General features: G+C 47.5%; 40 protein-coding genes and 1 pseudogene (1 of these 41 running past the window's edge). 19 read left to right on the top strand and 22 right to left on the bottom strand.

Features of this window, described 5'->3' with window-relative positions:
- The 3 genes from T411_RS0107540 to T411_RS0107550 all read right to left on the bottom strand — a co-directional run.
- Window positions 1–1,628: the 5' portion of a TonB-dependent hemoglobin/transferrin/lactoferrin family receptor gene (locus tag T411_RS0107540; protein ID WP_000777824.1), read on the bottom strand. Its footprint begins 514 nt before the window's first position; 1,628 of the gene's 2,142 nt are visible here — the first part of the coding sequence; its start codon is at window positions 1,626–1,628; the stop codon falls past the left edge of the window.
- Window positions 1,628–3,625 (bottom strand): prolyl oligopeptidase family serine peptidase, encoded by a 1,998-nt coding sequence (locus T411_RS0107545; protein WP_000771555.1) that lies wholly within the window; start codon window positions 3,623–3,625, stop codon window positions 1,628–1,630. Before T411_RS0107545 ends, T411_RS0107540 begins: the two co-directional genes overlap by 1 nt.
- A 212-nt stretch (window positions 3,626–3,837) precedes the next feature.
- Window positions 3,838–5,184, bottom strand: coding sequence for a DEAD/DEAH box helicase (locus T411_RS0107550; protein ID WP_001159701.1), 1,347 nt, complete (start codon window positions 5,182–5,184; stop codon window positions 3,838–3,840).
- Between the two features lie 542 nt (window positions 5,185–5,726).
- On the opposite strand from T411_RS0107550, the gene T411_RS0107560 reads away from it, so the two are divergent.
- Entirely contained in the window at window positions 5,727–5,975 is a 249-nt protein-coding gene (locus T411_RS0107560; RefSeq protein WP_001038496.1) for an Lpp/OprI family alanine-zipper lipoprotein, read from the top strand.
- An 85-nt stretch (window positions 5,976–6,060) separates the two neighbouring features.
- Here the strand turns inward: T411_RS0107560 and T411_RS0107565 are convergent, their stop codons facing one another.
- The 4 genes from T411_RS0107565 to T411_RS0107580 are packed head-to-tail and all read right to left on the bottom strand — an operon-like array spanning window position 6,061 to window position 10,149.
- Window positions 6,061–6,981 (bottom strand): L,D-transpeptidase family protein, encoded by a 921-nt coding sequence (locus tag T411_RS0107565; RefSeq protein WP_000270236.1) that lies wholly within the window; start codon window positions 6,979–6,981, stop codon window positions 6,061–6,063.
- A gap of 8 nt (window positions 6,982–6,989) precedes the next feature.
- The gene (gene phrB, locus T411_RS0107570; protein ID WP_001241764.1) at window positions 6,990–8,399 is read right to left on the bottom strand and encodes a deoxyribodipyrimidine photo-lyase; all 1,410 of its coding nucleotides are present in this window, start codon (window positions 8,397–8,399) and stop codon (window positions 6,990–6,992) included.
- A gap of 9 nt (window positions 8,400–8,408) precedes the next feature.
- Window positions 8,409–9,206, bottom strand: coding sequence for a MerR family transcriptional regulator (locus T411_RS0107575; protein WP_000226965.1), 798 nt, complete (start codon window positions 9,204–9,206; stop codon window positions 8,409–8,411).
- Window positions 9,196–10,149, bottom strand: a complete 954-nt coding sequence (locus T411_RS0107580; RefSeq protein WP_001195137.1) for a YbgA family protein — start codon at window positions 10,147–10,149, stop codon at window positions 9,196–9,198. The genes T411_RS0107575 and T411_RS0107580 overlap by 11 nt, the downstream gene beginning before the upstream one ends.
- A 321-nt stretch (window positions 10,150–10,470) precedes the next feature.
- Here T411_RS0107580 and deoD point away from each other — a divergent pair, with 321 nt between their 5' ends.
- The 6 genes from deoD (at window position 10,471) to T411_RS0107610 (ending at window position 17,566) form a co-directional block, all read left to right on the top strand.
- Window positions 10,471–11,181: a purine-nucleoside phosphorylase gene (gene deoD, locus T411_RS0107585; protein WP_000224889.1), complete on the top strand. Its 711-nt coding sequence runs from the start codon at window positions 10,471–10,473 to the stop codon at window positions 11,179–11,181.
- A gap of 64 nt (window positions 11,182–11,245) precedes the next feature.
- A complete protein-coding gene (locus T411_RS0107590) occupies window positions 11,246–12,715 on the top strand; it encodes a hypothetical protein (protein WP_001132380.1) in 1,470 nt (489 codons plus the stop codon).
- Between the two features lie 154 nt (window positions 12,716–12,869).
- Window positions 12,870–14,351 (top strand): tetratricopeptide repeat protein, encoded by a 1,482-nt coding sequence (locus T411_RS0107595; protein WP_000361578.1) that lies wholly within the window; start codon window positions 12,870–12,872, stop codon window positions 14,349–14,351.
- On the top strand, window positions 14,332–15,912 hold the full coding sequence (locus tag T411_RS0107600) for a GGDEF domain-containing protein (RefSeq protein ID WP_000449150.1): 1,581 nt from the start codon (window positions 14,332–14,334) through the stop codon (window positions 15,910–15,912). The genes T411_RS0107595 and T411_RS0107600 overlap by 20 nt, the downstream gene beginning before the upstream one ends.
- A 134-nt stretch (window positions 15,913–16,046) precedes the next feature.
- Window positions 16,047–16,436, top strand: coding sequence for a DUF3302 domain-containing protein (locus T411_RS0107605; RefSeq protein ID WP_000478180.1), 390 nt, complete (start codon window positions 16,047–16,049; stop codon window positions 16,434–16,436).
- Complete coding sequence (locus T411_RS0107610) at window positions 16,436–17,566, top strand: HlyD family secretion protein (protein ID WP_000364999.1); 1,131 nt, start codon at window positions 16,436–16,438, stop codon at window positions 17,564–17,566. Before T411_RS0107605 ends, T411_RS0107610 begins: the two co-directional genes overlap by 1 nt.
- Before the next feature lie 194 nt (window positions 17,567–17,760).
- On the opposite strand, the gene T411_RS0107615 is transcribed toward T411_RS0107610, so the two are convergent.
- A complete protein-coding gene (locus tag T411_RS0107615) occupies window positions 17,761–20,880 on the bottom strand; it encodes a S41 family peptidase (RefSeq protein WP_001911644.1) in 3,120 nt (1,039 codons plus the stop codon).
- A 367-nt stretch (window positions 20,881–21,247) separates the two neighbouring features.
- Window positions 21,248–21,532 (bottom strand): GNAT family N-acetyltransferase, encoded by a 285-nt coding sequence (locus T411_RS0107620; RefSeq protein WP_000024343.1) that lies wholly within the window; start codon window positions 21,530–21,532, stop codon window positions 21,248–21,250.
- A 131-nt stretch (window positions 21,533–21,663) separates the two neighbouring features.
- On the opposite strand from T411_RS0107620, the gene T411_RS0107625 reads away from it, so the two are divergent.
- Complete coding sequence (locus tag T411_RS0107625; protein ID WP_001088585.1) at window positions 21,664–22,422, top strand: PilZ domain-containing protein; 759 nt, start codon at window positions 21,664–21,666, stop codon at window positions 22,420–22,422.
- A 78-nt stretch (window positions 22,423–22,500) separates the two neighbouring features.
- On the opposite strand, the gene gltS is transcribed toward T411_RS0107625, so the two are convergent.
- Entirely contained in the window at window positions 22,501–23,727 is a 1,227-nt protein-coding gene (gene gltS / locus T411_RS0107630) for a sodium/glutamate symporter (protein WP_001071807.1), read from the bottom strand.
- Window positions 23,728–24,266: 539 nt separating this feature from the next.
- Between gltS and T411_RS0107635 the strand changes: the two genes are divergently transcribed.
- The 5 genes from T411_RS0107635 to sstT all read left to right on the top strand — a co-directional run bounded on the left by T411_RS0107635 (window position 24,267) and on the right by sstT (window position 28,401).
- Window positions 24,267–25,178: a polyprenyl-phosphate transporter gene (locus T411_RS0107635; protein WP_001108560.1), complete on the top strand. Its 912-nt coding sequence runs from the start codon at window positions 24,267–24,269 to the stop codon at window positions 25,176–25,178.
- A 201-nt stretch (window positions 25,179–25,379) separates the two neighbouring features.
- On the top strand, window positions 25,380–25,799 hold the full coding sequence (locus tag T411_RS0107640; RefSeq protein WP_000992654.1) for a hypothetical protein: 420 nt from the start codon (window positions 25,380–25,382) through the stop codon (window positions 25,797–25,799).
- Window positions 25,796–26,377 carry an SCO family protein gene (locus T411_RS0107645; protein WP_000042319.1) on the top strand — a complete coding sequence of 194 codons (582 nt, stop codon included), beginning with the start codon at window positions 25,796–25,798 and terminating at the stop codon, window positions 26,375–26,377. The genes T411_RS0107640 and T411_RS0107645 overlap by 4 nt, the downstream gene beginning before the upstream one ends.
- 13 nt (window positions 26,378–26,390) lie before the next feature.
- Window positions 26,391–26,843, top strand: coding sequence for a copper chaperone PCu(A)C (locus T411_RS0107650; protein ID WP_000774104.1), 453 nt, complete (start codon window positions 26,391–26,393; stop codon window positions 26,841–26,843).
- A gap of 340 nt (window positions 26,844–27,183) precedes the next feature.
- Window positions 27,184–28,401, top strand: a complete 1,218-nt coding sequence (sstT, locus tag T411_RS0107655) for a serine/threonine transporter SstT (RefSeq protein WP_001180737.1) — start codon at window positions 27,184–27,186, stop codon at window positions 28,399–28,401.
- Window positions 28,402–28,454: 53 nt separating this feature from the next.
- On the opposite strand, the gene T411_RS0107660 is transcribed toward sstT, so the two are convergent.
- On the bottom strand, window positions 28,455–29,207 hold the full coding sequence (locus T411_RS0107660) for a phosphatase PAP2 family protein (protein ID WP_000647541.1): 753 nt from the start codon (window positions 29,205–29,207) through the stop codon (window positions 28,455–28,457).
- A gap of 229 nt (window positions 29,208–29,436) precedes the next feature.
- Here T411_RS0107660 and T411_RS0107665 point away from each other — a divergent pair, with 229 nt between their 5' ends.
- Window positions 29,437–30,267 carry an HDOD domain-containing protein gene (locus T411_RS0107665; RefSeq protein ID WP_000240501.1) on the top strand — a complete coding sequence of 277 codons (831 nt, stop codon included), beginning with the start codon at window positions 29,437–29,439 and terminating at the stop codon, window positions 30,265–30,267.
- A 59-nt stretch (window positions 30,268–30,326) separates the two neighbouring features.
- Here the strand turns inward: T411_RS0107665 and T411_RS0107670 are convergent, their stop codons facing one another.
- Window positions 30,327–32,201: a PhoX family protein gene (locus tag T411_RS0107670; protein WP_000265858.1), complete on the bottom strand. Its 1,875-nt coding sequence runs from the start codon at window positions 32,199–32,201 to the stop codon at window positions 30,327–30,329.
- Window positions 32,202–32,609: 408 nt separating this feature from the next.
- Here T411_RS0107670 and T411_RS0107675 point away from each other — a divergent pair, with 408 nt between their 5' ends.
- Together T411_RS0107675 and T411_RS0107680 are read left to right on the top strand one after the other, a co-directional pair.
- Window positions 32,610–33,170, top strand: coding sequence for a hypothetical protein (locus T411_RS0107675; RefSeq protein WP_000549603.1), 561 nt, complete (start codon window positions 32,610–32,612; stop codon window positions 33,168–33,170).
- Between the two features lie 97 nt (window positions 33,171–33,267).
- Entirely contained in the window at window positions 33,268–34,833 is a 1,566-nt protein-coding gene (locus T411_RS0107680) for a methyl-accepting chemotaxis protein (RefSeq protein WP_000777301.1), read from the top strand.
- A 120-nt stretch (window positions 34,834–34,953) separates the two neighbouring features.
- Here T411_RS0107680 and T411_RS0107685 read toward each other — a convergent pair whose 3' ends face one another.
- The 3 genes from T411_RS0107685 to T411_RS0107695 form a co-directional block, all read right to left on the bottom strand.
- Window positions 34,954–35,790 (bottom strand): arginase family protein, encoded by an 837-nt coding sequence (locus T411_RS0107685; RefSeq protein ID WP_000949644.1) that lies wholly within the window; start codon window positions 35,788–35,790, stop codon window positions 34,954–34,956.
- 6 nt (window positions 35,791–35,796) lie between these two features.
- Window positions 35,797–36,531: an IclR family transcriptional regulator gene (locus T411_RS0107690; RefSeq protein WP_001006058.1), complete on the bottom strand. Its 735-nt coding sequence runs from the start codon at window positions 36,529–36,531 to the stop codon at window positions 35,797–35,799.
- Between the two features lie 376 nt (window positions 36,532–36,907).
- Entirely contained in the window at window positions 36,908–39,454 is a 2,547-nt protein-coding gene (locus T411_RS0107695) for a glycosyl hydrolase family 18 protein (protein ID WP_001889822.1), read from the bottom strand.
- Between the two features lie 431 nt (window positions 39,455–39,885).
- Between T411_RS0107695 and T411_RS0107700 the strand changes: the two genes are divergently transcribed.
- Window positions 39,886–40,521 (top strand): DUF2057 domain-containing protein, encoded by a 636-nt coding sequence (locus T411_RS0107700; protein WP_000803889.1) that lies wholly within the window; start codon window positions 39,886–39,888, stop codon window positions 40,519–40,521.
- Between the two features lie 95 nt (window positions 40,522–40,616).
- On the opposite strand, the gene T411_RS0107705 is transcribed toward T411_RS0107700, so the two are convergent.
- Window positions 40,617–42,005, bottom strand: coding sequence for an SLC13 family permease (locus T411_RS0107705; protein ID WP_001081268.1), 1,389 nt, complete (start codon window positions 42,003–42,005; stop codon window positions 40,617–40,619).
- Window positions 42,006–42,318: 313 nt separating this feature from the next.
- Here T411_RS0107705 and T411_RS0107710 point away from each other — a divergent pair, with 313 nt between their 5' ends.
- Both T411_RS0107710 and T411_RS0107715 read left to right on the top strand, forming a co-directional pair.
- Entirely contained in the window at window positions 42,319–43,275 is a 957-nt protein-coding gene (locus T411_RS0107710) for an AEC family transporter (RefSeq protein ID WP_000129630.1), read from the top strand.
- Between the two features lie 130 nt (window positions 43,276–43,405).
- Window positions 43,406–44,431, top strand: coding sequence for an acyltransferase (locus T411_RS0107715; RefSeq protein ID WP_000064955.1), 1,026 nt, complete (start codon window positions 43,406–43,408; stop codon window positions 44,429–44,431).
- A gap of 172 nt (window positions 44,432–44,603) precedes the next feature.
- Here the strand turns inward: T411_RS0107715 and T411_RS0107720 are convergent, their stop codons facing one another.
- The 6 genes and pseudogenes from T411_RS0107720 to hcp-2 form a co-directional block, all read right to left on the bottom strand.
- Complete coding sequence (locus T411_RS0107720) at window positions 44,604–45,005, bottom strand: MAPEG family protein (RefSeq protein ID WP_000258882.1); 402 nt, start codon at window positions 45,003–45,005, stop codon at window positions 44,604–44,606.
- Window positions 45,006–45,107: 102 nt separating this feature from the next.
- The gene (gene tsiV2 / locus T411_RS0107725; protein ID WP_000904079.1) at window positions 45,108–45,836 is read right to left on the bottom strand and encodes a type VI secretion system immunity protein TsiV2; all 729 of its coding nucleotides are present in this window, start codon (window positions 45,834–45,836) and stop codon (window positions 45,108–45,110) included.
- Complete coding sequence (vasX, locus tag T411_RS0107730; protein WP_000070352.1) at window positions 45,837–49,094, bottom strand: type VI secretion system toxin VasX; 3,258 nt, start codon at window positions 49,092–49,094, stop codon at window positions 45,837–45,839. It lies immediately after the preceding gene.
- Window positions 49,091–49,978, bottom strand: a complete 888-nt coding sequence (gene vasW / locus T411_RS0107735; protein WP_001257973.1) for a type VI secretion system accessory protein VasW — start codon at window positions 49,976–49,978, stop codon at window positions 49,091–49,093. The genes vasX and vasW overlap by 4 nt, the downstream gene beginning before the upstream one ends.
- Complete coding sequence (locus T411_RS0107740; RefSeq protein ID WP_000212077.1) at window positions 49,978–52,062, bottom strand: type VI secretion system Vgr family protein; 2,085 nt, start codon at window positions 52,060–52,062, stop codon at window positions 49,978–49,980. The genes vasW and T411_RS0107740 overlap by 1 nt, the downstream gene beginning before the upstream one ends.
- A 127-nt stretch (window positions 52,063–52,189) precedes the next feature.
- Window positions 52,190–52,342: pseudogene (gene hcp-2, locus T411_RS1000000120120) on the bottom strand (type VI secretion system effector Hcp-2); the annotation flags it as partial.

Below are 52,342 nucleotides of genomic sequence, written 5' to 3' on the forward strand. Positions count from 1 at the left end.
TGTTTGACATCAATAAAGTTATCGAAGATGGAATAAAACACGGCCACGTAAAATTGCGTCTGACCATTGTCGTATTTGCTGCCCAACTCGAAACTGTCGCTGGTTTCAGCGCGTAACTTATTGTTGGGCTTGATAATAAATGGCGTTAGCGGGACAAAACTGTGATCGCTTGCGCCATACGCTTTGTCATAACTTGGCGCACGGAAGCCGTGGTTGTAGCTCAGGTAAGTATTCCATTCTGGATGCCATTGATAAGAGATTGAGGCACTGGGTGACCACTCACTGCTCCCCATGGTCACCACTTTGTAGCCATGAATACGATCGGTATTTTTAGGGCTCAATTTTTGCGCATCAAAACGCAAACCCGCAGCCAGCGTCCAATCGCCTAAGAGGAGATTGTCTTGTCCGTAGACGCCAAAACGGTACTCACGCGCAGGAGCAAACGGCTCATCGGCTTGTAAATCGTCACCTGAAGATTCCATCCGTCGAATCGATTTCGGACGCTGGTAATCATGACCATCAACGCTCATACCGTAAGCAAACTGATGCAGCCACTCACCTTGTTGCCACTCTTTTTGCGCATTGAGCGTGGCTCCTAACGCCTCATCATTGAACCCTTCATCACGCAGTTCACGACGATAGGAGAGGATGCCAGCGCCAGACCGATCATTCGCCATCAAACGGTTCGTCTGTGTGATGTTTTCTGTACTGCGCCAGTAGAATTTTCCTTCCAGCGTATCCATCCAACTTAGATTAGCCGTGTAATCGGCACCAACGCTGGCCAGACGCGTTTGGCTGCGTTGATACTCGTAAAAGCTGACCAGATCCCACTTGTCATCTTTTTGGATAGAAGAGGTGCCTTCGCGACGCTTGGCATAATCATCAAAATACTCTAAGTGCGTTTTTAAACGCAGCGCATCGTTTAACCAATAATGATGGGAGAACCCAAGGTTGTAACCATCCACTTCGCGGTTATACAGATCTTGATTAAAGTTACGTGTCTCTTCACCTTGCCAGTAGTCGATCGTGAGCAGCGCCTCGCCATCACCGTGACGCATGGCTAACGCGTGGTTACCTTGGTAGCGGTTGCTGATGCCTGAGTAGGTCAATGCGGCATCCACGTAATAATCACGGTGGTACAAATAATCTTCCGGCGCTTTACTTTCGATGATCACGACGCCACCAATCGCACCAGAACCGTATAGGGTTGAACTCGCGCCCTTCACCACTTGGATCTGTTTCACATTGCTCAGGCTAAATGTGTTACGGCCATACTTGTCGTTAATATCTGCAGCGCCATAACCATCCGCACTTTGAATGCCATCACGAACAATCGCTATCCGGTTGCCGGTCATGCCACGAATCGTAATATTTTGTGGGCGTCCCGCTCCGCCAGTCACGCTGACACCCGGCTCTTGATTCAATGCATCGTACAACTCGGTCTTGCCTTGCTTTTCAAGGGTTTCCCCTTCAAGCACTGCCACTGAGCCCGCCACTTCTGACAAAGGCTGCTCAATGCGATTGGCCGTCACCACCACTTCTTCGTAGTGGCTAGGCTCAGTTTCGGCATGAGCGAACCCTGCCGCGAGTACGCTAAGTACCGCAGCTGATACTGGAGAAAGCTTCATTACTGCCCCGCTTTTCTGGTTTTATCTAAGGTGAGAAAGAACGCATATTCACGCGCCTGCTTTTCAAGCGCTTGACGCCGATCACTGGCGTGACCCGCCTGAAAATCGGTTGATAAAAGGTAAGGACCAGCCCCTTGTGAGACATCACTCAAACGTGCCAAATAGCGAGCCCCTTCCCAATAGGGCACTCGATTGTCCCACCAACCGACATTAACCAACGTCGGAGGGTAAGGAGCAGCACGTAGATTGCTGAATGGATCATAAGCTTGCATCACTTGACGCTGCTCTGGCTGTTGAGGATTACCCCATTCTTGATACTGCTGCGCCGTCAAGGCTTGACTGGTATCACTCATACTGGCTAACACATCGACAAACGGCACTTGCAGCACAGCTCCCGCAAATAGGTTGGGCTGCTGATTGAGCGCCGCAGCAACCAAGGTGCCGCCGGCACTTCCGCCGATCGCATAAATGGCGCGCTCACCTTGCTGAAAATGGGTGAGATATCGAGCGGCCGCGAGGAAATCATCAATGCCGTTTTGTTTATTGAGTCCAGCGCCAGCTTGATACCAAGCCTCGCCAAGGTATCCACCACCACGAACATGAGCGATCGCGTAAATCATGCCTCGATCAAGCAAACTGACCATTTGTGGCATGAAATAGGGCTTCATCGTCACGCCATAAGCGCCATAGCCATACAGCACCACACTGCTGTTGGGGGTCAGTTTGTCAGAGCGGTAGGCCAGTGTCACCGGAACTTGGATGGCACCTTGCGTCACCCATACCGTTTGGGTTTGATACTGTTTCGGGTCAAAGTCTGCGTAGTGATCTTGGCTTAACTGTTGCCACTGTAACTGTGCCACATCCAACTCATGCCAGCTAGCAGGCTCCGTCATTGACATTGCACGTACACGCAGCCGATTACTGGCAGCATCACCATTGCGAGAGATCCACGCCACTTGACCTAAATCGCGCAGTTCAAAGTGAGTACGCACTTCGCCTTGGCTATCGAGAACCCAAACTTTCGGTGCAAGAGTTTGGTTCTCCACCAACACAATCCCAGCATCAAACAGATAAAAGTTGCTCAGTGAGCCGATTTCTTTATGTGTTGTGACGCTTTGCCATTCCTGTTTAGTGTGTAACGGCTGACGATAGAGACGAAATGCCCCCTCATGGTTGCTATTGATGTAAAGTGTCTCACCCAGCACATCGGCATAATATTCCAGCCCCAGCTCAGTGGTGCGTAGCCATGGCATCAGCTCACCGGTTTGGGTATCCAGCAGGCGCTGCTGAGTCGAGTTTTCATTATTTTGCTGTACCACGATATAGCGTGGATTGCTTGCAGAATAGAGCGAGAACAGCCACTCTGCCGAGCGCCACTCTGCAAGCCTCGTTGATTGACCCGTTTCTAGCTCAAAACGCTGCAGCTGGGTAGACCCATTGAGATCAGATAAGTAGTAGAGGCTTTTGCCATCGGCCGCCCAAGCAAAGTAAGTGCTCGCTGTTTCTGAAACGATCTGCTCGGTGCGATCGGCTAAACGCACGATCGTCAGCTTAAACTGCTCGTCACCCCGCGTATCTTCTGCCAACGCTACCGATTGGACTGAGCGATCAAGTGACCAAGAAGCCAATTGGTAATAATCAAACGGCTCTGCACGCGCGCTAAGATTCAGCAGAGGCTCAATTTGGCCTTGAGCACCTATCTTGACGATGTGCCGATGACCATTCCATTGAATATCGTTGTACTGCTGGTTTGCGTAGATAAGCGCAGGCGGAGGCGCTTTATGCTGTGAAGTTTGTTGCCATTCATTGACCAACTCTTGCACCAGTGGCTTGGCAGGTGCAAACCAATGATCGGTTTTTCGATTATGCTCAGCCAAAAACTGCTTCACCGCAGGTTCCGAACGCGAGTCATCGCGTAACCATTGATAATCCGTCTCTGCATAAGTATAAAAAACCGACAGAGATGTCGTTAACAGCAATACATTGAGCAGTTTCATCGAAAATGTGACAACTATAACAAATAAAAATCGGTCGCCACTCTAACATAAATCTAAATAAGATCAATTATCATTTGTATTATTTTAGAGCAAAAATTCTATTCCTTGATATACACCACGAAACCCCATTTATTGGGCATAAAAAAACCGCCCTTCACAGACGGTTTCTTGATTGAAAATCAGCAGTTGCACACTAAGTTGTACAGCATGGCTTAGTCGATGTCGTCTTCCAGATCCACTTCTGGCTTAGGCGCGACTTTCTTTTTCGGGATAAAGACCGAGTCACCCACTGCCACATTTTGGTAGAAGCTCTTGTCACGCGGCGCCGCTTTTTTCGATTTGCTTGGCGCTTTCGCTTTGTTGACCCGCTGAGTTGGCGCGGCTTTAGGCTTCGCTTGACGCGGTTTCAACCCTTTAAACTTACCTTCTAAACCAGCTAAAACCTCAAATTGGATCTCTTGCTGTAAAAAAGCTTCCACTCGCTTAAAACTCTCCCAGTCCTTTGGCCCAACAAGAGACATGGCATCCCCTTTATTTCCGGCACGACCAGTACGACCAACACGGTGAACATACTCTTCGGTATGCTTTGGCATATCAAAGTTGATCACGTGAGTCACCGCGGGAATATCAAGGCCACGTGAAGCGACATCCGTCGTCACGAGAATCTTAAATACCGCACGCTCAAATTGCCCCATGATGGTGTTACGCTGCGTTTGATTGAGGTTACCACTGAGCGCAACTGCTTTGAGGTTGTTTTTATTGAGCTTCTCAGTCAGGCGATCGGTATCGGCACGCGTTGCTGTAAAGATGATTACTTGACGGTACTCAGCATCGGCCAAGATACGATCGAGCAGCGCTTCCTTGTGATCTAGATGGTCACACAAGTAGAAATGCTGAGTAATGTCTTTGTGCTCTTCGCTACCCACCCCGATCGCGATACGTTTCGGTTCATTAAGTAGCTCCATAGCCATATCATTCACATCTGCATGATCTAATGTGGCAGAGAACATCAAGGTTTGGCGACGACGGTGCTTTGCCGCGTTATGGATACGGCGCAGCTCTTTGGCAAAGCCTAAATCCAACATACGATCCGCTTCATCCAGCACTAGCGTTTCTAGGCCTTCCAAAAAGAGTGAACGGTGGTCAAGATGATCGGCTAAACGTCCGGGTGTCGCGACAATAAAGCGAGGTCCACGCGCTAACGCTTTCACTTGGTCATTAAAGTTTTCACCACCCGTGATCAAGGTTGCCGTATAACTTAAACCACCCAACATGGAGCGCAGCTCACCATACACCTGCTTTGCCAACTCACGGGTTGGAACCAAAATCAAGCCACGTGGATCTTTAGCTGAAAAGGCTTTGGTTTTTAAAGATTTATGCAGCATAGGCAGCACGAATGCCAACGTTTTGCCCGAACCTGTCTTAGATGAGGCCAACAAATCACGTCCCGCAATCGTGAGCGGTATCGCCTGTTGTTGGATCTCAGTCGCTTGTTTGAAATTGTAATGCGCTAGATTTTTCAATAAGCGATTATCTAAGCCTAAATCTTTGAATTGCAAAGTACTCTCCATCTTTGGTTGTGCTTAAAACTGTAAAGCAGATCACGAAAAAGGCCATTATAATAGCGCAAATCGACGCACCATAGATAGCTGACCGACAAAATAATCCCAAAATCTATAGGGTAAGTTTGGGTATACCCAAACTGCTTGGCGTTGCAAGTAGGCAGCAAGTTGAGTGACAAATTTGTCTGGAACAAACTTGCACATCCATCGACTGGCCTTTGCTGAGAGCCAAGGATGGCTCTCATCATCCCCCATGAGCATAGACAAACTCTGTGATTGGAGCGAACGAACGTAGCCAATATCGTTGCGACTTCAAGTAGAAAGGGCATATCGGTTTATCGAATAGAAAACGCATTATTCATAATCTAATAATTAAGATGTCGGACAATTAATTGATTCGTTGTCAAAATCTTGGATTTTTTTAGCTTTTGAGGGCTAGTTTTGCGCGAAATTGCGACTACAATAATTCCGTCCATATTTTAATTTTCGATAAGTATAGGACGTCAATAACACCGACTTACCAAGTTAAGGAGTTCTCTATGAACAAGATGTTAATCGCAGCAGCAGCGTCTTCCGTACTTCTACTAGCGGGTTGCGCCTCTGGTCCTGATGAAGCTACCACTGCAAAAATGAACGAAATCAGCACTCAGGTCAGCGAACTGAATTCGCAAGTTGCTGCACTGGCATCAAAAGTGGATCAAGCTGCTGAAGCAGCGAAAGCCGCTCAAGAAGAAGCTGCACGCGCTAACGAACGTATCGACAATATTGCTCAGTCTTACACTAAGTAATCTTTGAGTGATATAAATTGAAAGAGCCAGCATTTGCTGGCTCTTTTTTTCTCTCATACCACGAACGGTAACCAAAATAACGAAGTTACTGGGCGATAGTTTCCCACTGTGGTGGAGCAATTTCGACCGGAACCCCATTTTGTGCTAAAACTGCGGCGCGCGCTTTTGCATCAGAGATTTTATGCTCTTGCAGCCACCAACTCAGCTCTTCTGGTACCACCAAGTTTTTCTTCACGCCATTGCTGCGGGTAAGCGGCTCATGCACTTCAATAAACACACTACGATCAGGTTCAAGCGCAACTTTGATCGGTTCGTTGATAATCCGAACTTTTTCTCCACGCTCAACTTGTTGGTAAAGCCACTCAATGTCTTTCGGATCCATACGAATGCAACCAGCACTCACCCTCATGCCTACGCCAAAATCTTTGTTGGTTCCATGAATCAGATATTCTCCAGAACCATAAGCTAAACGCATCGCGTAATCACCGAGCGGGTTTTCTGGGCCTGCGGGTACGACTGGCGGCAAATCAATCCCTTTGGCTTTGTATTCTTTGCGAATCGATGCTGGCGGCGTCCAAGTTGGGTACTTGCGCTTGCTGCTGATTGACGTTTGCATCACAGGTGTATCGCGGCCGATACGCCCAATGCCGACGGGGAAGATATGCACTTTACCTTCATTAGGACGGAAATAGTAAAGGCGTAACTCAGCAAGGTTAATCACAATGCCTTCATAGGCCACTTTCGGCAAAATGATCTTTGCAGGGATAGAGATGACAAAACCTTCTTGGGGTAAGAAAGGGTCGACTCCACGATTGGCAGCCATTAATGCTAGGAAGCCAATATCGTATTTTTTTGCAATGTCGGCTAAAGTCTCGCCTTTCTCAACTTTATGATATTGCGTGTTACCGACTATGCTACTGCCTTCGATAGGTAGATCAAACACGGCGGCATTGATACTCCAACTGACCGCCAATGCACAACCGATTACCCAAACTTTCCACCACATCTTTTTGGTTATCCCTTCGCTGTTTTATACAGACGTAAGGTTACTTCTCTTTCCTGCTTATGATCAACTAGTCGCGCAGGATATAACACGCTATTGACAGCCGGATAAGCCCAAGGTTGATGAATATAAGCCGAAGAAACTGAACGCAGCTCCGGCACCCAACGGCGGATGAAGTCGCCATTCGGGTCAAATTTCTCCCCCTGACTGACCGGATTAAAAATCCGAAAATAGGGCTGTCCATCACACCCAGTGGATGCACACCACTGCCAACCACCATTGTTGGCCGCATAATCACCATCAATCAGGCGACTCATGAAATAGCGCTCACCCCAGCGCCAGTCGATGTGCAGATCTTTGGTAAGAAAGCTCGCCACGATCATCCTTAACCGATTGTGCATCCATCCGGTTTGGTTCAGTTGGCGCATTGCCGCATCGACGATCGGATACCCAGTCTTGCCTTCACACCAGAGCTGGAACTTTTCGTTATCATTCCACCACTCCAAACGCGCGCCCCACTCCACAAAGTCACGACTTTTCGAAAGATTAGGCTCAATTGCAACCAAATGCTGGTAAAACTCACGCCAGATGAGTTCGCTCAACCAGGCTTGTGCCCCTTCACTGAGTTCGCCCATTGATGACTCGTGATACAAGCGAGCCACACATTGACGCGCCGATAACACGCCAATCGCCAAGTAGGGTGAGAGCGAACTGGTGCCTTCCTGAGCCGGAAAATCACGCGCTTGATGGTAGTCCTGCACTCGTTCACGGCAAAATTCACGCAATTGAGCGCGCACAGTCTCAAAGTCCGCAGCCCACGGCGTGCTGTCTATTCTGGGGTAATCGAATGCTTGTTCTGGATGCCAAACCAATTCGGCCAACGCACTCGGTACGTTCCAAAGCGCTGCGGGACGATTTTTTCCAATCACAGGCGGCTGAAAAAGAGTGAGCCATGCGCGCTTGAAAGGGGTGAACACTTTAAAAAATTCGCCCTGTTTCGTGCGCACCGAACCGGGAGGTAATACGCATTTATCATCAAAAGCAGACCATGTTATCCCTTGTTCGCTCAGTAACTGCTGTGCCGATTGATCACGTTGCTGCTCGTCCAATTCGTAATCACGATTGGCGAGAACTTGTTTGGCATTAAGTGTTTTCGCCAACTGGCTAACCGCCACAGCCGCCGCTTGAAAATCCGCGACTTGCTGATAAAAAAGTGGCACGTTAAGCGCAGCAAGCTCTTGTTGCAACTCTGCCAAACGTCGCCAAATCAAATCGGCTTGAATAGGCGCTAGATGGTGCTGATGCCACTGCTCTGGAGTAGCGATATACATCGCCGCAACCGGATCGCCACTGTTTAACGCGGCGGTGAGCGCAGTATTATCAAAGCTGCGCAGATCACGACGAAACCAAACCAGTCTCATACCAACTCCCTAAGATTGTAGCTGTTGTAGCACATTCGATAGTACACACTGCTCGCCAAACTGCTGTTGGAGGCTCGCTAATGCTGACTGTTGAGCCACAGGTAGTGCTCGATGGGCGTGCAGAGCCAGAATCTGGTATTGCGCTAACCCCGGATTCTCTAGCAAACCACGAATATCATCGACGGCTTCCAACAGCGTCACTTGGTGACCATTTTCAGCCCACGCCAGAGCCCATAACCAAGCATTCAGCGATCCAGCTTCATCCAAACTAATGCATAAGCATTTGCCTTTCACTGCCGCTTTGTTTTCGGCATCAAGAATAAAAGCTAACTTGCTGAGCATGAGCGTGCGAAACAGACCAATCTGTAGTGAACGCAAAGGGCCTTTCACTCGCTCAAGGGCTTCTGTGACGGGTTGTACAAACTGTGCTTGCATCACACTCAGCGGATACTCTTTAAGCACGGTCGCAATAATCTGCTCCGCTTTGGAACGTTGTAGCGCTGCCAGCGCCGTAAGAAGTGTTTCGCACTCTTCGAGCTGACCAACGGGTTGCGGGATAGACTCACTCTCAGACACCCCACTTTGTAGTAACGCGCCCACTTTTCCAATCGCGACCCCTTTCGCCAACCAACTCTGGATCTGACGGATCATATCTATATCCTGTTCAGTAAACAGGCGATGCCCTTTCTCGGTACGATCGGGTTGCACCAGATTATACCGACGTTGCCACGCACGTAAGGTGACCGGTTTAACCCCAGTGATTTCCGCGACTTCTCTTATCGCGTAACGTTTTTCATCACAAACCATAACGTAGTTTCAACTCCTGAGGATAAGGGTTTAGGTAGCGCTGCTGAGCGAGATAAGCATCAGGAAACAGAGCGAGATAATGTTTGAGTAGCGTGATGGGCGCTAACAGTGGCAGCTCACCCACCCGATAGCTCTCGATCACTTGAGCCAGTTCGGCTTTTTGTAATTTGTTCAGCGAGCGCTTGAAATAACCTTGCAAATGCATCAGCACATTCGTGTTATTTTTGCGGCTAGCACGGTGAGCCAGAGCTTGCATCAAACCTAAGCGGTACTCTTGGATAAAAGAATCCAGTGGATACTGTTTCACATTCGCCACTAAGCGGCCTAACGCGCGATACGCCTGCGGGTTATGTGCCATCAGGGTTAATTTGTAGCGAGAGTGAAATTCGACGATTTTTTTCGCGCTCGGCGCATCGCCCATGCTGGTGTAAAAATCATGCAAACAGAAAACTCGGGTGATGTAATTTTCCCGCAAGACCGGATCATTCAATCGACCATCTTCTTCAATCGGTAGCCACGGCATTTTCTCCATCAAAATTCGGGTATAGACGCCAACACCGTCTTTTTCGGTGCCATTGTGCTTGTAGACTTTGACACGCTCCATACCACAACTGGGTGATTTTGCGCAGACGATGTAGCCACACAACTCAGCATGTTGTAACTCAGCAACTTTCTGCTGTGAGTAACTCTCTAACGCTGCGGTGTGATCACGCGAGCTATCTTTGGTTTCCACCAACGCAATCCGTTCATTTTCCGAGATAAGTCGTAATGTGGGACGCGGAACAGGTAGCCCCATTCCCATTTCTGGACAAACAGAAACAAACTCCGCGTAACGATCGAGCTCATTGGTCACGAAGTGGCTAATTTTATGCCCGCCATCGAAGCGTACTTTTGCTCCAAGTAGACAAGCACTGATCCCAATTTTGAGTGGCGTGGTCTGCATACGAGTCTCCAACACTTATCTATACAATGAAAATTTCTGTACAAGATCTATAGCACGTGATTTTGTACTGTACAAATATTTTTTTTGTACAGAATTTTCCAACCCTACCAACCAAACGATTAGCTCAACGTTTGCCTTATCAGTTTCAACAGATTTCGTTATCAATAGCCTATTTCAATTTTAAAAGAGAGTATTTTGTGACACTTCTCTCAAGTAGCCTTGTGGATACTGGCTAGTATTGGCACAACAGATAAGCCTTGAGCCAACAGGATCCGTAATTAGTATCTTTGTCTGTTGGCGAAATTGAATTGGAGAGTAACCATGGCAACCCCACACATTAACGCTCAACCTGGTGATTTTGCTGAAACCGTATTGATGCCGGGCGATCCACTACGTGCGAAATACATTGCAGAAACCTTCTTGGAAGACGTCAAGCAAGTGTGCGATGTACGTAGTATGTTTGGCTTTACAGGCACATACAAAGGCAAAAAAGTCTCTGTGATGGGTCATGGCATGGGCATCCCTTCTTGCAGCATTTATGTACATGAATTGATTGCAGAATATGGTGTAAAAAACATCATTCGTATCGGCAGCTGTGGTGCAGTACGTGATGACGTCAAACTGATGGACGTGGTGATCGGTATGGGTGCATCAACTGACTCAAAAGTGAACCGCATCCGCTTCAGCGGCCATGATTTTGCGGCCATCGCCGACTACGACTTGCTGGAAACGGCGATTAACCAAGCTCGTGCTCAGCAAGTACCAGTAAAAGTGGGTAACGTATTTTCTGCCGATCTGTTCTACACCCCTGAGCCTGAGATTTTCGAAAAGATGAAAAAACTCGGCATTTTAGGTGTGGATATGGAAGCGGCGGGTATCTACGGTGTAGCGGCTGATCTCGGCGCACGCGCTCTGACGATTCTGACTGTATCGGATCACATTCTACGTGGCGAAAAACTCAGCTCAGAAGATCGTCAAAAGTCATTTAATGACATGATGAAAGTTGCGCTTGAAACTGCCATCAACATCTAATCTATCTTGTTATTACCGTCAGGCCACTCAGCCTGACGGCCTCGAGTACCCCGAGGGGGAGATCGTGCCTAACGACCAACTACCACCGGACGCAGAAGGTTTACAACTCAACTTTTGTAAAACATTGGCGTGTGACAACTTTGGATTGAGTGAAGCAAAACATTACGTTTTGCAACGCGTAAACCCGAAACGGCCAGCGATGGTTTGTCGTGAATGTGGAGCTTTCCCCCCCTTACTTAATAACCGCGATGTGGTGAACGAACTGCACCGCTTACGCCAATTGCACAGTGATGGCCTACCGGCTTGCCATAATCCGGCATGCCCGAACACGGGATTATCCGTCCATACTCACAAACAGCTTTATCACGCCTTTGGTTACAGTGGCGATCGCCAGCGTTATCGTTGCAAAGCCTGCCACTCGACGTTTGTGGATAAATGGTCAGGTGCCAATCATAAGCTCAACTTCCAAGAATCTCTGCTCGGGTTACTGTTTACAGGTTATTCCGTGCGCGAAATTTGCCGCAAGCTGTCAATCAATCCGAAAACCTTTTACGACCATCTCGACCATATCGCCAGCCGTTGTCGTCGCAAATTGGCAATGATTGATGCACGCTGGGTAAACCATGCCAAAGCGTATCAATTTGCCTCGCATTACCAACCCTTGCAGGCACACAGCCATAATGGCGTTTACTGGATTGCTACCGGTGATGCGCAAACGGGTTACATTCTGTGCCAACATCTTAACTACTCTGCCGATGAACAGCCGACGGGCAGCCTAGACCACGATCCTTACCAAACGCCAGCACGTTTTGTGCCGCAAGGTTATGCCGCAGAAGCGCAGGCCACACCCCATAAAGCGTTAACCTTGTTACGGGAACGGATTGATAACCGCTACCAACTGATTTTGGCGCGTGCCAACGTCGAAGATCCGATGGGCAACTTGGCACAGTTTCACTACCCCTCAAAAGGCGCAGTGATCCGGCCGCCTTACACCTCCTACGCCCATTATCTGCATGTGCTGGATATGTGCGACCCAGGCAAACGAGTTTCAATCTTCATGCCGCAAGATCCTCTATTACGTTCTGCGGCGTTAAGCGTCAGCTTGTCCCGTATCCGATGTCAAAATGTTGACCTTATGTACGTAGAGGAAGATCCGGATTGGCAGGCACAAAGCCCATTGGAGAAAACCGATATTGTGCACATGGGGTGGTGGCGTGATCGTTGGGCTATCGCTCATTCAGGCACCAAAGCCAAAGGGATTTGTTATTTAGCGGGCAGCAACCCTGACCCACAACACTGGTTACAGCACGCCTCCATAAGACAAATCGAATACTATCAGAATCGATTCCAGCTCTTGTTCGAGTCCTTCATCAATGAGCCACGTCGTAAACTGCGGCCGGGCGGGATCCAGCCTCTGCTGGACATATTCCGTGCATGGCACAATTTATGCTACCAAGATAAACATGGATTTACTGCGGCACAAAACCTAGGTTTATCGCAGCATCCTCTAACATTAAAGGAACTTTTGTCCTAAATTGCTTAGAGGAAGAGTGTGAGATAACACTAATTATTATCGAATGACTTGATAAAAGTGTCCGTTTTTTCACATGAAATCGTGTTTAATGGCGTCTTATCCCTATAATGGGTAAGCCATGACGAGCATGAAATCGCCTAAGGACGACTGTATTTTGGACAAAAGCCAATATCTTCTTGAACTAGAAATAGAGCAGCTCAGATCACGCATCGAATCTGAGCCTGAGAAGGTATTCGTCCAAGCGGAACAGTGCTTAATCCGAGCTCGGCAAATTCACTTTACCTCAGCGATTATCGAATCTTTGATCATTATGTCCCGCTGCCTCTGGTGCAAAATGGACTATCGCACAGGGTTTAAGTACATCAAAGAGGCTTACCAAAATCAGCTCAATCTTGAGACGGACCATTTCCTGCCTGAGATTCTGCATATCCATGCCTTACATCATTGGGGACAAGCCAAATACTACACCGCCCAACAATTTTGGATTAATGCCTTAGAGCAGTCCGCACTCGTGGATGAACCAGAGATTGAGTGCCTGATTGGCCTTGGTAACATCTGGCGGATCACGGGCGAATATAAACTCGCATGTTCCACCCACGAACTGGCCGTCAAAGTTGCCAATAACACCCGCATTGATTGGCTGGAAGGCAAAGCGCGAATTTTGTGGGCATGGGATCTGTACCATCTCAATCAGTACGTGGATATGCTGACCGTGCTCGATGGCGCTGAAGAGGTGCTGCAAAACAACAGCAATGTGACATGGCAAGCCGAAGTGTGGGACTTCCGTGGGCTGGCTCTGCTTGGCTTAGAGCGGCTTGAAGATGCTGAAGAAGCCACTCGCAAAGCCCATGAACTGGCGGTTGAAAATAATCTCACTTGGATGAAAGCGCACTCGTTTATCAGCCGCGCTCGTCTAGAACTGCTGCGTAAAAATTTCTCGGTGGCTGCCGAGCTGCTCAGCAGTGCGGAAAAAGCGGCCAGTTCATTCGATAACGGCGAGCTTCTTTCGCAGATCTGTTATCAACAATCCCGCGTTGCAGAAGAAAATGGCGACCCTCAGGCGGCCTTAACCGCGTTTAAAAAATACCGTCGCTACACGGTGATGATGCTGCGAGAACAAACTCTGCGCGTGGGCATGGACAAAGCCCGCTCATCGAAACGCCAACTTGAGCAGCGAGCGCGCAAACTGATCAACCGAATTCGTGGTCAACACGAGTTTGACCCGGAAAAACATCTCTCCAACGTGGTATCGGAAACCTATTGGTGGGAACAATTGGTACTGTTCAAAACCGAGCTGAAAAAATCCAATCATGCCGTTGTCGTCATCCAGCATCCCAACGCCAAATACATTGATGTGTGCACCGAAGTGATTCACTCACTCTGCGCTCCGCAAGATTTACTGTCACGGATCAGCAGCGACCGCTTGGGGCTATTGCTGGCCGAAAAAGGTGATGCTGCACTCGAAATATTCCAAGTGATGGCCAAAATGATTGAAATTTATCCTTGGCACCGTAAGGGATTAGATGGACCACTCCCCAAAATCATGCTGCAAGATATTCTGTCCTTCCCGTTTACGCTGGAACAGTTGATTGGTAGCCAAGCACAGGAAAAGTCGTATGGAAACCCTGCTCAATAAGATCAAAGAAGCGGGACTGGATGCGGCCGCTGTCGCTGGTGAAGAGGCGATCATTTTCTGGAACCATGTCAGACAGCACGTGGCAACCACCGCCCAAGAGCGCGCACAAAGCTACATCATCAGCGCCGAATACCGCCGCGAAATGAAACAGTGGCAAACCAGTATTGAAGAGCTGCGCGCTGCTCTTTCCCTATTAGAGTTACCCGCGGATCTGGAATTAATGCTCTCGGTCAAACACAGTTTGAGTGAGCGTTTACTCGACCATGGTGAATATGTCGCGGCACTGTCTGAATACGTGGCGATATCCAACATCGCCGTTGAGCATGGCATGATTGATGACTACGTACTTGCGGTGCTCGGAATGGGCAATTTATGTGATGCTTATGGCGATCACAGCCGTGCGTTACGCTACTACCAAAAGATTGACAGCATAGATCATGCGATTTCTAGCCGCTCACTGCGCCTGCGTTACAAACTGTATATGCTGGCTTGCTACATCAGCCTTGGTCGTTATGCAGCGGCCAATGATCTGATAAAAGAGTGTGATGAGTTGAGCATTCTGGTCAGCGATAAACTGCTGACTGGGCAGATCATGCTCTATCAAGCCAAGCTTTATCTGCAACAAGGCAAAGTGCAAAAGGCGATGATGACACTCGCCAATGCACAGTATTCGTCATCGCTGACACCATCGGATTGGCTATCAAGCATGCTACGCATCGAGTTAGCGCATTGCCTCTCTAAAGCAGGTAAGGCACATTTTGCGACCATGCTGCTGAGTAGCACCGAAAAGCGCTTACAAAACATTCATTCCCCTTTCCTTGAAAAACGCCTCTATGAAGCGTTCAGCGAAGTGTGTGAACTTGAAGGAATGTACAAAACCGCACTGGTTTACGAAAAGAAAGCATTTCGCATCGAAAGCGATTTAATGAAGCAGATCCCCATCAGTGAATTAGGCCCAATTCAGCTGCGCCGCCTGTCGCGCTTTGAGCTGCAACTTAAACTGATTTTGTCGGAATTAGAAAATCGTGAGCTTAAAGAAACCACCGAAAGCCAAAAGAATACGGTGTTGCAACTACAGCAAGATGTGTTCACCGATCCACTGACAAAACTGCATAACCGCCGTTGGTTGGACGTGAAGCTGAAAGATCTGCTGCTGCACGAAACCCCGTTTGCTTTCTTAGTCGTTGATATTGACCACTTTAAATCGATCAATGATGAATTGAGTCATTTGGTAGGGGATAAAGCGATTGTCAATGTATCCAGTGAACTGGCGAGTTACTTTAAATTCCGTGGTGCCTCCTGCGTACGTTTCGGTGGCGAGGAATTTCTGGTGATTTTGGAAAACGTCACCAGTGATATGGCACAAATGCATGCCGAAACCTATCGCCAACGTATTTTTGATTTCCCATGGCAAGACGTACTTGGCGAACGGGGACTGACGGTCAGTATCGGTATCACCTTGCATCGCGAGGGGGAAAATACCCAACGTACGTTCTACCGCGCTGACAAAGCTTTGTATCGCGCCAAAGCCAATGGCCGTAACCAAGTGTGTGTTGAGTAGGCTGAGCAGCATTTGTACGATGTGATCGCGTCTGAATATTATATGACGGGTGATCGAACTTCTATTATGGATTGGTGTCTAGTGGTTTCTGGCCACTTGGCCATTGTGCTTAACTTCCTCTAAAGGACTATTTCATGTTTCTTGATTATTTTGCACTCGGGTTGCTGATCTTCGTCGCCCTAGTGATTTTCTACGGAATTATTGTTATCCACGACATCCCTTACGAAATTGCCAAAGAACGCGAACACCCACACCAAGATGCCATTCATTATGCAGGCTGGGTAAGTTTATTCACTTTGCACGCCCTTTGGCCATTTTTGTGGATTTGGGCAACATTATGGCGCAAAGAACGTGGCTGGGGATTTCAGAAATTGGAAGCCGAGCAACATGATATTCACCATCGAGTCGACGTTTTGATTGATGAAGTAAAACAATTGCGTACCGAACTAGAGACGTTAAAAACTTCTTCTCTCTCAGTACCTAAATCTACCCCTGCGGCATCAACATCAGAGGAGAAGCAATAATGGATTTACTGCTGATCCTGACTTACACCGCCCTGTGTGTTGCAGTTTTTAAGGTTTTCAAAATTCCACTCAATAAGTGGACAGTGCCCACCGCAGTGCTCGGCGGCGTGATACTGATTGGAACCCTGATCTTGCTGATGAACTACAACCACCCTTTTACTCAGTTGGGAAGCCAAGTCTATTCGACTACTCCGATTGTGTCTGGAGTACGAGGACGGGTGGTGGAAGTTCCTGTGAAACCAAACCAGCCACTGACACAAGGTGATGTTCTGTTCCGTATTGATCCTATCCCCTTCGAGGCTGACGTTGCTCGCTTAAAAGCCAAAGTCAAAGAAGCGAGTCAAGGGGCCTTGGGGTTAGAGTCTACTTTAAAAGAGGCGCAAGCGGCTGTACTCAAAGCCATCGCAGAGCGAGACAAAGCGCAACGTGAATATGATCGTTATCAACGTGGTTATCAACGTGGCGCATTTACTGAACAGCAAATGGATACCACTCGCCAAACTTACAAAGCCGCGCAAGCCGCCTTGGAGGTTGCACAGTCAAAACAAGAGCAAGCCCAAATCGCTTTAGATTCGGAAGTCGGTGGTGAAAATACCACGGTCGCTCAGCTCTTAGCGGAACTGCGTAAAGCGGAATTCGATTTGGAGCAAACCATCGTGCGTGCCCCAACGGATGGCTATGTTACTCAGTTGGCTTTGCGTCCGGGCATGATGTCTGTCCCTTTGCCTCTGGCTCCTGTCATGACTTTTGTGCATACGGAAGAGAAAATCTACACTGCGGCTTTCCGCCAAAACTCTCTACAACGTCTACAACCGGGATTTGCCGCTGAATTTATGTTCCGCGCACTGCCAGGTAAGGTATTTAAAGGAGAGGTGATTGAAGTGCTACCCGCGATCGGAGAAAGCCAAATCCAAGCCCGTGGTGCTTTACTTGGGACAGACGCGCTCAGAACCTCTGGACGCGTTTTTGTAACGCTGCGCATTACTGATGATTTATCGCAGTACCATCTGCCTATGGGTTCCGCGGTTGAAGTCGCGGTGTACTCTGACAGCTTTGAACATGTTTCTATCATGCGAAAAGTACTTATCCGCATGAAAAGTTGGCAGAACTACCTCTACCTCGATCACTGATCGCCTGTATACCCAAACGACTTGGAGTTGCAGGTAGGCGGCAGAGCGTTCATCCCCATGAGCATAGATACACACTGTGATTGGGGGGAACGAACGTAGCCAACACCGCTGCAGCTTCAAGTAGGAAGGGGATAGAGTCATCGCCAAAGCCGCTCAATCGAGCGGCTTTTTTGTTGGCTTTGTCGGCTTACTGTTTATTTTGAAGAGATCTCGAGCAGCAGGGCTTCTACGGCGGCAGCCAACTGGCGATCCTCGCCGGCGACAACCGATTCCGGATCGTTATAAACCAAAATATCTGGGATGATTTCTTGGTTTTCAAACCAACGACCTTGCTCATCCTTGATACCGAGTTGCGGCACTCCGTAAATCAATCCGGGCTCTTGTTGCTGCTCCCAAATCACTGCCGTGCCAGTACCGGGAACCCTTTCGCCCACTAGCTTTCCTAGCCCTTCTTTTTGATAGAAATACGGTACGATCGAACCGTCTGAATAACTGTCTGCGTTGGCGAGCATAATGCTCGGTTTCGCCCAGCGACGTTCAGGGAAAGAGGAGACTACATAACCATCACGTGTCTGCATGACTGAATGTCGCGTTCCAGACAATATCTCCATCACTTGATCATGCAGCCAACCTCCAGCATTAAAACGCACGTCGACCACTAAGCCGAGTTTGTCTTTTTCAAGGCCAAACATGTCATTTTGCATCTGCTCAAAACTGGCAGCATCCATCGCGGCAAGATGCACATAGCCAAGGCGTCCATCGGAGAGCGTCTCCACTAAGGCTCGGCGCTGTTCAACCCACTGCTCATAAAGCAGCTCACTTTCCTCTTCAAGAGTGATCGGCACTAACGTAAAGTTCTGCGCTTTCTCCTCCCCCGGTACCAGCACACTTAAACGAGTTAATTTACCTTGGGTAAAATTCAGGAACGGATAAATATCCTGTTGATCGCTAATTTCTTTCCCGTTTACGGAGTAAATAATCGCTCCTGCCTTGATCGGAGATTGATAAGTATCTGCAGGGCCTCCGGGTAGCAGTGATTTCACACGCACGCCCTTACCTCGGTAACGATCATCATAGTAAAGCCCTAAGGATGCGGGCTCCTCCCAACTGGAGTTACCAGCCATAAAGAAGGCTCCTGTATGGGAGACATTCAAATCCCCGACCATTTCACTCAGTAACTCGGCAAAATCGCTGTAGGTACGGATGCTCGGCAGATGTTTACGATACAAATCACCGTACTGTTGCCAATCTACACCATGCATTTGCGGGTCATAAAATTTGGTTTGAGTAAGTCGCCAGACATGATCAAACAAGTAGGCGATTTCTGCACGAAAATCGAAATTAGCCTTGGCTTCATAACGAACAAACTTGCTCTCACCCGTCAAGACATTCAGATTCTCGATACCGTGCTCCCCCATGATTAGAAGGCTCGCATCATCAGAAGCCATCGCAAGTAAAGCCGCATCTTCACTCAAGCGGTTAAACAGCGCCGTCATCTCCCCACTGCGCAGATTGATTTCTGAAATTTGTACTGAGTCTCCCAACTGATAAGCGATGATCAGTGCTTGGTTATCGTGCGTTAAGTGCTTGAAAATAATATTGAGTGAGGTAGGAGTCATACGCATAGTGCGCTGCTTAAGCCCTTTATTTTCCACCACCGTTAACTCTGCTGGTGGGTTTTGGCCAGGCCCAAGGTTTTTCTCCGCAGCGATTTCCTCTTCAAGCCACAACTGCTCTTGGGTTTTATTGAAATTGAATTTGGCTTCGCGATTGAGCGCAACACCGTACACATCATACTGCACCACCATATCATCAATATCGCGCAAACCTTTCGCATCGGTTAGCCAGTAAACCCACTGTCCATCGGCACTAAATTGTGGGGCAAACTCAGAAAAACCACTTTGGCTCAAATTGATAGGCGCTTCACTTCCATCAAATTTAAGTAGCTGAATGTCGCCATTCGACATCGCCCGATCGCGAGTGACGATATACTCACTATCTGGCGACCACTGGTAACTCAGATCTTTGTCGAAATACGAGTAGAGGGCATGAGCATCCAGCAAGGTATAGGTTTTATCTTGTTCGATGTCATACACTTTGAGCGTATTACGATTCTCGCGATAAACAATCCGTTTAAGATTAGGAGAATAGAGTGGCTGAATGACATCTTGCTCCGTCGTCAGCACCGGCTCTTCGATAATATCCAATGAGGAGGAGAAGCTTTTCCCACCATCATTCACATAACTTTGATAAAGATTCCAACTGCCCTCACGCTCAGAAGCGTAGATCAAACGATACCCATCACTGGAAAAGGAAACATCGCGCTCCGCTTCTGGTGTATCGGTGATTCGTTGCGTTAAACCGGAAAGCAAAGAGACCACATACACATCGCCACGTGCCACAATCGCCACTTCAGCGGCATTCGGCGCGACCACCATTTCCGTGGCTTCAAGGTTAAAATTCACATTATGACGGCCATCAGGCATCGCGCTGCGACGAATGGAGACCGGCACTTTTTCTGCTTGCTTAGCTCCGGCTTTCAGTCGCCAAATTTCGCCATCAAAACCGTAGGCCAAATCGCCTTGTAAGCTGGCACTTAAGAAACGAACAGGCAGCTTTTGGTGGTCGGTGATTTGTACGGGTTCTGAACCATCAAATCGCTGCTGCCAGACGTTGAAACTGCCCGCTTGTTCAGACAGATAGTACATAGAGGAGCCATCTGCACTCCACACAGGGTTGCGGTCTTCGCCACGAAAAGTGGTGATTTGGGTATGTTTGCCCGTGAGCGGGGACCATTGCCAAATGTCACGTGTAGCATCGGATAGCGCACCTTTACGCCACGGCTGTTCATCAGAGGGTTGATTGGTATACAGGATGTCACTATGGGAAGGCGATATGGCTAAATCACTGATGGCAATAGGTAAAACGCGTTGCTCACGTCCTCCCGCTGCAGGCACCGAGTAAAGCTGAGCCATAAAGCTGCCCTGTTTAACGTTCGCATTGGCTTTATCATCGCCCAGTCGGCGAGAAGAGAAATAGAGCTGCTGACCATCAGCCGAAAACGCATACGGAATATCTTTCGCTCCGTGGTAGGTCAAGCGCCGACTCTCACCACCTTGGATCGAGAGAATAAAAACATCACCAAGACCATATCGATCAGCCGTAAAAGCGATCGATTGGCTGTCAGGTGACCAAATCGGCGTTTCGCTGTACACACCGCTTTCGGTGAGCGCCACGGCATCACCGCCTTGAGCCGGCACCAGCCAAATTTGACCTGCATAAGTAAACGCTATCTTTTGACCATCGGGGGACAACGCAATATCCCTCAACCAAGTCGGCCGAGCCTGCGTGGAATCTTCAGTCTGGTTGGAGCTTGCAAAACCAAGATTCGGTATCGCACACAACGTTAGCGAGAGCACTGAGCTCAGAGCAAAATGCGGCAAATGCATCGCCTTTCCTTATCAATATGTTGAGTTTCAACAATAAGCTACCTCAATATGACTAGGACGTCTAAATCATTTAAAGCCAGCGATGCTCTTTATACCCTTCCTACTTGAAGCTGCAGCGGTGTTGGCTACGCTCGTTCACCCCAATCACATAGTTTGCCTATGCTCATGAGGATTCACTCACTTGCCGCCTACCTGCAACTCCAAGTTGTTTGGGTATAGCATGACCCTTTCACTAGGGACGATGACGCAAATGCTGCCACTCAGGATGACGCTCAAGATAATGTGCGACATAACTACAGACGGGCACAATCGTTAAACCCGCACGTTCAATTTCAGGCAACACACTTTCCATCATCACTTTGCCGTATCCCTTACCTTGCAGCTCATCCGGTACACGGGTTGAGGTAATATGCAGCACCGTTCCCTGCTGCTGATATTTCACTACGGCTTGATATTCCCCTTCCAAAGCCACGCGATAACAGTGGTTATTGGCATCATGTTGCACTGTATTTGCCATGCTTACTCCTTTTCTGATAGATAGATCAAATTAGTTGGTGACTCGCTGAATTGAATCTACACTTATCTCACCATAGAATTCAATGGACTCTACGACCCCATCGACGTCGTATCGCAACACGGAGAAGTTAAATGAATTCACGGCCCGCTGAAAAAATTGATAATAATGATGGCCAAACAGAGACTCCACGCAGTAAAACGGTGTCGACCATCAACAGCACGGATGCGCTGGCCATGGTTGAACACAGTAGTGAGCTGACTTTAAGCATTACGACCCCTGTCGGAACAAAATTCGTCTGCCGCACTCCGTTTATTGGTACTCATACGGATAAGTTTTTACTGGTGGAAATGCCCAAAATATCGGCTGATGATCTGCAATATTTCTTCCAAGAAGGGTTTTGGATGAATATTCGCGCGATTTCACCACGCGGTGAAGGAGCGCTGATCCATTTCCGCAGCCAACTGATGCACATCTTACAAGAGCCGGTTCCCATGGCTTTTCTCTCCATTCCCAATACCATGCAAGTCTCTCAATTACGTAAAGAGCCGAGATTTGAGCTAAATTTAGCCGGCAAAGTACTGTTTGATGAGCATCGTGGGGATTGTGAACTGCGCGATTTATCACGCAGTGGTTGCCGTTTCATCACGCCGCCTTTAGGCAAAACGTACCAAGTCGGGGATTTGGTCGCGTTAGAGATTTTTTCAGACTTGAGGGGCACAAAAACCTTCCCGCCTTTGACCGGAAAAATCTGTAACTTACAGCGCTCACTGCACCATGCTCGTTATGGTTTAGAGTTCAATGAAGAGGGGCGAAATAACGCCAAAAACTTGCTCGCACAGCTTAAGTTTAACGGCACCAAACTGACTCTTAATGCCGAGAAAAAGGCGTAACAAATTGGGATTAAAAACCCCGAGCCACGATCATCGCGGCTCGGGGTCTTGTGCGTGAAGTGGAGGGCTAGCTCGGTATTATCCCAAAAATGAAATGTACCCCTGCAAGATGATTAGGTTAACGATGTCGATAAAGAAAGCACCGACGATCGGCACCACCATAAACGCTTGTGGTGAAGGGCCAAAGCGTTTTACGACCGATCCCATATTCATCACCGCGGTAGGCGTTGCCCCCAAACCAAAACCACAATGCCCAGCCGAAATCACCGCTGCATCATAATTAGCCCCCATCACTTTGAAGGTGACGAAGTAGCAAAAGACGCCCAGCACGACCGATTGAATAGCGAGGATCACCAAAAACGGTAGTGCTAAATCGAAGATATTCCACAATTTCAGGCTCATCAGAGCCATAGCGAGAAACAGCGACAAAGAAACCGTGCCTAAAATATCCACCGTCTCCGCATCCACCTTACGCAGCTTAGTGACTTCGAGCAGATTGGTGATAAAGACACCAATAAACAGGGCGTAAACGAAATCGGGGATCATCAACCAACGAATTTCAAAGGTTTTAACCCAAGCTTCTAGGTATTTTGCTCCGGTAACGCATATGAGCAAGATAAACAAGATTTCAATCACCTTTTTGGCGGTGACTTTATCTTCTTCATATTCGTTATAAGTGACCAGTTCAGGAAAACGAGAGTGGGTTTGTGTGCCGCGCCCATACTCAGATTCAATACCATGTTTATCAACCAGTTTCTGCGCGACTGGACTACCGATAATCCCACCGATGATCAAACCAAAAGTGGCAGATGCCATCGCGATTTCTAACGTATTGGCAAGGCCATAATTTTCGGCAAACGTGTTTGCCCAAGCCGCTCCCGTGCCATGGCCTCCAGAGAGTGTGATGGAGCCTGCGATCAAGCCCAGTAAAGGATCTAAGCCTAAACCTGCTGCAAGCGAAACGCCCACACCGTTTTGAATAATGATGAACACCGAAGCCACGGCTAAAAACAGAAACACCTTCGCGCCACCCTTAATCAGTTGGGTGTAGTTGGCCGCAAGGCCCACCGTACTAAAGAACATCAACATGAAGACATTTTGCAGCGGCAGTGAAAATTCCATATCAATACCGTGAAAGTGCAACGCAGTAATCACACAGGCGACGATAAGCCCACCCACAATCGGCTCTGGAATGTTGAACTTGGTTAAAATGGGCAGTTTGGCATTAATAAAGTGACCTAAAAACAGGACACTGATAGCAATAAGAAAAGACTCTAATGCTCCAATTGAAATGATCTGATTCATAGTACCTCTTTATTATTCAGGCTCATCTCTCCTTGATAAGCGGGTGTCTTGACCCGTTAGGTGACACCAGAACACAACATCAGCGATAGTTATCCTCTAATAAACGGCCACAAGGCCACATAAAGCAATGATATTGCACGGACAAATTTCCATTTAATGCTAATTATCAACAAAAAAGCAGTGAAAATAGCGGGCGATCATACCCAAAAGACAAAAAAATAGCCAATCGCAAGAACCGCGATTGGCTTATATATGATGTGAACAATACTATTCACTAACAACGTCAGTTGGCTAGGTGACCCTCGGCTTAACAAGGGTCACCTAAACTAATGCACGAAGCGTGCCAACTAATTAACCCCTGATTTTTGTGATACTTTGTCAGAAAATTCTCACTCATCTCATCATTTGTTGCAATTTGCAACAAAACGCAATATGAATATGAACCTTATTGTTGAGCATGCGGGAGACACATCGCGTCTGGCTGCAAGTTAACAAAGAACAGGTATAATGACGGCCTTATTCAATTGGCAGGAAAAACAATGAACTACTTGAGCACCTATTTAAAAGGTCTGGCTATGGGCGCCGCTGATGTGGTACCGGGTGTATCGGGCGGCACCATCGCCTTTATTACTGGCATTTACGATACTCTGCTTGAAAGCATTCGCCGCATCAATCCTAGCTTACTCAAGGTATGGAAAGCGCAAGGCTTGGCAGGAGTATTTCGTCACATCAACGGCCTTTTTTTGATCACGCTATTCGGTGGCATTTTTACCAGCATCGCAACCTTAGCCAAACTTATCTCTTGGCTATTAGTCACGCATCCTATTCCTATTTGGTCATTCTTCTTCGGCCTGATTTTGGTGTCGGTATGGCATATGCTGCGCCAAATCGAACAAAAAAAGCTTTCTCGTCTCCTGTGGCTGATTGCCGGAGCCATTTTCGCCTACGGCATTACCGTGCTTAAACCACTACACCTTGAGCCCACTTACATCAATGTGCTGATTTCTGGTGCGATTGCGATTTGTGCCATGATCCTGCCTGGCATTTCCGGCAGCTTCATCTTACTGCTGATCGGTATGTATGCGCCTGTTTTGGGCGCAGTGAAAACCTTCCAACTGGACATTCTGCTGATTTTCTTAACCGGATGTGTGATTGGATTGCTCAGTTTTTCGCATATTCTGTCATGGCTTTTACGCCGTTACCGCGATGTGACTCTGACCTTCCTAACCGGATTGATGCTCGGCACTCTGCCTAAAATTTGGCCATGGAAAGAAACGCTCTCTTGGCGGGTCAATTCCAGCGGAGAGCAAGTACCACTGCTGCAACGCAACCTATCACCGTTTGAATTTGAAACGCTTACGTCACAGCCATCTCAGTGGTTGTTAGCGCTGGTGCTCATGCTAGCCGCGGTCGCTTTAGTTCTCGGTTTAGAAAAATACGCCGAAAAGTAGCCAACCGCTTTGATACTGGCTCACCACCGCACAATGCGGTGGTGAAGTTTCCTCACGAGTACTGCGGTTTCTGCAAGTAGAAAGACAATATCGCCTTGATTTTTCTAAGAGCCACGGCACATTTCCTCAGTATTCAATCTCGAAACGGATAGAGAGCATGCTAACATCTTCCCCACTCACGCAACTTCGGAATACGATGTGATGAACGCACTGAAAGGGATTGCGATCCTGCTGGCTCTTGGGGCTGGCTTTTTTGCCAGCGACCTTGTTGCTTGGTTCCAGTCGCCTCAACCTGATCTTAACGATTACTGTCAACTATCACAGCAAAGCTGTGAGCAAGCGGGTGTCACCATGACCCTAGCTCAAGATAAAGCCCACCCATTAGTTGCCAATCGGCTCACCGTACACTGGCCCAATACGGATGCACAAAATTTGATCCTCACTTTAGAGGGGCTTGAGATGAATATGGGCAGTGCCAAGTTTTCTTTATCCTCCAACGGTGATGGCCTATACAGTGCCGACATTATTCTGCCCGTTTGTACTTCGGATGCGATGACTTGGATTGGTGAGCTTAGCGATGGCAAACAGACGGTTTACCCAGCAATTAGGATGGAACGATGAGTAAGAATTGGTCATTGATATTAGTGGTGGCGTTTACCCTAGGATTTAGTATCAAAGCCTATTTGGATAGCCAACAGAAATTAGCCGCACAGGTGACTACCCCACTGACCTTATCGGGAGACAATCAGCAAGCTGTCGCCATTTTCGATCAAGCCGACCCACGAATTCGAATTGTCTATTTTGGCTTTACACGTTGTCCAGATGTCTGCCCAACCTCTTTAGCTATGCTCTCCGCAGCCTTAAACCAAGTCGATGATAAAACGAAAGCGCAGTTACGCCCTATGTTTATCTCCCTTGATCCGGAGCGAGATGATGCCAAACTCGCCGCACAATACGCCCACTACTTTCATCCAATGATCGAAGGTTTGTCTGGCTCCGTTGCAACCACCAACCAGATTGCGCAAAAGTACGGTGTGATTTTTCGTAAAACCGAATTACCCAATTCGGAGCTGAAATACACCTTAGATCACAGCTCTTATTTCTATTTCTTGCAGCCGGATGGCACCTTGATCAATAAAGTGCCGCATACCCAAGACCCCACACCCATCGTGGATGCCATAAAGAAAGTCATTCAATAAAAAGGATAATTTAATGAAACTGAATACCTTGCTTCTTTCTAGCCTACTGCTTAGCACATCAGCTTTAGCTCAATCAGACATCATGGTTCACCAAGCTTATGCGCGCGCGACTCCTCCTGCCGCAGTCAATAGCGCCTTTTTTGGTGAAGTCATGAACCACAGTGATGTGGAGCGCTACATTGTTTCCGCCAGCAGCGAAGTGGCTGCCAAAGTGGAGCTGCATGACGTCATTAAAGAAGGCGATGTGATGAAAATGCGCCAAGTTCCTGAGTTTGTGATCCCCGCTCAAGGGACTTTAGTGCTCAAACCGGGCAGTTTTCACATCATGTTGCTTGAATTGAAAAAGCCACTGCAAGAGGGTGAGAACATCGAAGTAGAAATCACGTTTAAAAACGGTGAGAAGCAAATGATTACGGCACCGGTGAAAAAAGTGATGTCCGGTATGGCTGAACACAGCTCACACTAAGCCTCTTGGACGCCTATCTCGCTCAACAACAAACCTTAGACCTGATTGCAGTCCAAAGTTTTGTCGCTTCAAGTAGGAAGTGAATATCTCAAAAATTAAGGGTGATGGATTCACCCTTTTTGTTGCCCTTGTTATACCCAGACGACAAAAACGATAAGGAATCTCTGCATTATCAACGTTAAGCAACAAATTACTTACTTCCTCTCAAAATACACAACTTATCACGGCAAATATCAATTATCGGTAGACACATTATCTTGTGCGGTTAATATTGGAGCCCTTCAGGATTAATGACTGAAGCTACAATAATTCAAATTTTTTATGATTCGCAGGGATAACTATGCAGAACAACTCGTTTCTAGCCCGTTTGGTGCGTGGAAATCTGGTCTTACAAATTTTAGCCGGCATCCTATTAGGTGCAGCGATGGCTACTTTTTCACCAGAATACGCTCAAAAAGTGGGATTAATTGGTAATTTATTCGTAGGCGCACTGAAAGCCGTTGCTCCAGTGCTGGTGTTTATTTTGGTGGCATCTTCAATCGCCAACCAGAAGAAAAACCAACACACCTACATGCGTCCAATCGTTGTGTTGTACCTATTTGGCACCTTTTCAGCAGCACTGACCGCAGTTATTTTAAGTTTCCTATTTCCGACCACGCTCGTACTTGCAACCGGCGCTGAAGGCGCAACACCGCCACAAGGCATTGCCGAAGTACTCAACACCTTGTTGTTCAAGCTGGTCGATAACCCAGTCAGCGCTTTGATGAATGCGAACTACATCGGCATTTTAGCTTGGGGCGTGGGTTTAGGTTTGGCACTGCACCATTCTTCATCGACCACCAAAGCGGTATTTGAAGACCTTAGCCACGGCATCTCCCAAATCGTGCGTTTTATCATTCGTCTCGCACCCTTCGGTATTTTTGGCTTAGTGGCTTCAACGTTTGCCACCACAGGCTTTGATGCACTTGCTGGTTATGCGCAGTTGCTGGCGGTTCTACTTGGCGCAATGGCCTTTATCGCTCTGGTCGTCAACCCAATGATTGTCTACTACAAAATTCGCCGTAACCCTTTCCCTCTGGTTTTACAATGCCTACGTGAAAGTGGGGTTACTGCATTTTTCACGCGTTCAAGTGCTGCCAATATTCCGGTCAACATGGCACTGTGTGAAAAACTCAAACTCGATGAAGATACTTACTCAGTCTCTATCCCACTGGGAGCGACTATCAACATGGCAGGCGCAGCAATTACTATCACAGTACTGACTCTTGCTGCGGTACACACCATGGGTATTGAAGTGGATCTGATGACAGCACTACTTCTCAGTGTGGTTGCAGCGGTCTCGGCTTGTGGTGCTTCTGGAGTAGCGGGCGGTTCATTGCTCCTTATTCCACTCGCGTGTGGTTTGTTTGGGATTTCCAATGACATCGCGATGCAGGTTGTTGCGGTAGGTTTCATTATCGGCGTGATTCAAGACTCAGCCGAAACAGCCCTGAACAGCTCGACCGACGTACTCTTCACGGCAGCCGTATGCCAAGCAGAGCATGAAAAGCGCGCTTAAACTTTCCGCTTAATGATTGTGAAAACCAAAAATGGGCATCAAATGCCCATTTTTTATACCAGATGCCAACGTCGTAACCACGGCTTAAAACGTGGGTGTTGCAATGGATATTGCTGCGGAACCAATAAGTACAATACGCCGACCAGCAAAGCCGCACCAAGCAGATCCACCGGATGGTGCATACCAAGCCACAATCGACTATACGCCACTCCGCTCACCCAAATCAGCAGCGCACCGAGACTGAGATAGTGCTTTTTTTCCGCTAATAAGCTACCAAAATAGAGCAAACAGACCATGGCAAACACCGTGTGCCCAGATGGGAAAGAAAAATCCGTTTCCCCTTGCCAGTGCATCACCCGCCAAGGGCTCACTTTCTCTTCCATCGCCAACATTAAGGCTTCTTGCTTGGGTTGCGCTAACTTATAGAAATGGCCAGCATTAGGCAGCAGTAAGGATTGGGTCATCAGTTCAGTGTATGGCCTCGGCTCTTGAGTAACCGCTTTCATCCCCATTTTTAGCACCATGGCCAAGCCAAGTAACAGCATTAATTGAATGGATTTATTCAGCCATTGATGACGAGGAATGTGGCAACGCCACCCAACCCAGCACACCAAAAAAAACAATGTGAATAGAAAGCCCTCTTTGCCTGCAGAATGCGTTAAGTACGTCATGACACGGCCAACTGAATCACTTACAGGTTGCGTAAAATCCAGCTGCAGCGACAACAGGGTTAAAGGAATTAATAGAAGGACAAACGTCAGCAGTAAAATCAAGGCACGTTTGCAGCTCATGATGCGTGCTTTCATAACCATACTCCACCCGAACACAGTATGCGCATTGTAGAAAACCTCTGTCCGGTAATGCCAATATCGTGTCAATTTGCTGGAAAAAAACGTTCATTTTCCCCTTCGGTTTGCCACTAAATTTATTAACCCCTATATAACAATAATGTAACTAAATTTTTCATGCCTAGGTTGGATAGTAGAAAAAGCTTTGCCTATAGTTTGGATTAGTCACCAGATAAGGAGAATGAACATGGTGAAAAACACAATGCTCAACCGTTTAAATGAGCTACCAAGACTGTCTAAAGTTCTGCAAGAATTGCTGGATATGGCCAATCAGCCTGATGTGGATTTTCATCAGCTCAGCAAAAAAATCACGCTGGATCAAATCCTGACGGCGCGTTTGCTCCGCATGGCTAATTCTGCTTATTTTGGTGGTAACGGACATATCGCTACCGTAAACGATGCCATCATCCGAGTCGGCATTGAGTCGGTTCGTACTCTTGTTGTTGCTTCCGTCCTCTCCAGTACTTTTCCAAAAATTGAGACTCTCGATCTGAATGATTACTGGACCAATACCTTTGAAACAGCGTTAATTGCCAGCAAGATTGCCGAACAAGTCGGTTTGGATAAGTCAGAAACGTTTACCACAGGCGTGCTGCATAACATTGGCGAACTCATGATTCATACTTTGATGCCCACCGAGGCCTCACTGATCCAACAGAAAATCGCCCAAGGCATGGATCCGCTCAGCGCTCAAGAAGAGGTCTTAGGTATTTCAGCGCCTCGCATTGGTGCGATGTTGGCAAAAGAGTGGAAATTCCCTTCGGAAATGGTTGATGCCATTAAACATTTTGATGAACCCCGTGAAGCCGAAATCTCCCCCAAACTGGCGGTGGCGATTCACTTTGCCCGCGATATTAACTTCAGTTGGGACAAGCTCACGGAAAGCAAAGAGAAATCGATCTACCTTGCTGACCATCCTGACTCGCGTTTACTCAGCATTTCTGCTGCCTTCCAATCCACCATTGATCGGGTACGCGGCAATGGAAAGGAGTTAGCCACACAGATGATGGCGGCCTAAAAAAACATCCCAAGAAGAGGCTGGTTCTTCTTGGGATGAAAAGGGCAATTGATAACGCTTTATGCGCCGATGACACCGCCGTCTTCACGGGTGATCATCATGATGGTTGAACGAGGTTTGCTTGTACCACCGTAAGGGAAATGCGATGGAGCAGCCTCTTCACCCGGATGCTGAACACCAACAAACATGGTTTTGTGATCAGGGCTGAAGGTTAATCCCGTGATCTCACACGCAATAGGACCTGTTAAGAAGCGTTTCACTTCACCTGTGATTGGGTCACCACACAGCATTTGGTTATTCCCCTGCCCAGCAAAATCACCTTGGTTAGAGTAGTTACCATCGGTTTGGATCCACAAGCGACCTGCAGTGTCAAAACCAATCCCATCAGGGCTGTTAAACATATTGTCAGCCGAAATGTTTTCGCTACCTGCGTACAGGGTGCCTTTGTGAACGGTTGGATTACCTGCAATTAAGTAGAGGTCCCAAGCGAACACATCACTGGTGTGATCACCCTGTGCTGGCATCCAACGAACGATCTGCCCGTAGTTATTCTTCTCGCGTGGATTCGGGCCACCAACAGGTTGACCTTCTTTGCCACGGTTTTTGTTGTTGGTGAGCGTACAGAACACATGCTTTTTATCAGGATGCACGGCCACCCATTCTGGTCGATCCATGGTCGTTGCGCCCACTTGGGTCGCCGCACGACGAGCAAAAATCAGCACTTCGGCTTGATCTTTAAATCCGTTTTCAGGAGTGAGGCCATTCTTGCCAAAGCTCAGCTCCATCCAGCGTCCGCTGCCTTTCAGTTCGTTTTCATTGATATCGAACTTAGCGACATACAAGGTGCCCTCTTCCAGCAGATTACGGTTTTGCTGATCATTACCGGCTTGATAGCGATGCTTGGAAACGAATTTATACAGATGTTCGCCGCGTTCATCATCACCAAGATAAACCACCACATGGCCATCATTATTAATCACCAGTGCCGCATTTTCATGTTTAAAACGACCAAGAGCGGTACGTTTCAGTGGTGTAGAGTTCGGATTATGTGGATCAATTTCCACAACCCAACCAAAGCGGTTTGGCTCTTTAGGGTTCTTGGTTATGTCGAAACGCGCATCGTGCTTATGCCATTGGTAATCACTAGGTTCAGCAGCAATTCCGTAACGCTTCTGATCAGCATCGACACTGCCTTCTTGGTCCGCACCAAAGAAATCATCGAAGTTTTCTTCACAAGTGAGGTAAGTGCCCCAAGGAGTTTCACCATTCGCACAGTTATTGAAAGTACCCAGCACTTTTAATCCGCTAGGATCTTCAGCCGTTTTCAGCAGATCATGGCCTGCAGCAGGACCGGTCATCATCATTGGTGTATAAGCGGTGATCCGACGATTACGTTCACCTTGACGGTCTACCATCCACTGACCATTTTTACGTACCACTTCAACAATGGTGACACCGACTGCCGCTTGCGCTTTACGTACGTCATCCGCCGTCATCGCTTTACCTTGATGATCAAACAGATACTCGTAATTGGTGTATTCATTGTTGATCGCGAGCACACCGCGATCTTCGCTGATCGGGAAAAAGCTCATGCCATCCGTATTATCGCCAAACTGCTTCTCTTGTGCTTTTGAGTCTTGCTTGCCGCTTTGGTCAAATTCTGGCGCATTCGCAAAAATAGGATCGCCCCAAGACATGAGTGGAGTGGCTTTATAGCCTTTAGGCACAATCACTTTATCTTCTGTTGACACAGGGATTGCTGAGAAATTCAGTAGGTTTGATGTGGCAGGCGCAGCCACCGCACTCGCAACCGGATTTAAGGCTAAAAACGCGCCGGCACTCACTGCCGCACTGCCCGCCAAAAAATGGCGTCTAGACAGTTGCGCTTCAATCATTTCACTAAACTGGGATTCTTGCTCATCACGCTTCCACATTGGGGGCTCCTTGACTTTATGTTTATATCCTGAGCATTCAGGTTAATTAGATGTTGCGCAAGAGTAGCTGCCCAAGATGACTGCTCGGTGAAATTTCTGTTGCTAAAACATGACAATACAAAGAACGAGACTAAAGAGTTATGCAACTTTTTAACTATCTCACTAGGCACACTCTAATAACTTGTACTACTTTTTCTCTAGCTGTCGCTCTTTAATCAACTGGTTGGATACCGAAACGACTTGAGTTTACTGGCCGGTGGCAAGTGAGAGCAGTGCTCTGCACGGGATCACTTTAATACGACGAGAAACGTGTATTCCACGGCCGATTCATGTCATGTAGAGGTAGAGAACCTTTTTTAATACCACCACCCTACTTGGCACTATGCATCAAGTAGATAAGGAGTTTTTATGCACAAATCTCTGGCACTCTTCATTCTTGCTAGCCTTCCGGTTATGGCCAACGACTACCAAGCCGAGCTCACTCAATACGTTCAAACTGAATTAAAGCAAATCTCTGCCGATCCGCTGATTATCGAAGCAATAAAACTACAAAATGCGAAAAATGCTAACCTCACACAAAGTGAAATTGACCAATTGGATAAACAGTGGCGTGCTGAGGTGGGTCAAAGTGACACCCCAATGATCCAGTCCGTATTGAATACGCCAGCCTCACAAAAGCTGATGGAGATTCAAAACGCCAGTAACGGCAAGATTACCGAAGTATTTGTAATGGATAATAAAGGCCTGAATGTTGCGCAGAGCGAAGTCACCTCTGACTATTGGCAGGGTGATGAAGCCAAATGGCAAAACACCTACTCAAAAGGCGTTGGAGCATTTGATATCAGTGACATTGAAGAGGATGAATCCACACAGGTATTTCAAGCTCAAGTGAGTTATACCGTGGTAGATCCCAGTTCAGGCGAAGCTATTGGTGCTATCACAGTCGGCATTAATGTTGACGCATTGTAATACTCCACCGAAATCCCAAGCTTGAAGTAGCAGACAATCTCACTGCGACTTCAACTCGATAAGGGATAAGACTCATACACATTGGTTAGGTGAGCTTATGAAGTTAAGCATTAGTCGTATTCTTTTGCTGAGTGTTTCTATTCTTTGCACCCTTGCGCTGTTGTCCCTGACTTATTTGACTTGGACGAAAAGCGTAAAAGAGATGAACACCATCAGTGCTGAAACTTTCGAGAAAACGTCACTTTCTCTGGCTGATAATATTGCGACTGCCGTTCGTTTTAATAAAACCAGCGCAATTTCGGAGCGGGTGGCCATTGAACTCAACGCAAATCCAGTTCAACTCAAAAATGTGTATACCTTCAACGCCAAGGGGCAAGTGCTGTATAACGCCAAAAATACTAGCGATACGGCCACCAGCCTGAATCAATGGGTAACTCAACCACCGTCCGATCAAGCTGTTCGCAAAAATACCGATGGCCATGAAGGGCTCCTAATTATCGTGCCGCTCAAAGCTGGGAAAAATGCAGATTTAGTCGGCTATCTCGTTACAGAATGGGGGTTCGATCAAGTTCAACAAGTCGCATCACAATTACGCAATCAAGCGTTTATGCTCAGTATTGGCTTTCTCTTAGTGACCTTAATAGCCATTTACTGGCTATTACAACGTACATTGATCGCACCTTTAAATGATTTAAAGGTGCTTTGTCATGCTCTGGCAAGCGGTAGTTGTGACCTAAGCTCACGAATCAACTTTCGTAAGGACAATGAGCTCGGTCAACTGGCTAATGCCATTGATGATTTTATCGCAAAAGTGGAAAGCACCTTTGCACCTATCAAAGACCGAATCGTGGAAGTCACGGATGTCAGCCACAAAGTTGAGCAACAAATTGGTCGTTTAGAGCACAACATACATAATCAACAGAGTGAAATTTCCAATTCAGTCGCTATCGGTCATCAAAGCCAAGACAGCATCAAAGCGGTGACAGAGAGTATTTATGCCGCCTCCGAGTCTTTAAAACAGGCTGTCACCAGCAGTGAAGACAGCAAAGCTCAGCTCCGCGAGGCGCAAACCCAAAATCAACAACTGGTCGAAAAAGCAGAAATCACCACAAAAACCGCGACAGAATTGAATACACAAGTCGAAAAAGTGACCGATATCTTACAAATGATCCGCAGTATCGCCGAGCAAACCAACCTTTTGGCACTGAATGCCGCCATTGAGGCAGCCAGAGCAGGAGAAAATGGCCGCGGTTTTGCCGTCGTAGCCGATGAGGTGCGCCACTTGGCTGAAAAAACGTCCGCTTCAACCAATCAAGTTGAAACGCTATTAACTCAGCTCTCGGGTTACTCAAGAAACCTGATTGGCTACATGGAAGAGAGCTTGGTAGCGGCGAGAAATTGCGTAGCGGCGATTGAAAGCGGTTCAAATTTGGTCGATAAAGCGATTATCGATGTTAATCAAGCCAATAGCACCAACCAAAATGCAGTGCATGATAGCGAGCAGCAGAATCGTTTAGTTGAACAACTGCTCGAGCAACTGCGTTTGTTGGACAACCATGCCCGTGAACTATTAACGGATAGCGCAACGATAAGTGAGCACAGTAAAGAGCTACTCCGCTCCGCAAGCCAGACCCGCAGTAACCTCAAGCAACTTTCACATTAAGATGAGTGTTATAAACCAACGACTTGGGGTTACTGGTAGGCGGGAAGTGAGTTCATCCCTACGAACTTAGATACACTCTATGATTCGGTTGAACGCATCAATCACGCCAAGAAGAAAGCGCTATGCTGCATGCACCAAGTGTGGAGCCAAATTTATCAATTCATCGACAATTTCTTTGGCCTGCTTTGAGTAAATTAGCTTATCTTTTGCGCCAACCAACTGGATGTAACGAACTTTGCCAGACAGTATCATTTGTCGCAGGACACGTAATACCACTTGATTGTCCAGAACCTTATGGGTTTCCAAACCGTTCCCAGGGACTAAAGAAGCAAGGTCAATATTGATCACCAACTGCTCACAGTGTTCGATATAAACACTCAGTTGGGCTTTGAGTTGAGTGCGATTTAAAAAACCGCACTCTTCATGACTGACCCAATCGCACCCCAGATCCTCGGCATACTCTAAGGTCTGGGCGTGGGTGTGCTCTGTATCAATCCCAATACAAAACAGCTTAGCTTGTGCAAAGCGCGATAAAGCAAAGTGAAAAGCGCTGCCCACTTGCAAATCCAGTGTTTGCTTAAGTTCAAAGCCATGTCCGATATGCACCATTCCTACACTGGCACCGTCTTGCGTTAACGCAGGCAAACTGTGCAAGAGAATTTCATGGCAGTTAGCAAAAGCAACAGGAATAACTCCCAACGCCACGGATTGATTCAAGGCTTGTTGGTATTTAGCCTGAGTTTGGCCATCCAACACATAATGACTGGCATCGGCGTATTTCGGCGTAGATTGCTGCTGATACAACCAATCTGAAGCGACATCCAAGCTTTGCTGCGCAAACTCAAACTCTACCAGCGACATCGGCTTTACGCGCTGACACACGGTCATAAAGCCAAACGTAGACGTTGGATGACTGGATGTACGATGTAAACGGTAGCGTTTGAATAAGCTAAGCATGATCAATTACCTTTCTGGTGGCAACGCCCGTGCGGCTTGCAATACATGTAAAATTATCCGTTGCTTGTTGCTTTCGACTCGGTGGGCTGGAGCCATCACCGAAATTGCACCAATCAACTTACTCCCTTTCATCACCGGAGCACTGATCCCCGAAACACCGGGATCAATTTCAGAGGTACTCACGGCATATCCATGACGACGTATTTTTTCAAACTCGCTCTGCCACTTGTCTAACGTCGGATCTTCGCCAAAATAACGCAGGATCTTTTCACAACGAGCTGCAGGCATGTACGCCAACATTACTTTAGATGAGGCACCTCGAAGCAGTGGTTGACTTTGACCCTGGACGAAGCTGCATCGAAGCGCCTGCATACTTTCTCTTTGGCTAACGCATAGGGCTCGATAACCGACAGGCACCATATACGCGGCCATTTCCCCAGTCTGTTTTTGTAGACGACTTAACACAGCTTCAACCGCATCGAGGTTATGTTGGCTGGTTTCGTAACTTCTCATCAGCAGCAATGCCGCTGGACCGATGATCAAGGTTTTGTCGTGCGGGCTCTCTTCAATCAAGTTCCACTCTTTCAGCAGCTTCAAATGTCGATACAGGCTACTGAGCGGTACTTGCAGTTGTTCACTGAGTCCTTTTGCAGAGACTGGTTCTGGGTTTACTGCGACTTGCATCAGCAATTGCAGTGATTTTTCATTAACTTGGTTTGCTGAAATCTTTGTTTCGTTCATGTGTGCTTTTTAGCCTTTAATGGTGGGCACCTCAAATCTTGATTCTTGTATATCGAGAAATAGAGAAGAATTAAAGGATTGCATTCCCAATCAGTGAGAATGAGAGAGAAATTGAGCAAATTAACCAGAAAAATAAGGCTGACTCAGTCCAAAAACAAAGCCTGTTCAACGCAGCGACGCCTCTTTTGCTTTGCCGCTGTTTGTATTTTGGGGAAAGGGTCGCATCACGCTATTCCCTTATCCACCAAGAGAATGGCAATTCCCTTTACGACGAATGTATGGCGAGAATATACCAATAGAAAGAGGCTCTACCTATGCAGAGCCTCTCTTATCTGTTGAGAATCGTTACGTCTGAGGTCAGCTCAGATGCAGCCGATTAATGAGTAGAACAACTCGCGGCACCGAGGTCTTTCCATACACCCCACTGTCCTGACTTACTTGGATCTTCTCCGCGGGTCCACCATTTGGCTTCCCACGTCTTGCCTGCCCAAGTCACTTGCTGACCACCAGTATAAATGGCATCGGCATTCCACAAGTTAGTACACGCATCACCACCGCCAACTTTTTTCTCAACCAATACTGAAGCAGAGGCTGTGCTGGTCGCTTTACCATCACTGACTGTCACAGTGAAGCTTAAGCTGGTGTCTTGGCTATACTCACCGGCGACAAACGTCACTTTGGCTCCTTGCACGGTGGCGTTAATGCCGACAGGCAGATCCCAAGTAAAACTCAGCGGATCTTGGTCAGCATCACTCGACGCGGAAGCATCGACCACCACTGTTGCTCCGGCTTTGACTGATGCAGGAGCAGAAACTGCCGCAACAGGTGCCGTGTTCACAGGTGTGGTGGACTTCGGATTGACGGTGACCACCACAGTATCGATTGCCGTAGCGCCTTTGTTATCTTTCACGGTCAGTTTGAAAGTAAGCGTCTGCTTCTCAGTCACTTCTGCAGCGTTAAAACTCGCTTTAGCACTGTTTGCCCCTGTCAAGGTCACAGCAGGACCTGCGGTTTGCTCCCACAAGTAACTTGCAATACTTCCATCACTGTCTTTTGAAGCGCTGCCATCCAAAGATACGGCGGCTGGCCCCGTAACCGTGATGTCCGCTCCAGCATTCGCAACCGGTGCTTTGTTTACTGGCGGTGTCGTTGTGCCACCCGCTAAACCTTCATGCATTGCATTCAGGATGTCACCATTGTCTGCATCGATTTCCCATGAGAACAGACCCGCTAAGCCAAGGTTACGTACGTAAGCCCCTTTTGCTTTCACAGAGCGATCATCATCAAAAGTGACGAGCTGACCTGTAGTACGGTTCCAAACCCAAGGTGCTTCCGCTTGCTCATCGTAGCCATATTCAAAACCATTCACGCCAGTTTTATTGGCACCCAGCATGAAGTTTTTAACGCCTTTATAGTCAATGACACCCGCTTCCCAAACACCTTGTGCTGTCGTGCCTTTCAACTTGCCATTACCAACGCCGGTCATTGGGTCGTTAGGATCTTTCAGTGAAGCCGGAGTCACACCTTCCCAACCACGGCCATACATAGCCGCACCCACTACCAGCTTGCTCGGTGGAACACCTTGGGCGAGCAGCAGTTGAATACCGTTATCGGTCGTGTAAGCTGGGCCTTTGTACGGCTCGCCATTTTCATCCACGCCTTTACCGTCACATTGGCCAGGGCGCATAAATGAACCACAGTACAGCGCCGTTTGGTGGCCCAGTACGTTATTCCAGCCGCCGTAGAAGTCATAAGTCATTGCGAAGATATAATCCATGTACTGAACGGCTTGGCCATAGTTCACATCTTCAATCTTGTCATGACCAACACCGATAGCCGACGTCAGTTCATACTTACGACCCGTTTCCGCTTCAAGCTCATCAAGCATAGCGCGCAGCTCTGCCATCAAGGCTACGTAAGCTGGGCCATCTTTTACCGGATCGCCAAGATCAGCCGCTTGACCGCCGCCGCCCGGGTATTCCCAGTCAATATCCACGCCATCGTAGAATTTCCATGTTTTCAGGAAACGTTTCACAGAAGCGACAAACACATCGCGCTTCGCTTTATCGGTAAAGCTGAAGAAGGGATCAGAGAGTGTCCAGCCACCGATCGATGGGATGATTTTCAGATCAGGATACGTTTTTTTCAGCGCCATCAACATGGCGTAGTTACCTTTGATCGGTGAACTGTACTGATGACCCGCTTGAGGGAAACTCTTTTGATAAGCAGCCCATGGATCGTGAATGACCACTTCAAAATCTGGCACACCTTTACACGCAGTTTGCAGAGCGTTAAAACTGTTACCGCCAACCGATTTCAGAGATTCATTTGGACCACAGATCGGAATAAAACCATACAAAATATGCGTTAGGTTCTGCCCTGGGATGTTATCCACCGTAAACTTACGATCATAAATACTCCACTCAACAAAATAAGTCCCAACCACCGTATTTTGTGGGATGGTGTAAGACTTATTGTTAGGGTCAACGTTCATTTTCAATGGCTTGAGGTGTGAACCATCAGTATCCGCAATAGTGATTTCGCTTGGTGCACTCTTAGTACAACCAGTGGCATCACACGCTTCAATCACCAATTGATAAACGCCACCCTTAGGATAAGTAAACTGGGCGGTAGTTTGGCTACCACTGATTGGACCGGTGGCAACTTCAACCCCATCAAAATAGATCTTGTAGGTATTTCCTGTCACACCACTCCATTGATTAAACTTGAGCGTGATCGGTGCTTCCTCATGGTATTTGACCATTTGGTTGTAACCTGCGGTGGTTTCCATCGCGAGTTCAATTTTCGAAAATTGCAGATTGTTCGACCCATACACGTCAACACTAGGAGCCGAGGGTGCTGCCATCGCCGTACTCGCTAAAGCACAAGCGATACTTGCGGCGCACAAAGTCATTCGATTCATAAGTTTTATCTCTCTTCCTTAGATGTTTCACTTTTTACACAAGCTGCCAATCTACGCATGAAATCCATGACAGCCTCGAACGTCAGTATCAGAGAGACTTTTTTATTTGCGAAAAAAAATTAATCACTTTTCGAGTCACAAGTCGCTAATTTTCCGAAACCCGCGAGGAGTTGCAGAAATTAAGCAATCTTGAGTCAAGAATTCAGAATTTTGACAAAACAAATTGGCGTTATGGATTGATTTACGCTATCGGCCTGCTAATTAGCAGCACATTTACCTTATATTGTACGAAATGCATCCAACTCCATTTTTCTGTTAAGTTTCAGTGAATTTGCTTCACTTTGTGAGAGTCAAACCTTGCCTTTTCGCTATCAAAAGCGCACCCTTTGCAGCGCTCGTCACAGAACGAAATACACAAAAAGGATTGAAAAATGAAACCTATGCAGCGTCTTACTTGTTTGCTTGCCCTCTGTTTTGCTGCTTCAGCAAGTGCCAAAGTCACTATGGAGATCCCAGATACGATTGATCTATTGGTCGTAAATGGCAGTAGCCCTAAACTCTCAGGCGGCTTTTTTGACGCCACGAAAAAGCTAGAATTAGAGGATGGTGAACAGCAAATTGTCTTTCGTTACTCGCCTTATTTCAGTCAAGGCAATGATCGCATCATCATCGATAGCGAAGTGGTGATTGCGACTTTTGACGCTGCCAACCAAGAACTCCGTTTTGATATGCCTAAGTATCGAGATGCTCCTCAGGCGACCAAAGCCATCAAAACCATGCAGTGGCAACTACTTGATCAACAAGGTAAAGCTGTGGAATTACGCCAAGATCGCCTTATCAAAGAAGGCATGCAGATTGGGCGTAACTTTGAGTTTGAAACCGCTGAATATAATAAGAAAGGGGGTGTGGCGGCCTTAACCAGTTCAATGGCGGTTCAGCCTATCGCCCAGCAAGAGATTTCCAATGCGACGGCCATGGCTGCAGCCGAAGAAATGCTGCACTTTTGGTATAACAAAGCGGATGCTGAGACCAAAGCTCGCTTTAAAGCCTTTGTTAATCAACAATAAATACTCTTTTTCTGCTGATTGCTCTACGCAAAGCGGAATACAAAACTAAACGAGGCCTCAAAGGCCTCGTTTTTTATCGCTCTATAAACAATGACTTACTGCCAAAACAGCATCGCAATCGCGGTGAGCAGTCCAATACACGCAATATTGAGATAAAGCCCAACGCGCATCATCTCGCTCTGCTTGATATGACCGGAGGCAAACACAATAGCATTCGGCGGGGTTGCCACTGGCAGCATAAAGGCGCAGGAGGCCGCAACCGCAATCAATACCGATAAGAGCACAGGTGACATGCCAAACGCTTCTGCTACGGTGGCAAAAACAGGGATCAGCAGAGCCGCACTAGCGGTGTTACTCGCAAACTCAGTTAAAAACACCACAAAGGTTGCCACCACTAGAATCACCACGAAGATCCCCATATGGGAAACCATATCGCTCAGAGCGTTGGCTAAAAATACACTGGTTCCGGTCTGTTTCAGCACGTTACTCAGACAAAGGCCACCACCAAACAGCAGCAATACACCCCAATCAGCGGTTTTCTGGATCTCTTTCCAATGCACAACACGTGCAAAACTGAGCATTAAAATCGCCCCTAGCGCCACCAGCGTATCAAAGCTTTTGAAACCACCCAGTGCAGCGTTAATTGGGCTACTGAAAATCCATAAAAATACGGTTAAACCAAAGATGCCAAGGGTAACGACTTTACCTTTGTCCCAATTGACCGGGGCACGGTCCAATTCAAACATGCCATTGAGAGTCGGCTTTAACAGGAAATAAAGGATTGCAATCGCCATTGGCAACATCATCATCGCCGTCGGTAAACCAAACTTCATCCAGTCAGTAAACGAGAGGCCGACCTCAGCCGCCGCAATCGCATTCGGAGGACTACCAACCAAAGTCGCGATACCGCCAATACTTGCGCTGTAAGCGACGCCCAACAGAACAAACACGTAAGTGCTGCGTTGTTTATCTGCATCGACTTTACTTAATACCCCCAACACGAGAGGCAACATCATGGCGGCTGTGGCGGTATTACTGATCCACATCGAGAGCAGCGCGGTCACACCAAACAGCATAAACACCGCCACACTCATTTTGCCTTGCGCCATTGCGAGGACTTTATCGGCAATCACTTTATCCAGTCCTTGATGGTGCATGGCTGCTGCCAGTGCAAAACCACCTAAAAATAGGAAAATGATCGAGTTGGCAAAGTTATTCAGCGCCGCTTGGGTTTCGAAAATACCGAAAAAAACTGCCATCACGGGGACAAGAATCGCGGTGACCGTCACGTGCAGCGCTTCGGTTAACCAAAGCACCGCAATGAAGGCGAGCATACTGATCCCCAACACCACATTGTGTTCAAAGGGGAGAAAATGGTAGAGCGCGAGAAAGAGTGCAACATCCGCCAAAACAATCAGGCTGTTACGATGAAGGAACCATTCTCGGGTATTGGTGGGCAAAGGGACACTATCGTTTCTGTTCATTATTATTTTCCTTATGAGGGCCTTTAGGCGACGCCGTGATCCCACAGATTTAAACAGAAAAGATAATTATCATTGCAAAATTGTTAAGCTTATCAAAAGCGAGATTACAAATTTAACATATTGAAATGATTTGAAATTCATTGTTGGAACACTTTGCAATCAGGAAAGTTATACAAGCGTTTAAAACTTATTCACCACTTGGATACTAGATGCGCAAAAATCGCTCACAGAGAATTGCCACAAATTCCAATTTGTCTTCACCGCGATCTGTGGAAGAATGCAAAGCTTGCGAGCGTATATCCAAGGGATTGATATGACAGACATCATTGCTCAACTACAGTTTTCCGCCACCATCACAGGCCCCATCTGCCTTATGCTCGGTTTGGGGGTGCTTTTTAAACGGATTAACCTGATCAATGAGAATTTTATTGAAGTCGCGTCGCGGATTGTTTTTCAGGTCACTCTTCCAGCGATGCTTTTTTTGAGCATCGTCAGTTCAAAGCACGATTTTTCCTCAAGCACTTCCTTAGTGGTATACAGCTTAATTGCCAATATGCTGTTTTTTCTCTTCACTCTCTTTAGCACTCGAAAACTGATCGACAGACCTCATGATTGGGGAGTGATCACGCAAGGTGGCTTTCGAGCCAACACCGCGATTATTGGATTGGCTTATGTAGCCAACACTTATGGCAACGCGGGGGTTGCCCTTGCGGCTATCTACGTCGCCTCGACCACGGTTTTGTTCAACATTCAGGCGGTGATTGCTCTCACACCACGCGGAGAAAGTAATGGTTGGCAAGCGGGAAAATTGATGTTTAAAACACTCACCAAAAACCCGTTAATCATCTCGATTGTGCTTGGTTTTCTATGTTATCTCGCCAGTGTACCGATCCCTAAAATTGTCACTGATGCTGGCCACTACTTTGCCAATATGACCTTGCCACTGGCCCTACTTTGTACGGGCGGCTCGCTGAATCTCAACTCGTTGAAAGACGATCGCCATTCTGCCTGGTTTGCAACCGGTTATAAGCTAATTCTCTCACCTTTACTGATTACCGGTGGCGCTTGGCTACTTGGCTTTCGAGGCTTAGATCTCGGCCTACTCTTTTTGATGACCTCCGCGCCCACCGCGGCAGCCAGTTATGTGATGGCAAGAGCCATGGGTGGAAATGCGACACTGGCTGCCAATATTATCGCCCTGACCACCGTGTTTTCACTCTTTACCTGTACGCTTGGTATTTTCCTGCTTTCTAGTTTTGGTGTGATCTAATCACCACAGATGAGCACTGGATCGCAAATTGGCGATCTCCTTTTTTGACAGCAAAAAAAGGCGATGGAAATCAAAAGAATGACCATTTGATTAACGTAATGTCGGCCTTTTCATTTTGCCGAGTGTCGTTATGTCAAACCATCAGAAAATCGCCAGCCTTGAACTTGGGCGAGTGATCGCCATGCTGGCCATTATTGCTTTGCATTGCCAACTGTTTACCACTTATTGGTTCCTCGATGATGAACCGTGGGTAGCTTATTTATTTAACCAATCCACCCGCTTTGCTGTGCCACTGTTTTTCCTTATTTCAGGCTATTTAATTCAACCCAAACTCAGCCACAACCCAATGCAAACCTTGCGTAATTACTGCTCGCCATTACTGAGGATATGGGTGATTTGGAGTGTAATTAGCCTATTAATGCCCTTCAATCTCGAAGTGATGGTCAATCAAGGCTACCTTGCCGAACGCTCTGGCTATTGGGGATTTTTGCTGCAACACCCGCTTAACTCACTGTTTGAAGGCGGACTGGTACACCTTTGGTTTTTACCCGCACTGATGATTGCGGTTGCCATCATGGCACTGTTGATCCGCCAACAAAAAACACACTGGATGCTACCGATTGCCATCGGGTTATACCTCTACGGTGAATTTGCAGGAAGCAGCGCCGTCGTCACTGGCATGAGCGCGCCCATCTATACTCGTAACGGCCCATTTTTCAGCACCTTGTTTGTCGTGGTCGGTTATCTGATTCGTGAAAGGCACATCCTGTGGCAATCGCGCTCTGCGTTGTTATTGGCGATGCTGGGAATGGCTTTTCACTTCGTCGAAGCCTATGGCTTACATCAGTATGGGCAGGTGTTTAACACCAATGATTATCTGTTTGGCACCACTTTGTGGGCGATTGGGCTGTTTCTTTTCCTACTCGCTAAACCCGATCTAGGCCGGAAGCCTTGGGGATTTTCACTGTCACAAAGCATCCTCGGCTTTTACGTCAGTCACTTGTTAGTGGTGATCATGATGATGAACCTTGCCAGATTTTTAGGGCTTGCTGGATTAGAAAAAGACACACTGGTTCTATTTGGCACTTTGCTCACCACTTATCTACTCGTTAAAGGCTTAGAACGTACACCACTTAAGCACCTGTTATTTCGATAGCAATAAACGTGAAACCACAAAGGGAGCCATGGCTCCCTTTACTGTTTACCGGAAATAGTACTTATCCCCAAACAACTTGGAGTTGCAGGTAGGCGGCAAATGAGTTCATCCCCATGAGCATAGACAAACTATGTGATTGGGGTGAACGAGCGAAGCCAACACCGCTGCAGCTTCAAGTAGGAAGGGGATAGAAGAACTTGCTATAAGGCAATACCCATAGGTTTAACACCATCAGTACCGCTAAGCAGCCAAAAGTGAGCTGCATACCGCGCACACGATTAGGAATGGTGGCTTTAAACATCGAATCAGCGTGTAACACCCGCCCTACCACGAAGGCCACGCCGAGTGCGTGAATCCACCACACATTAACCCCATTCATTTCAGCTAAACCGAGTAGGATTAGGAAAATGGGAATGTATTCCGTCGCATTACTCTGCGCACTGCGCGCCCGAACTAAAGCATCCACACCACCATCGGCAAACAGCACCTGATGTTTACGCCGCTGACGAATCACTTGTACGGCTAAATAAATCAACCAGCCGCACAGCACGACGGCATACCCTGTTGTGACCATAATCTATCCTTATTTCTTATTGGCTTGACGCGATGAGTGTAAGTGCAAATCAGAGAAAAACAAAAGCGCCGCAATGCGACGCCGAGCGTAAGTAGTTCTGAGCTATTCCTCTTTTAATTCTTGATTAAAGATTGGATGCTTGTACTGATCGTTAACTCGCTGTAACGGAAGATAGTCGACATTATTATGAATACTCTTCACGAGCTCAATAAAATGCGTCTTCTCATCAAGTGAACTAAAAAATAGCCGTCTGTCAAACCATGGTTCATCTGTGCTATCTGTATTTAAATCCACCATCTTTTCTTTGATGGGATCAAAAACAATCAATTGGTCAGCAAAGTAAACCTCTTTCTTATGTACGGTGGGGTGGAAGTTGGTCAAACCAAAGGCCAGCAGGGCAAAACCGCCCGCACCGACAAACGCTAACGGGCCAACGACGGCTAAGGCTAACAAACAGACCGCAATCCCCACCCAAGCAAAACCACGCACAAAAGTGTAGGCCGCATCTGGGATCACTTCTTGATCCGTATAATAAATCCCCGCTTGCGTTAAACTGTAGCAATAACGGTGGTCGGGCATAAAAAGATATCTGGCAGCAGCCATGCCCGCCAGACTAAAGCAGATAAATCCCCAAAACTCTTTACTATTAAATTGAATATCTGCAAAAAAAATAAATGGCCAAAGGGGAACAATACCAGCAGAGATTGCCCCAAAAACGCGAAATATTTCAGATCTTCTCTCTCCGTAAGCCACACTATCCCATTGATAAATAACCTCACTGCTGTGTAATTTTACCTTTAACTGCTCTAACTCATTTTTATCAATTAACATTTAACCTTTTCCTACAACGAGATTTCTTGTGGCAATATCATTCGCCTCTGCAGATTGTAAATCCAATTCCCCCGCGCGAGTTCCACTGGCATAGAATTTGAGGCTCAGCTCCTTGCCCCAACGCAGGGGCAGTGCAACGCAAACTCCGACAGTATCCTTCTCACTGCCACCCAGTGTAATACGATACACTGGCTGATTATCTTCAATACTCCATTTGCCCTGTTGTTCATTGATGAGTATTGGTGTTACCGCCTCCCTTTGCGGTTGATAATATGCCGGCTGCGCTGGCAAACGGGTGATTTGTAAGCCTATCGTCTGCCCCTTAAGATAATCGGGTAACGTGAGTTCCAACTGCCATTGTAAAGAACCTGAATCCATCCATTGCGCTGCTTTACGTTGCGTAACTTGACTCAACCGAAGACTCGGACGATGGAGAAGGTGCTCTAACTCGGTCAATTCTTTGCCCACTGGCCAATGAGCACTCTCTTTCCCCCACGTCGATTTTGATAACCAAATTTCTAACTCTGAGCGTTTAAACACATTGGTCAAAATCACCCCGATCAAATAGACAATACCAATCACAGCAAAACCGGCGAGCATCCAACCTGCAGAAATCGCAGCTATGGAGGGTCCACCAATTCCACTACCTAAGAGTGTGAAAAACTGAATATAAAAAATAATTCCCTGTGCTCCCGTTGCTCCAGCTTTTAACAAATAACCGAAGCGTTCAAGATCGGTTTTACTGCTGTCATTAAACTTACCCCAGCTTTCCCATGTTTCTAATGCGCTGGCAATCATGCCCACGGTAGCCACCAAGGCGATCGATTTAGCAAAGGTTTTTAGGGCATCTTTTGTGCCCAAAACTTTCGTGGTATTTAAGGCGTTTTTCAGTGTACGATCTAACAACCCTTGCTCAGCAATCGTCACCCAAGCTCGCCCAGCACTAATGGCACCGGCGACTACAATAGTGTTGCCAGTGGCATAAATGGCTTCGCCCAACGCCGGGTTCTTAAAAGGATTCCAACTGGGGTATTGTGCGACCTTATAGCGGATATTCTCCAAAACCGTCATGGTATTCCATAGGTTCAACGCAAACAGCAAGCCCCCTAATCCACCCAGTTTCTGACTCACCGACGCGCTACTGGTTTTGACGTTTTTCGATAGCGCGCTCAGTTTCTCATTTACCGACTGCTGAAAAGTGTTCATCGCAGCTTGGTTTTTGAGCGTCAGCATCATCGGCAGCTCACTACTGAGTAATTGCCCTAGCTTACGTTGTGCGGATTGCGCGGTCGCAATTTGATGGTTTTTCGGGCTCACATTACCGGGTTTGAGTTCCAGAGCATCATTCATCTCTTGCAAAATGGCATTCAGCTTAGTCTCAAATTGCTTAAGCTCAGCCGCATACTTGGGGTTATGTTGCAGCACCGCCTCTTCTCGAACTAGGCTTTCCACCAACAGTAAACGAAGGTTAGCCAACAAACTGGGCGTCCCTCCTTTGGGCTGATTCTGATAAGGAAACAGCAACTCCATCACCGCTTGCCAACTCTCTTTGGCTTGATTGGCGACCGCTTTTTGCAGTGCACCAAAACTCGATTGAGCGGGTTCAATCCATCTCTTAAACCATGCTTTCTCCTGAATACGTTCATCCCCCGTGAACGTATCCCAGTTAGCGATTGCGGTCGCAAACGCCACCATATCACTAGGATTACTTGTAGAGAGAAAAGCGGTGCTAAACCCTTGGATATGGTTGTTAATGGCTTGATTTGCCTGCAGGGAAAAGCCTGTTGACGCGAGGGCCATGAGGTTTTTCGGTGAATCAAAACTGAGATCTTTTTTTAGGATCTCAAGCGATTTTTCATCATGATTGACTTGCGTAACCACCACTAAAAATTGGCTAGTTAATGCTAACAAATACGCTTGCTGAACCTCATCTTGGTTATCCATACCAAACAGAAGCGGGTCAAGGCCGAGCTGGTTGAAGGCAGACATAAACTGCGCATAGTGTTGTTTAATCTGTTCATCCAATCCTTTGAGCTCGGTGTAATGCTCCACCAAAAAGTTATCTAAATCCGCCCAACGCACTTCATCAATAAAGCTGTTGTCTTTTTTGCGCCACTTGCGCATCTGAGCACTGGTGGGTTCAAAGCGATAGAGTGTTTTCAATTCCGCCAGTTTCTGCTCCGCTTGCTGCTGCATCAAGGCATAGTTTCCCGATGGGGAATGCCCTTCACTGGCTAAATGATGAGATTCGATTTCGGCCAATTTTGCCGTAGCACAATATTCAGTAATGGCTCTTTCTAGCTCTAAAATACGGATCGGATCTTGTTTTACAAAATCGGGAATTTCTTTTTCTTCAAGACGAATTCGGCCTAATGTGCGTGTCAGCTCTGCCATCTGCATTTTATGCTGTTGCGTTTCATCACCAATCGCTTTAGTTCGCTTTGCCACTTGGGTAGTAAAAGTAACAAATAAATCTGACACATCCGCTAAAGGGTCATTCAGCGCCACAAATAAACCGCAGTTTTGCTCCGGCAAATCTTGCAAATAATCACTGCTGCTTACCACCGCTTTGTCGGCAACGAATTTGAATTCCGTACCTTTCACCGCTTCTTCACTTTTCTCTACCGGTAATGAAGGGGTACAGGTATCTTTAAAAATATCCTGCTCAGCTGGCGTCCCGATGTCCGCCACATAGTCTTCAAGATACTGAGCAAAATGTGCATGAGGGTGAGTACCATTGGACTCAAACTGTTTAAGGCTCACTTTACGCATCACAGCATGACGGCTGCTGGTATTGGAGCGCATATGCTCACACACTCGCCACGTCCATCGTTGATGCGCATAACCGATAGAGAGCGTGTGCTGGGCGGGATAGAGTAAACAGCTTTTGCTTTCACCTTTCGAACCGCGCTCGTGAGTGGGTTTGTTTGCCTCATCATCAGACCAATCAATTTTGGTCAACTTGCAGCCAACGACTTCATATTCGTGCAGTGTTTTTGCTGTTTCATCATAGACATAGAGCCAGCCATCACGCAGTTGCCTTAAAGTGTAACTGCGCTGCTTGATAGAGAATTGACCTTTCCACTGTCGATCCGCTTTGGGTAAAGGATGTAATGCTTGACCTTGATCATCATAAACATCAAAGGCGTAACGAACAGGAATTATCCCTATTAACGGCTGTTTAAAAGGACATGCACTGGCGGGATTTTGCGCATCATTGGTCTGTCCTGTTTTCGCAGCTTGATTGGGATTACTCATCCTTGTACCTCCTGTGATGATTGTGAATGTTGATAAGCCAGCTCTGCGGCAGCTTCAATGCGTTGCGAAGGCGTACGACTTGAAGCCTGATGCAACAAAGGATCAATCTCGGGATACTTCCCTTTTTCAAGAGCATCAACACCTAAAAACCCCAACACATTAAAAAACAGCATTAAATCTCGCTCACTGCTAAAGCCCTGCTGGTAAGCCCATTGAGCATGACGATGAAATAGTTCAGGGTCAGACTGCCACTGCTGCGCTAAATCCGGGAACCACTGCTGCACATGCCGCTCGACCGTTTCTAAGGTATTAAGCCATGTGATGTTGCCAAGCCGTTGCCACTGCTCATCGGTTAACTTGAATCGCACAGGAGTGTCTTGAGTCGCCGTCAGTTCGGGTCGTTGCACATATTGCCAACCTTGACGTGTCGGCAACCAAGCTCGATTGATCACTTTCCACAGCGGTTGGCATTGGGTACTCAAAAGTACATACGCGCATTCACTGTTCGCCATTTTAAGAAACACCGTTGAACCATAAGGGGACTCCACTTGGATCAAACGACGCAGTTGTTCAGCAATCTCTTCAATAGAATCTAAAGAAGCAAAAAAGAACCCAGCTAACCCCTGATTCTGCTCAAGGAACCAGGTTTTAACCGTATCCGTTGCTAACACGAGATAAGGAGACACCTCTTTAAGCTGCTCAAAAGGCGGAAAAAGGTACAAAGGCTCCAAAACCAATTCACCCGATAGACGATACAAGGCTTGTGCTAGATGGCTGATTTGAGCACCATCAACCAAAAGGTAAAGCCTTTCTTGTGTATCCATTTCCATCTCTGGAACCAAGCTCACCCAGTTATGCACGACAAAGGAATTTGTTGAACGCATTAATTTCCCTTGGCCTCTTCACACACTTCACACACAGGTGCAGGACCTTTGAGTGCTTCAATTTGTCGCGCCTTAAGTAAAGGCGACATAGACTGCTGAGTGGGAGTTACCGCGGCTAGCTCAATCTCTTGCGGCGTTTTGGCTTTATCCACCCCTTGTGGCAACTCGGCCATTTTACCGCCATAGCCTGAGCCGCTGCCTGCGCTGCCGCCGGAGTTGAGGTTAATAGCAGAGCCGACGACGTGCACACCGCCAGCATCGACTTTAATAAAACTGCCGCCGGCTTTGATGGTAAGCTCGTTGCCTGCTTCCAAGACCAGTTTGTTACCCGCTTTAAGGTGAACCTCTGTGCCTGCATCGTAAATCGCTTTGCTGCCGATTTTTTGCTGCAATGAACCGCCGATTTCGCTGCTGCAGTCGAGTTTGACGAGCGTACGACTCTCCCCCTCGACCGTCAGGTGTTGGTTGTGCTTAATCTGAGTGAACTGGTCGTTTTCAACGGTCAGGTGTTGGTCGTGGCGAATGACCGTGGTGTGGTCGTTTTCAATCAAACCATCGAAGTCTTTCTGCGCATGCAGGTAGATTTGCTCTTTGCCCGCTTGGTCTTCAAAACTGAGCTCGTTAAACCCTTCCCCTTGGTGCGTCTCGGTGCGCAGCACGGTTTTGGTTTTGTGCTCTGGCAAAGTGTATGGCGGCGTATTGGTCGCATGATAGGTGCGGCCAGTGATAATCGGTTGGTCTGGGTCGCCATTTAAGAAAGAAACAATCACTTCATGACCGATGCGCGGAATAGCGATAAAGCCATACTGACTGCCCGCCCAACCTTGCGACACCCGTACCCAACAGGAGCTTTGCTCGTTACCGTTCGAGTAGCGGTCCCACGGAAAATGGATTTTCACCCGCCCGTGTTCATCACAGAAGATTTCTTCGCCTTCAGGACCGACGACCGTGGCTATCATTGGACCATCGACTTGCGGTTTGGGTTGTGGCTCGGCGCGCCAGTGGAGATGCCCTGGAATTAAGCTGAACTGGTTGTTGTAGGTCGTTGCACCACTGCCGCCCTCTTCTTGTAACGCTTGCGGCTGCTCACCTTGATGGTTAATAGAGACCACCACCCAATCGCGGTTCATCGCAGGGTCAAGATGCTCTTGCAGGTCAAACTTATAGCCGGCACGCAGCAGCGGCTCGTTGCTCTGCCCTGTTGCGGTGTGGGCATGGCGGCGCAGGTAGTCTAAACGGATTTGGCTAAAGGCGGCGCCGTTCACATCGTCTTTGTAGCGCCCCGGCGCATCAAAATGTTGGTAGCGCGTTTGCTGATAATCCAGCTCAGTACCCTGCACGGTTTGTAAAAACGAGTACGTCGGCTTTTTGAAGCTGTAATCTTTGAGCTGAACTTCGCTCACTTCCGCTTGGGTGCGATAGGTTAAGCCGTGGATGTACGGTGTATCCATCGTGCCGCCCGCTAAGGCGTTGTACGGGATGGGCTCCGGCAGTTTACTTAGGCTGTCACTAGCATCACTGAAATAGAGGGTATGTTTGCCCGCTTCATGGACAAAGCTGTACACCAAGCCTTCTTCAGCGGCGAGGCGGTGCAGAAAGTCGATATCACTTTCACGGTACTGCACACAAAACTCACGCTGCACGCAATCACGTTTGAGCGCAAAAGCGTAATCGTGGATGCCCATCTCTTGCAGCAAGATAGAGAGAATTTCTGGAACAGTCTGCTTTTGGAAAATGCGGCTATTGTGGCGCAGGGATAAGCGCTCTAAGGCAGGCACTAAAGTGAGTTCGTAGAAGGTGTGATGATGGCCGATATCGCCTTGGCTGAAAGCACGTACAATGCCGTGCACGCGCTGCACCAACTGTGAATTGCGGTAAATCTTGAGCTCAGCACGCTTATCCACCATCTGCTCAGCAGTCAGATTGGATACCCGACTCGCCAGTTGCACTTCGTAGCGAAACCCGTAACAGGCTTGCCCTAAAAAAACACTGTTGGAGAGTGGCTCCTGCCCGTGAAAGCCTCTGACCACCAGAGTCTCATCTTCCAGCCCTTCCACCTCAATGCTGTACGCTAATGTCGCCATCCTGCCTTTCCTTCCCCTACATTAAAAATGGCAAAACCTTAAACCCACAATACCGCGCCAAACGATACTCTGGGTTTAAGGTTCACAGCCGCCCACCCTAAGGTGAGCGACATTCTCGCAGCGTAAATTACGCTTCGATTGGCTTACGCCAGTCATCAGAGCCTGAGGTGCCCGCGTTAACGTGGTCCCAAGTGATTTTGCGGTAAGACAGAGACACAGTCACATTCTGAGTAAAGTCAGATTTTGCTGGGTCTTGGCAGTGTGGCATTTCACAGTGGAT

The sequence above is a fragment of the Vibrio cholerae ATCC 14035 genome (genome assembly GCF_000621645.1).
GTDB lineage: Bacteria > Pseudomonadota > Gammaproteobacteria > Enterobacterales > Vibrionaceae > Vibrio > Vibrio cholerae.

What these genes read in the sequence shown, in the direction of transcription:
- gltS (WP_001071807.1), bottom strand. Translation starts at nt 23,727, where the DNA reads ATGAATCAGATCATTTCAATTGGAGCATTAGAGTCTTTTCTTATTGCT.
- T411_RS0107560 (WP_001038496.1), top strand. Translation starts at nt 5,727, where the DNA reads ATGAACAAGATGTTAATCGCAGCAGCAGCGTCTTCCGTACTTCTACTA.
- T411_RS0107680 (WP_000777301.1), top strand. Translation starts at nt 33,268, where the DNA reads ATGAAGTTAAGCATTAGTCGTATTCTTTTGCTGAGTGTTTCTATTCTT.
- T411_RS0107545 (WP_000771555.1), bottom strand. Translation starts at nt 3,625, where the DNA reads ATGAAACTGCTCAATGTATTGCTGTTAACGACATCTCTGTCGGTTTTT.
- T411_RS0107605 (WP_000478180.1), top strand. Translation starts at nt 16,047, where the DNA reads ATGTTTCTTGATTATTTTGCACTCGGGTTGCTGATCTTCGTCGCCCTA.
- T411_RS0107575 (WP_000226965.1), bottom strand. Translation starts at nt 9,206, where the DNA reads ATGGTTTGTGATGAAAAACGTTACGCGATAAGAGAAGTCGCGGAAATC.
- T411_RS0107670 (WP_000265858.1), bottom strand. Translation starts at nt 32,201, where the DNA reads ATGTGGAAGCGTGATGAGCAAGAATCCCAGTTTAGTGAAATGATTGAA.
- T411_RS0107635 (WP_001108560.1), top strand. Translation starts at nt 24,267, where the DNA reads ATGAACTACTTGAGCACCTATTTAAAAGGTCTGGCTATGGGCGCCGCT.
- T411_RS0107700 (WP_000803889.1), top strand. Translation starts at nt 39,886, where the DNA reads ATGAAACCTATGCAGCGTCTTACTTGTTTGCTTGCCCTCTGTTTTGCT.
- T411_RS0107695 (WP_001889822.1), bottom strand. Translation starts at nt 39,454, where the DNA reads ATGAATCGAATGACTTTGTGCGCCGCAAGTATCGCTTGTGCTTTAGCG.
- T411_RS0107665 (WP_000240501.1), top strand. Translation starts at nt 29,437, where the DNA reads ATGGTGAAAAACACAATGCTCAACCGTTTAAATGAGCTACCAAGACTG.
- T411_RS0107580 (WP_001195137.1), bottom strand. Translation starts at nt 10,149, where the DNA reads ATGCAGACCACGCCACTCAAAATTGGGATCAGTGCTTGTCTACTTGGA.
- T411_RS0107610 (WP_000364999.1), top strand. Translation starts at nt 16,436, where the DNA reads ATGGATTTACTGCTGATCCTGACTTACACCGCCCTGTGTGTTGCAGTT.
- T411_RS0107720 (WP_000258882.1), bottom strand. Translation starts at nt 45,005, where the DNA reads ATGGTCACAACAGGGTATGCCGTCGTGCTGTGCGGCTGGTTGATTTAT.
- T411_RS0107705 (WP_001081268.1), bottom strand. Translation starts at nt 42,005, where the DNA reads ATGAACAGAAACGATAGTGTCCCTTTGCCCACCAATACCCGAGAATGG.
- T411_RS0107690 (WP_001006058.1), bottom strand. Translation starts at nt 36,531, where the DNA reads ATGAACGAAACAAAGATTTCAGCAAACCAAGTTAATGAAAAATCACTG.
- T411_RS0107600 (WP_000449150.1), top strand. Translation starts at nt 14,332, where the DNA reads ATGGAAACCCTGCTCAATAAGATCAAAGAAGCGGGACTGGATGCGGCC.
- T411_RS0107640 (WP_000992654.1), top strand. Translation starts at nt 25,380, where the DNA reads ATGAACGCACTGAAAGGGATTGCGATCCTGCTGGCTCTTGGGGCTGGC.
- tsiV2 (WP_000904079.1), bottom strand. Translation starts at nt 45,836, where the DNA reads ATGTTAATTGATAAAAATGAGTTAGAGCAGTTAAAGGTAAAATTACAC.
- T411_RS0107650 (WP_000774104.1), top strand. Translation starts at nt 26,391, where the DNA reads ATGAAACTGAATACCTTGCTTCTTTCTAGCCTACTGCTTAGCACATCA.
- T411_RS0107625 (WP_001088585.1), top strand. Translation starts at nt 21,664, where the DNA reads ATGAATTCACGGCCCGCTGAAAAAATTGATAATAATGATGGCCAAACA.
- T411_RS0107645 (WP_000042319.1), top strand. Translation starts at nt 25,796, where the DNA reads ATGAGTAAGAATTGGTCATTGATATTAGTGGTGGCGTTTACCCTAGGA.
- T411_RS0107685 (WP_000949644.1), bottom strand. Translation starts at nt 35,790, where the DNA reads ATGCTTAGCTTATTCAAACGCTACCGTTTACATCGTACATCCAGTCAT.
- deoD (WP_000224889.1), top strand. Translation starts at nt 10,471, where the DNA reads ATGGCAACCCCACACATTAACGCTCAACCTGGTGATTTTGCTGAAACC.
- vasX (WP_000070352.1), bottom strand. Translation starts at nt 49,094, where the DNA reads ATGAGTAATCCCAATCAAGCTGCGAAAACAGGACAGACCAATGATGCG.
- phrB (WP_001241764.1), bottom strand. Translation starts at nt 8,399, where the DNA reads ATGAGACTGGTTTGGTTTCGTCGTGATCTGCGCAGCTTTGATAATACT.
- T411_RS0107715 (WP_000064955.1), top strand. Translation starts at nt 43,406, where the DNA reads ATGTCAAACCATCAGAAAATCGCCAGCCTTGAACTTGGGCGAGTGATC.
- T411_RS0107620 (WP_000024343.1), bottom strand. Translation starts at nt 21,532, where the DNA reads ATGGCAAATACAGTGCAACATGATGCCAATAACCACTGTTATCGCGTG.
- vasW (WP_001257973.1), bottom strand. Translation starts at nt 49,978, where the DNA reads ATGCGTTCAACAAATTCCTTTGTCGTGCATAACTGGGTGAGCTTGGTT.
- T411_RS0107740 (WP_000212077.1), bottom strand. Translation starts at nt 52,062, where the DNA reads ATGGCGACATTAGCGTACAGCATTGAGGTGGAAGGGCTGGAAGATGAG.
- T411_RS0107565 (WP_000270236.1), bottom strand. Translation starts at nt 6,981, where the DNA reads ATGTGGTGGAAAGTTTGGGTAATCGGTTGTGCATTGGCGGTCAGTTGG.
- T411_RS0107660 (WP_000647541.1), bottom strand. Translation starts at nt 29,207, where the DNA reads ATGAAAGCACGCATCATGAGCTGCAAACGTGCCTTGATTTTACTGCTG.
- sstT (WP_001180737.1), top strand. Translation starts at nt 27,184, where the DNA reads ATGCAGAACAACTCGTTTCTAGCCCGTTTGGTGCGTGGAAATCTGGTC.
- T411_RS0107675 (WP_000549603.1), top strand. Translation starts at nt 32,610, where the DNA reads ATGCACAAATCTCTGGCACTCTTCATTCTTGCTAGCCTTCCGGTTATG.
- T411_RS0107710 (WP_000129630.1), top strand. Translation starts at nt 42,319, where the DNA reads ATGACAGACATCATTGCTCAACTACAGTTTTCCGCCACCATCACAGGC.